Raw genomic sequence first — 57,671 nt, forward strand, 5'->3', positions numbered from 1 at the left:
CCATTGTTGAAAGCATCAATATGTATAACAGCACTTTTGGATTATGGTTCATGTAGATTCCTCATTTAATAACAATAGTTATGTAAAAAATAGCATATAAATTTTGAGAAATTCTGAATTTAAAAAAAAAGAAAAAAAAGAAATAGAGAAATTAATCTCTAAATCTATTTACCTAAGTCTTCAAGAGCAGCACTGATTTGTGCCATAATTTGCTCGGTTTTGAAGTGTTGTTGGTTCATTGCACCAGATGGACATGCACCTACACAGGTTCCACATCCTTTACATAATGCGGAGTTGATTTGTGCAAATTCTTTTCCGCCTACACCGGTTGCGATTGAAATAGCGTCGAATGGACATAATTCAACACATACTTGACAAGCACCACAAACGGTTTCGTCGTTGGATGCAATAATAGGTTCGATTTCTACTTCTCCTTTTGCCATTGGGATAGCTGCTCTGGATGCAGCAGCTGAACCTTGTGCTACGGAGTCAGGAATATCCTTAGGACCTTGTGCTACACCAGCAATGTAAACACCGTCAGTTAAGGTGTCAACAGGTCTGAGTTTTGGGTGAGCTTCCATGTAGAATCCGTCTGCAGATCTGGAAAGACCGAGAGTTTGTCTGAGTTCGTCAGATCCTGCAGAGTGTTCGAGACCAACGCTTAATACGACTAAGTCGTAAGTGTATTCGGTTACTTTGCCGAGTAAAGTGTCTTCTGCTCTGATAGTTAAGGTTAAATCATCGTTTTCGAAGATTTGTGCAGGTTTACCTCTGATAAATTCAATACCGTATTTTTCTTGAGATGTTTTGTAGAACTCTTCGTATCCTTTACCGAATGAACGGATATCCATGTAGTAACAGGTTACTTCGGTATCAGGTTCGTGGTCAATACATAATTGAGCGTTTTTCATGGAGTACATACAACATACTCTGGAACAGTATGGTTTACCGATTTGTTCATCTCTTGAACCTACACAGTGGATGAATGCTACACGTTTAGGTTCGATACCGTCGGAAGGTTTTACAACGTGTCCTCCGGTAGGACCGGATGCGTTAATCATCCTTTCAATTTCCATAGCAGTGATTACGTTTGAGAAACGGCCGTATCCGTATTGGTAAATTCCGGATGGGTCGAATGGGTCGTAACCGATAGCAGCAACGATAGTACCAACTTCTAATTCGATGATTTCAGGTTGTTGGTTGTGGTCGATTGCTTCAGGTCCGCATGCCTGTACACATAAGTTACATTCGATACAGTAGTCTTTGTCGATTGTAGCGCATAATGGTACAGCTTGAGGGAATGGGATGTATGCAGCTTTTACCATACCGACACCTTCGTCGTAGTAGTTAGGTATTTCGATAGGACAAGCTTCTTGACAGGATCCACATCCAGTACATAATGCTTCGTCTACGTATCTAGGTTTTTTCTCAACTTTTACAGTGAAGTTTCCGATGAATCCGTCAACTTCTTTAACTTCTGCATAGGAAATCAATTCTATGTTTTCGTGTTTTGCACAGTCTACCATCTTAGGTGCTAAGATACACATTGAACAGTCAAGAGTAGGGAATGTTTTATCTAATTGTCCCATCCTTCCACCGATGGTTGGGTTTCTTTCTACAACGTAGGTTTTGAAGCCCATGTCAGCTAAGTCTAAGGAAGTTTGGATACCAGCGACTCCACCACCGATAACTAATGCTTTGTTATCTACTGCTACTTTGGTAGCTTCTAATGGTTCGAGTAATCTTGCTTTTGCAACAGCCATACGTGTTAAGTCTTTAGCTTTTGCGGTAGCTTCTTCAGGTAAATCCATGTGTACCCAGGAGTCTTGTTCCCTTAAGTTTGCAAATTCAAATAAGAACTTGTTTAATCCAGCTTCTTCTACACATCTACGGAATGTAGGTTCGTGAAGACGAGGGGAACATGCTGCTACAACAATTCTGTTTAAGTTTTTCTCTTTAATGTCCTCTTGGATCATAGCTTGACCAGGGTCGGAACACATGTATTTGTAGTCAGTTGCGTATACAACGTTTGGAAGTGACTTTGCGTATTCAGCAACGTCAGGACAGTCGACTACTCCACCAATGTTCACACCACAGTGACAAACATAGACACCTATCCTAATTTCTTCATTATTTATTTCTTCTGCCATATTAATTCACCTTGTACAAGTCGTGAAAAATATCTAATATATATAAAAAATTGCAATTTTAAAAATAGATATAAATTTTTACATAGTATTAGATATACTAATGTAGTAAATACACATATATAAACTTATTTATAAATCTCTTGGAGTAAAGTTTATATATGAGAAGAGAAAATCTCTTTAAAAATAGCTTTAAATTTCTAACTAAGGCTAAATCTTCATTATTGACTCAAATAAAGTTTAATTTTACTTTTTTTAATAAACGATAAATTTAGGTTAATTTAAATTATTACTTTTTTGGCTAAATTAACATAATTATCACGGGGAGTGTAATCAAAGAGATTACAGTGTTGATCAATATGCAGTCCGAAGTCAGTTCATAGTCAAGCTTGTATGTAATCGAAAGTAACAAGGACATCATCCCGGATGGCATAGCGGCCTCGACAACGCAAACAGTGTGTTGAAGGTCAACCAAACCGATTTTTGAAGCGATGATGAATGCGACGGCCGGGAAAAATGCCAATTTCATGACTGAAGTGAACGCAATCATGAACCTGCTTCTCTTTATTGCCGAAAAGTCAATCGACAAACCCAATGCTATCATGATTAGGGGAATGGCCCCCTGACCCAGATAATTAACTGTATTGTCAACCACAGGCCCTATTGGAATGTTGAAGAAATTAAACCCCAATCCAAGGATAACCGCCCAAAGAGGAGGAAAAAACGAAATTCTTTTAACGGCTGCCTTTGCGGTTCCGCCAAACTTCATTATCAACAGGAATGACAAAATCAAAAAGATGCATAAAGTAGCCATGTCACAAAAGATTGCCCTTAAAAATCCATCCTGTCCAAAAATGCCTAAAGTTACCGGATAACCCATGAAAGCCGTATTGGCAATCATGACAGTAACCAAAACACTCCATAATGTCCTATCATCCAATCCCAATTGTCTTAAAATGAAATATGAAACAATTCCTGTAATGAATGATGAGGCCAAAATAACGAAGGGAAGAATACTTAATTTCGAAAGCAATGACAGGTCCGCCGAGTAGATTGCATGAAAAATCATGCAGGGCATTAGAATGTACATTACTATCTTATTGAAGGGATCAATGTCTTTTTCGCTTAAAAAATCTATTCTTTTAAGGAAATATCCGATTCCAATCATTATGATGATTGACAAAATAGTAATCTCAATAGCATTCATTAAATGTTAATTTAGTAAAAAAAGTATAAAAAAGTTAAGAAAAAAAAGAAAATAAAATTAACTAACGATACCTTCGCTAGTAATTTTAAATACGCATTCGCCTTCAGGCAAATGAGGAGAATCCACTAAACGTGCAATCCTTTTTCCGGCCAAACCTTTTTTAAGCCAAATCCTGTAAGTGGATGCGTGACCTAAAACGTGACCGCCGATAGCCTTTGTAGGGCTTCCGAAGAATGAATCAGGTTTAGCTTGAACCTGGTTAGTTAAAAATATTGCAACATTGTAGGTGTTTGCAATTTGTTGAAGTGAATGCAAATGTTGGTTTAATTTTTGTTGCCTTACGGCAAGAGATTCCCTTCCGACATATTCCGCTCTGAAGTGAGCCATTAATGAATCAACAATGACCAATTTAACATTGACTCCGCTTTGAATGAGTTCATTGATCTTATCGACCATCAGGATTTGATGGGCTGAATTGAATGCGCGTGCCACATGAATTCTGCTTAAAACCTGCTCGGTGTCAAGTTCAAATCCTTCTGCAATTTGTCTAACCCTTTCAGGACGGAAAGTGTTTTCAGTGTCGACGAATACGCATTCGCCTTCAAGACCGCCAAGTTCTTTTGGTAATTGAACAGTAACAGCTAATTCGTGGGAAATTTGACTTTTACCTGATCCGAATTCACCGAATACTTCAGTGATTGACTGGGTTTCGATTCCTCCACCGATCAAGTCGTTGAATTCCTGACTTCCGACAGTGATGTGTCCTACGTCTTTTCTTCTTTCATCTACTTCCAATGCTGTTTCGAAAGTAATGTTTTCAGCTCTACGTGCAGCTTCAATAACTTTTTCCGCAACACCTTCGCCTATTTCCGCTTTGACTGATAATTCCTTTGGAGTAGCAGTGGCTAATCTCATCATATCAGCAAAACCTGCGTCTTTCAATTTTTCTGCTGTTTTTTCACCAACACCTGGTAAATCTGCTAATTCTACCATAATAATCATTCCTCACTTGTTTAATAGTATTTTTTTAATAGTTTTTTAGGATTTAACCTGCTAGTTTCATAATATTGATCAAAGCTAACATTAGCAATAAATTCAATAGTTTGATTTACTAAATCTTCAATTTTATCTTCAATTCCATAACCGTCGGCAATTGCATTGACAATTTCATCAGTCTTCATGCCTATGAGTTCTTCAGCCAAATTGCCGAAGAATGTAGCTTGAATTTCGGTTCCATCTGAAACGGTTGTAGGAATCATGAGTGTGTACCTCGGTTCATCAAAGACATGTCCGCAGTTGTCGCAAATGTATTCATCTTCTCCTTCCTCAACACCCGCACCGCAATTAGGACATTTTGCGAGTAGGTTCCTGTTAGTTGACACCTCTATAATCTCAGCAGTGATGTGTACATTGGTATCATCCTCTGACAATGATTCTATGGATTTGGATACGAAAATCATCTCCATCAGTTCATCCGGAGAAGGTAATTTTTCCAATTCTGTTTCGCTAGGATCCAATAATGTAGTGGCGCTTGATACACTGGCTTCAATACGGTTATCCATATCTAAAGTTAAACGAGGGTTCTTGATTTTGAGCGCTTGACCTAATTCATATTCTTTTTTGGCGTCGTCATTCCATAAAACAACCCTGAGTGAACCTGTGTCATCGGCTATCTCAATATTTCTAACATGACCTTCATCGCCGTTGTCTCTGTCAAATTTGCGCACCTCATTCAAATCGATGATTCTTCCAATGATGATTGTGTCCTGCTCATCCTCATCCAAATCGGAAATCTTTTTGTAGTCATAAAGGGCTTTTTCCAATGTTTCTAATTTAGGGATAAACATGGCAGATGCTTCTTCTTCTGACAATCTGATAATTCTTGAACCACCGCCAACATTTAAATCAACACTGTACATTCCTAGTCTTGATCTTGCATTTTCAATTCTGTAAGCTTCGCCTACACCATAATCCCCTTGAGCTTTTTCATTCCAGAATGATAATCTGACTTTGCCTGATTCATCAGCAATCATTGCAGAACGGACCATTCCAACTTCACCTGTGTCGCGTTGGAATTCTCTAGGGTCTTCAACAGATAAGATTCTGCCGATTATGTCTATTTCTATGCCGTCATCATCCATTAACTCTACTTCACCGATAGGGGTTGGGTGTAACTCTTCTCTTAATGAATTCAATTCATCCAATTCTTCAACAGACAAGTTTTGTGGATTAATTGTAATTTGAGTATTAAAATTAGTATTCATGGAGTATTGACTTTGAGTATATTCATCATAGCGAACGTCTCCTCCTATGATTTTGATTATGTCACCTTTATTGATTGGCAGTCCGGTGTCATCTCCCCAAACTGTCACTCTAATTTCGCCGGTTGTGTCTCTGACGTCAAAGTTTCTTAGCTTTCCTTCGGTGTTGTCGGTTTTTCTTGTGAATAATTTAATGTCCTGAAGTCTTGAAACAATACCTATGATGGAAACATCCCTTTGCTCACTTAAATCTCCGATTGGTGTGAATTCCTGGACGATTTCGGGAACGTCATAATCTCCTTTGATGATTCTTCCATCCCAGTGTGTCAGTGTTATTTCATTTTCTCCGTCACGATTTGGTCTTTCCCTTGCTTGTGCCTGAAGGATTTTAACTGTATCGCCGTCTTCAAGTCCCAATTCATCGATCAGTTCGACGTTTTTATTCCATAATGTATAAGAGATTTGTCCTGAACCGTCCTGCAATTCAAGTGATGCAACTTTTCCTTCTTTTCCATTTTTCTCATAACTTCTTATAGTTGGGATTCTGAGAATTCTGGCGATTATATTGACTTTAGTTTCAGGCTCGATGTCTGAAATATTTGTTATTTCCTCTTCGTAAGCAGGGTATTTGGAAGGGTCTTCCTCCAGTTTGATTACAACGGACCTTGGTCTTAGATTGGCTTCGAGTCCTGAGTATCCCTCTTTAATATCAACTTCTTTAATTTGTATGATGTCCCCTTCTTCGACATGTCTCAGCAATTTAATGTTCTGAGTCCAGAAAACCGCTCTAATTTGGCCGGTATTGTCCTTTAACTCGACATTGCAGACTTCGCCGCTTGTACCTTTACGGGTTTTGAAGGACCTTTTATTTGAAATTGAAACTACTCTTCCTGAAATGGTAACGTCCCTGCTGCCTTTTTCCAGCTTATCTATGGTGTCGATATTGTATTCTGGTTTTTCGGAAACGACTTCAACTTCATCGGTGACCAATTCGCCTACAACCATATCGGCTAAACTGACATCGGTCATGAACGGGTTTTCAATTTCCTTTTGTCTGAACTGTTCCATTCTTGTGAAAAATTCTTCTTCTGAAATTTGATTTTTGACTTTATCATATCTTTCCTGAAGGTCCTCAGTCATTGTAAATGACCCTTCTTCAATTTTATTGTCGAAGATGTCTGTATCCATGCCTTTATAATTTTGAACTACCATTTGAGCAGCTCCAAAATCATCGATGAAGTCTATTTCATCGTTATCGGACTTTATTTTCTCCAATTCTGCTAAGAACTCTTCTTGTGAAAGTATATCTTTAACTTTTTCGTATTCTTCTAAAATTTTTTCTTGCATACCAAACCCCTCATAGAAAAGTTAATTATAATTTTATAATCATAGTGTATATAAAGTATTAGAGAGAGCATTTGAAAAGTATTCCCAACTGATATTATCAAAAAAATTTAATATAAATATTGGCAAAGTGCACAAATGTGAAAATGCACAGTTAATATGCATTCGGATTTTTCTTTAAAGTGGTTTTAATCATGATCCCCAAATCCAAACCCATGTGCCAGTTTTCCACATACTCTATATCATATTCTATACGTTTTCTTATTGAAGTATCGCCACGGCATCCATGAATCTGGGCCCATCCTGTCAAGCCGGGTTTCACCTGATGCTTAACCATATATTTGGGAATTGTTTCCCTGAACTGCTCCACGAAAAATGGCCTTTCAGGTCTTGGACCGACAACGCTCATATCGCCTTTTAAAACGTTGAAAAATTGCGGCAATTCATCAATGCTTGTTCTTCTGATTAAATCTCCCACTCTGGTTTTTCTTGGATCGTCACGTGTAGTCCATTCTGATTTTTCCTCATTAGGGTCCTGTACTTTCATACTGCGGAACTTATACATCATGAATGTCTTACCATGATAGCCCATTCTTTCCTGTTTGAAGATTATAGGGCCTGGAGATGTTAATTTAATAGCAATAGCTGTAATAATCATGATTGGTGAGGTTATAATGATTGCTATTATTGATATAATGTAATCAGAAGCGTATTTGATGAATTTATTGAAATTATCATCCAAAGGAACATAACGGATATTAATGATCGGAATGTCTTCAATCATGTCCACTGACGGCTGTGCCGGGAAGTATCTGATATAGTCCGGAATGATTTCCGCCTTGATTCCTACTCTTTCACAACTCTCCACTAGTTCATTGATTTTATAATAATATTTCAAAGGAATGGCTAAAACAACCCTATCATAATCGTTATTTTCCAGAACCTTATCTATGTCTTTAAATGGAGCTATGATTTTGCTTCCTTCGATTTCTCTTCCCACATGGTCTGCCCTTCCCAAAAATCCGCTGACAACAAAACCCAGGTATGGGTTGGCGCGGATCTTACGGGCGAATGTGAATGCCAAATCGTTGTCCCCGACAATCAGGATATGCTTTAGGTTTTTGTTGTTGACTCTTAAATTCTTTAGAATGCTTCTAACTATGAACCTCTCAATTATTCCGAAGAATGTGGCTATGACTGCAAGCAGGAACAGCATGATTCTTGAGAAGTTAGGCTGATTTATGATGAACAGTATTGAAACCAGAACAAAGAATGCGAGAATGTTAACCTTTATTATTTGTGTAGCTTCCGAAAACAGATTTTTATAAGTTCTGCGTGGTTTATATAGACCAAACCCGAAGTATAATATCAGATAAACAGGAATGACAGCCAAAACTAAAAATAGAAGGTAACTGAAAAAGCCCAAATGTCCTCCGATAGGTCCGAATAAAGTGGTTTTAAACCTTAACCAGAAAGAGCATACGAGTGATAGAATAATGACTAGAACGTCAATTAATACCAATAAAATATTCAATGCCCTTTGATTTTCCTTTATCATAATAACTACCTAAACTAGTTTATTATATATATTAAGTTAATTTATTATTAACTTTTCTTTTTAAACAAATTTAAAAACAGTTTTAAAACACATAAAAGGGCAATTCCCAAATATACTATCCAGTTAACAAGGAAAAACGATTCTTTTGAATGGTGTTTTTTATAATAAACATACATTGCACGGTAAAATTCATATATCAACTTGGATTTTTGTTTTTTGCTGCTTGCACCTTTCAGGTGGGTGATTTTTGATTTTCCGTAATAGATTATTTTCCAGCCGGATTTTTTGATGCGGTAACACAAATCGATGTCCTCGCCGTACATGAAAAATGTCTCATCCAAAAAGCCTGCCATGTCAAGAGCTTCCTTTCTCATGAACATGAAAGCGCCCGTTAGGCAATCGATTTCATAGACCTCATCGTCCGGCAAATCCGTTAAATTATAATTGTCGTCCTTGCTTTTTGTTGGAATATGGAACAATCTGAAAAATGAGTTTTTGACGTTGGGAAAAGATCTCTTGCATGCCTTGTCAAGCTCGCCGTTTTCCAGAAGAACCCTGCAGCCGCACGCGCCAACATCAGGATTGCTTTCCATGTAGTTATAGATGTCTTCCAAGGTTTTTTCCCAAACAATAGTGTCTGAATTTAAAAGAAGCTGATATTTACCTGTGGCTAGTCTTAAAGCCTGATTGTTTCCGGCTGCAAAACCGTTGTTCTGTTTGGATGCAATGAATTTGACTTTGTCACCGAAATAATCCCTTAATCTGGCCAAACTATCGTCTGCAGATGCGTTGTCCACTACAAATATCTCAAAACTGAATGGATAATCATAATCCAGAATGGAGTTGACCGTGTTTTTAGTTAACTCGAAGGTCTGATAGTTTACAATAACAACTGAAAGGTCCATGAAACTCACTGATTATTTTTTTAGAAATTTAAGGGTGTTAATAATTAATCTGTATTCGATTTTAAAATAATTTTTTGTATTTTTGGATTCGAACTTTACCTTTTCGATTTTGCTCCTTGAGGAGAGGCCTTCGCGAATGCCTGACAGGTAAACCGGACCAAATCCTTTCTTTAAAAAGAATAAATATTTGATTAAAAAACCTAAAAACAGGAATATGAAGTTAACAATCTTCATTGGAATGGGAATATTCTTATAAACAACCCAAACATTGTTTCTGGCCGCTAAACGAACTTTAAAATCATTGTGGCGGCTTCCGCTTGTTGCACTTCCAATATGATATACGACAGCTTGGGGACATAAGAGATTCATATAGCCGTTGATTTTTGACCTTACTGCCAAATCCACATCCTCCATATAGGCAAAGAAGTTGTCGTCGAACATCCCTATCTCTTCGAGGAGCGATTTTTTATACATTGCGGCTCCGGCACAGGCAGAAAATATTTCGCGGACTTCAATATATTCATCGGAATTGTGATTTTCGCCTGTCTTTTTAGTCCAGGCCAGCAAATTGTATTCGTCTCCAACGTCATCGATTAATTCCTTGTTGTCGTATTGAAGCATCTTTGCCTGAAGTGAAAATATCCTGTCATCGCTAGAGATCAAATCAACCAATGCCTTAATGGAGCCCTTTTTAACTTCAGTGTCATTATTTAAAGAAAAGATGTATTCATATTGCGCTTCATTAATCCCCTGATTGACCGCCGGGGAAAAACCTACATTCTCCTTGTTTTCGATTAGCCTGACGGGAAAGTCAAAGGATCTGCTTTTAATGTATTCCTTGCTGTTGTCGGTTGATCCATTATCGACTATGATAACCTCGCCTATGCATTCCGAATCTCTGTTAAGTGACTCGAAATATGTTTTCAGGAATCTTTCTCCGTTATAATTGGGTGTTACGACTGAAACTTTCATGTTAATCAATTGAATTTTTAAGTTTTCTCCATATCTTATAGTATAACTTTGGATTTAATAAGAATAACCTTATCTTTAATTTGAATTTGGCATCTCCCCTGAATCTGGACATCTTTTCAAGCAGGTCCAACTCCTTCATCTTACCCAGCACCTCGTCGAAGTCATAGCCGCTGTAAAAAAAGAAGTTCATGTTTGCGAATATCGCCTTTGGAATTCTGGAAGTGATTATCAAATCTGCAAACTCGGGCTTGTTGTTTTTCCTGTAAAATTCTGCCAAGCCTTCAAATATCCTGACAATGTCAAAACGCCTGTATTCAGTCATTTTGATTGCGGAATCTTCGTGTTGGACATAATAATAGGTCACTTCATTGTTGATGGCTATTTCATCACCATGATTCAATGCCTTGTGGGCGAATTCCGTATCTTCGCCGTAGACCGTGCCTGGGGTGAATCTGATGTTGTTGTCCTTGATTATGTCGGATCTATACATTAACTGGAAGAAATTGAATGTTATCTGCATCTTCAATTCCATTTCAATAAAATCATGAGCGGAAATCACATCCTGCGGATAGGTATCCAAACTGACTAATTTATCGCCTTCCTTTTTGGCGTATAATGTTAGGCTGAAATCGGTTTTGCCGTTATAAAGGCTGGACAAATGCCTTTTTGATATGTAGTCGTCCGCATCCACAAAAGCAAGGTATTGCCCTTCGGCCGCATCGATTCCTGCATTTCTTGCTACGCTGACTCCGGCATTTTCCTGGTGGATTATCTTATGGGGTATGTTGCAGCCGGCCAAACAGCGGTTTATTATTTCAAGGCTGTCGTCGGTTGAGCCGTCATCGACAACTATTATTTCAAAACCATCAAAATCCTGACTGATTATTGAATCTAAGGTTTTACTTATATACTGTGAAGCGTTGTAGACGGGAACGATTACGCTCACTTTAAAATTATCCATTTTACCTTCCTCCATTCAACAGGTAATCAACGATTCTTTGAGATGAATGGCCGTCTATTTCATCAAATTGCGTCTTGACAAATTCCGAAATCCTGCTTTTATCAAAGCCGTCATTTTTTATCACGTCAATCAGCCCATCGGATGAGTGGACGATGGGTCCAGGAACTGTAGTTTTAAAATCATAATAAAATCCGCGTTCATTAGCCAGATAATAATCCAGATCATATGTGAAAAATACGGTAGGCTTATTCAAAGCGGAAAATTCAATCATTATTGATGAATAATCGGTTATTAGAATATCGCTTATAAGCATCAGCTCCTGTTCGCTTTCAAAATCACTGACATCAATATATTGGCCATCTGATGAAATGTCGCGTTTATAGAAGTCCTTGATTTTCGGATGAAGCCTCAGGGCCAGAACATATTCGGACCCCAATTCCCGATTGAACTTATCCAAATCAAGATAATCGAATACATTGTTATATCTTTCCTCATCCCTGAAAGTCGGAGCATAAAGAATTATTTTCTTATCCGAAGAAACACCGTATTTTTTGAAAAAATCCTGTCTTAGCCTATCCGTGTCATGGTCCTCAAAGTAATAATCCATCCTTGGAAGGCCTAAAGGCTTGATCTTATCTTCGGGCATTTGGAATGCTTCGCTATAATATCCGATAATGTTTTTGGAAGTGACGATCAGATAATCTGTCTTTTGAGAGATTTTGCCTAAAATTTCCCTGCTTTCAAAATCAACAGACCCGCCGAATTTTTTTGAAGCTCCCGGAGCATGCCATAACTGCACTATGCAATTTTCAGGTTTGAATTCCATGAATGCAAGGGGAAAAAAGTTGTCATTCAGGAAAATGTATCTGGAGCTTGATAATTTTTTAAAGCTGTCGGGGGACAGCTTGTCTTTGTAAAAAAAGTGGAACTCGAAATCTCCTCTTTTCTCAAATTCCTTTTTGATATAATCCAAATTTCCTTTAAATGACTCTCCAGAATCAATTATAAAAGAAACTCTTTTCTCTTCAATGTTGTTGCGTTTAAACAGTTTAAAAATTAAACCATAAACCTTATGCTTTAAATATGACATGGTAATCTAATGGAAAAATGCTAAAATTCCAGGAAGTGACTCGAGCATTGCTTGGAGACCCAAAATGAAAATGGCCAAACCGCCGATGAAATTAATGTATCTTGCATATTTCATTGCAAATCTTGTACCAAAGGTTCCAATCAGCAACCAGCAGAGTACAGCAATAAAACTCAAAATCGCCAGAGTTACTGGATCAACTGCGGCTGCAACACCCTGAGCTGCTAAAATTAGGTTTTCGATGTTTCCAAAAATCAATAATGGTAAAAAATGCCTAATTTCAGGATCCATACTATTCACCTCTGATAGAAGCAATCATTGCCTGGGCTCCTAAAATGAAAATGGCCAATCCTCCAATGAAATCAATGAAATCAACATATTCTATAAAAGTTTGTGTTCCTAAAGTTCCGATAAGCAACCAAAAAGCCACACAAAAAAAACTTGCAATACCTAATTTAAGTGGATTGACACCAGCTACAACACCTTGGGAAGATAAAACCAAGTTTTCAATATTTCCGAATATAATAAGTCCCACAAAAGGCAAATATTGCTCCAACATCCAATCACCATTTTCCCAAAATTAATTTAAATTTATCTACATTTAAGATTAAATAATAATAATATATAAAATTATCCTTATTCGAATGAAATTTTAAAAAAATTATTCTGAAAAACTGTCATTAAAATAAAGCAAAATATAAAAATAATTTAATAAAATTTTTAAAAATAATGAATAAATTGAACATTATACAACAAAGAGGTATGTTTCAAGTGTAAAATATTATCTGTTGGAATACATTTTTTCATAGTACTGCTGATATTGTCCGCTTTTTACATTACTAATCCAATCCTGATTGTCAAGATACCACTGGATTGTTTCGCTGATGCCTGTTTCAAAACTATATTCAGGCATCCATCCCAATTCTTCCTTAATCTTTGTTGAATCAATAGCATAACGCCTATCATGACCTAAACGGTCAGTTACAAATTCTATTAATGATTCGTCCTTATTCAACGTTTCAAGAATTAATTTAACAATGTTGATGTTTTCCTTTTCATTGTTTCCGCCAATGTTATAAACTTCGCCCGGTTTTCCATCATGCAAAACCATGTCAATTGCGGTGCAGTGGTCATGCACATGCAGCCAATCGCGAATATTTTTTCCATCGCCGTAAACCGGCAATTTTTTATCTTCCAATGCATTGGAAATCATCAGAGGCATCAATTTTTCAGGGAATTGGTACGGACCATAATTGTTTGAACATCGGGTAATATTTACAGGCAAGTCAAAAGTTTCAAAGTAGGCTCTTGTGATTAAATCCCCACCTGCTTTGGAAGCTGAATATGGACTGTTAGGCTGTAAAGGAGTTGTTTCCTTGAAATATCCTGTTTTGCCAAGAGTTCCATAAACCTCATCGGTTGAAATCTGGATGTACTTGTCAACGCCGTGTTCCTTTGCCGCGTTCAAAAGCACCTGTGTTCCGAGGACATTTGACTTGATGAATATTTCCGGATCCTCAATGCTTCTGTCAACATGGCTTTCGGCGGCAAAGTTGATTACATAATCGGATTTTTTAACAAGCTCATCAACAACGCTTTTATCCCTAATATTGCCTTTGACAAAAGTGTAATTATCTTTATCCTCAATGTCTCTTAAGTTTTCAAGATTTCCGCAGTATGTAAGTGCGTCCAGATTGATGATATGGTAATCTGAGTATTTGTTTACCATGTACCTTACAAAATTGCTTCCAATAAAGCCTGCTCCGCCTGTAACTAAAATGTTTGTCATGACACTCACCAATATTTAATTTGAGATTCCTTAAGGGGCTTCAATTCCCTGTCCTTATCCGATAAGATTATCTCGTCTATTTCATCCAACGGCCAGTCAATGGCTATGTCCTTATCGTTCCATATTATTCCGCTTTCATCTTCCCCATGATAGAATTCCGTACACTTATATAGGAATTCGGCTTCATCAGACAATACCAGAAAGCCGTGGGCAAATTTCGGAGGAATGTATAGTTGCCTTTTATTGTCTTCGGACAATATTTCGCCATGCCATTTGCCGTAGGTCGGGGAATCCCCTCTCAAATCAACGCCAACATCGAAAACCTTTCCTTTAATGACGCGTACGAGTTTCCCCTGAGGATAATTCAGCTGTAAATGCAGGCCTCTCAATACGCCTTTTGTAGATTTTGATTGGTTATCCTGAACAAAATTTAAATCGTGGCCGGCCTGTTTAAATTCATTTTCCTGGTAGGTTTCCATGAAGTATCCCCTGTTATCTTCAAAAACTGTGGGTTCAACTACGAACATGTCCTTGATTCCGGTTTCAATGAATTTAAATTTGCCCATCAAAATCACCTTTCAGCTAAGTTAAATAAGTATTCTCCATAGTCTGTCTTTTCAAGTTCTTTGGCTGTTTTCAATAGCTGTTCCTTGCCTATGTATCCTTTAAGATATGCAATCTCTTCAAGACATGCGATGTATAGGCTTTGCCTTTTTTGAACTGTTTCGATGAAGTTTGCAGCCTCAAGAAGTCCTTCATGTGTTCCGGTGTCCAACCATGCCATTCCACGGCCCAACAACTCTACCTTAAGGTTTCCGCGTTTTAAATACTCTTCATTTATTGAGGTGATTTCAACTTCGCCTCTTTGTGAAGGTTTAACTTTTTTGGCTATTTCGATTACGTCGTTATCATAGAAATAAAGTCCCGGCACAACATAGTTTGATTTCGGTTTTTCGGGTTTTTCCTCAATTGACAACACGTTCCATTCCTCATCAAATTCAACGACCCCAAAGGCCTCAGGATTGTTTGTATAATAGCCAAATACGATAGCTCCTTTGTCAAGTTCAGTTGCCCTTTCAAGGATTTCGGTGAATCTGTGTCCATGGAAAATGTTGTCGCCCAAAATGAGCGCCACATTATCGTCGCCGATGAAATCCTCACCTACGATAAAGGCTTCGGCAAGCCCATTCGGATTTTCCTGAACCGCATATTCAAACTTAATGCCCAACTTTGAACCGTCTCCCAGCAAGTCCCTGAACATCGGCAAGTCTCTAGGAGTTGAAATAATTAAAATCTCTTTGATTCCAGCTAGCATTAAAACTGAAATAGGATAATAAATCATCGGTTTGTCATAAAGCGGCAGCAATTGTTTTGAAATAACCTTGGTGATAGGATACAAACGAGTCCCGGATCCGCCAGCCAACACTATACCTTTCATGATATCACTTTTATTTCTCATATTATTTTAAATTTTAATAAATCGTTTTCATCTGATGCATCCCTGAAAGTTTCAAGAATATCCTCATCAACTTCACCGGCATTGATCAGTTCAATTTCAAATTCCCTTTCGGTGAGGCAATCATATAATGCGTCCAGATTTTTGCCGTAATAATCCGGCAAATCCAGGGCTTCCATCAAATAATCATGCCCCCTTTGTTTGATTAATTTACCGTCTAAGAGCATTTTTACACCTCTGTGAATGTAGTGTAATGGTCACTTGTGTAATACACTTTATAATTGCCTGTATTGTAAACGATTCTTTCTGCTCCGCGGACGGTGCCGTTGGCATTGATGTCGCATTCGATGTATTTTGAATCGCTGTCCGGAAGGATGTGCTGACGATTTGTGAATGTGTCTCCGCCTATGCTTTTTCCGGGTGCGTATTTCTTAAGCGGTCCGCCCTGCCAGCCTAATTTTCTGGCTTCATCTTTTGTAATGTAATTGCTTGGAAGCTTATGAAACTCCTTTATATATGCCGCCACCTCATCAACGGTGCAGTATTCGCCGTCTTCGACTACATTAACATCGGCCGGGCCAACTTCGTCATCATCGCCGAAGTGGAGAAAATCGAAAAATCCTGCACTTACGGCAGAAAGAGTGAAGGCCGCAATGACTAATGCAATGATTAATATTAACTTTTTATTCATAAAATCAACTCAATATATTCATTTATTGCTTGCCTATAATTTCTAAGTGGTTTGAACCCCTTTTCAATCCAGTTTCTATTTTCCAGAACTGAATAGGACGGTCTTGGTGCAGGTCTTGCAAACTCGGATGCGGTAACCGGAATCACTTCAACGTCTTTTTTTGATATTTCAAAGATGTATCGCGCAAACTCACACCATGAACAGTGCCCTGAATTGGTCAGATGATATATTCCATAATAATCCGTTTCGATTAGCTGTGAAATTCCCTCAGCCAGGTCCAAAGTATATGTGGGGCTTCCAACCTCATCATATACGACTTTAATCTCTTTGTGGTTTTCGGCTAGTTCAAGCATTGTTTTTGGGAAATTGCGGCCGTTGATACCGTATAGCCATGCTGTACGGACAATAAAATACTTATCGAGAATTTCCTGTATTGCCTCCTCTCCTTCGAGTTTGCTTTTGCCGTAAACGCTAATCGGGCCTATTTGGCCATCTTCCCGTATCGGCTCTGTTGCAGTGCCGTCAAATACATAATCCGTACTGATATGAAGCAAAGCACAGTCAATCTCCCGACAGGCCAAAGCCAAATTTCGAACTCCCTGCGCATTGACGCTGTAGGCCAAATCCTGGTTTTCTTCACAGCCGTCAACATCAGTGTATGCTGCCGAATTAATAACAATGTCAGGTTTTTTATCACAGATATATTCAATTGTTTGTTTTTTATCTGTTATATCCAATGTTTTTGAGGTTGTAGGAACTAAATCATGCTTTTTGCCTAAAACATTGATTAAATCATGGCCTAACATTCCATTGGAACCGGTTATTAAAATCTTCATGTCAATCACTTAAAACTTTAATAATCAGTACTTATAAATATTATTATAATATTTAAACAAAGGGGTTAGAATTATGAAAGTGTGTATTATAGGGCAAGGATATATAGGACTCCCAACGGCGGCTCTTTTCTGTCGCAACCACTGCGAGGTGGTTGGAGTGGATATATCAGAAGAAATGATTAACAACTTAAATAATGGAATAATTCACATAGAGGAGCCGGGAATATCCGACATCATCAAAAAGGCAGTAGAACTAGAAGTATACAAGGCCAGCCTAACTCCAGAAAAAGCAGACGCTTTCATAATTACCGTTCCGACTCCATATATCGTTGAAAATTACAGCTGCGATTTGAGTTATGTCATAACCGCATGTGAATCAATCCTGCCTTACCTTGAAAAGGGAAACACTGTAATCATTGAATCTACAATAGCTCCAATGTCTACCGACGAGACCATCAAACCGATTTTTGAAAATGCAGGTTTTACAATAGGCAAAGATTTATATCTTGCCCACTGCCCTGAAAGGGTTCTTCCGGGAAGAATCATTGAAGAGCTGATCCATAATGACCGCATAATCGGAGGGGTGACTCCCGAATGTGCAGTTAAGGCCAGCGAAGTTTATGGCCAGTTCGTCAAAGGGGACCTGATGCTGACTGAAGCGAAAACCGCTGAATTATCAAAATGTATGGAAAATACATTCAGAGACGTCAACATAGCTCTTGCAAATGAACTCGCAAAAATATGTTCTGAAATTGGTGTGAACGCACTTGACGTTATTGAAATGGCAAACAAACACCCAAGAGTTAACCTGCACTCCCCGGGACCTGGTGTAGGAGGACACTGCCTTGCAATTGACCCTTACTTCATCTATGCCAAAGCCCCTGAAACTGCAAAAATCATCAAGTTGGCACGTGACACAAACAATTCAATGCCGGACTTCGTGTGCGATTACGTTAAAAAGATAATCCCTAAGGGTAAAATCGCCCTGTTGGGTGTTTCATATAAGGGAAATACCGGTGACGACAGGGAAAGTCCCGCTTATGACATCATCTCCAAATTAAGTGGCGATTATGAAATAGCTGTTCATGACCCACACATCGACAATCCCGATTTTTTAAGTTTCGATGATGCTACAAAAGACGCCGATTTGATTTTGATTTTATGTGATCATGACGAGTTTAAAGAACTGGATTTCAGCTTGATTTGTGAAAACATGTCCAATCCCGTTATTTTTGATACTAAAAATATAATAAAAGAAGTTCCAAGTGAAATTAAATTGTTTAATTACGGGAACTTATACGAATTGAGTTAAAAATTGATTGGTTGGTCTGGTTGTATTTGATTGCCGTTCCATGCTTTTAAACTGCTCCATTCCTGGAAAGGAGCGGTCCAGAATACATCGTCAGCTTTTAAACCTAAAGCTAAAAATACAGCACAACATGCATAAAGGCTGCCGGTATTTATATCGTCTTCACACAGTTCAAGTTGTGAAGCATTTAATCCACAAATCAACCATCCTTCTGTGTTGAAATTTTGATTGCCTGTGAATTGTCTTTGAATAACTTTTGTAAGTGCGCTTCTGACTTGTGCCGGTGAAATGTTTCTTGGCAATATTTTCAGTAAAGCCGCTTGGGAAAGCAAATGGAAAACACCACAGCGATAAGCAAGGGATTTGCCTAAAACCGGATAAGTTCCTTCCGGAGAAATAACTCTTTCGAGTTGAGAAGACAATCTGGAAGATCTCATCAACTGCACATCCAAAAATTCCCCATCGCGAAGACCGTATTTCCTCATCACGGCCAAAATGTCATTAAGCATCGGATGAATAACAAAGCTGTTATAATAATTTGATTCGAAGTCCTCGCCATCGGAGTAAATTGAATCGCCAATGTAGAACTCATCTCTGAATTTGGATATGGCATAGGTTAATCTTTCCTTATCACATTCGCCTGTGAACTCCAAAAGAGCGGCTTCAATCATTGATGTAAAAAGCAGCCAGTGATTTTCATAAGGCGCTATAATCCTGGTATTTTTCAGTTCACGAATGATTCTTGCCTGGATATCCATTGGTAAATTAAGCCAAATTTCATTTTTAGCTCTGAGTAATCCTTGAGCAAACAAAGCAACCTCAACTAAAGATTGTTTAGGTTCTACAATAAAAATATAATCATTATTATGTGTATTAACTGCATTGGCTATGGATTTCAATGTCAAGTTAATGTATTTTTCACGGACCCTGCCTTCTTCAGAAGAGTCTGCACCTAATTCCAGCCAAGGTGCAATTCCATTGAAAACGCGAGCAAAGGCTTCCAAATATGAAAATTTCTGTCCTTCAGAACTATTTGATTCAAAAGGCATATTTTTTTTAAGTGAACCTTTAGCCAAATTATTTAAGACAGGAAATGCTATTTTTTGTAATGTTGAAACCCAAAAAATCCTATCTTCCCAGACAGGAGCTTCTTCCTCGATTTCAGGAGGTTTTTCTTCTTTTTTGAATCTTTTAAAAAATGAGTTGCTCATGAATTATAATTTTGTTAAACATTATATATAAATATTAAAAAGAGTTTATATAACTTGATAAATATAAATAATTATCATTATTAAGAGGTTAGAAATATGCCAACAATGTCTGAAAAAATACTCGCAAAAGCTTCCGGAAACGATGAAGTTGAAGCTGGGGACATTATCATTGCAAACATTGATGTTGCAATGACCCATGATTTGACTGGACCTCTTTCAGTTCAATCTTTTGAAAAAATTGGTGCAGAAAAAGTATGGGATTCTACAAAAATTGTTATTCCCTTTGACCATCAGGTCCCGGCCGATTCAATTGATTCCGCCAACAACCATATCTTAATGAGAGAATTTGTAAAAAAACAGAATATCAAGCATTTTTATGATGTCAACGCTGGAGTCTGTCATCAAATCCTGCCCGAACTCGGTCATGTCGTGCCGGGTGAGGTTATTGTAGGTGCTGATTCACATACCTGTACTCACGGTGCGCTGGGCGCTTTTGCAACAGGTATCGGTTCAACAGATATGGCGATGGTGTTTGCAGAAGGAAACCTATGGTTTAAAGTGCCTGAAACCAATCGGTTCAACATTACAGGCGAATTGAACAGGAACGTTTATGCTAAAGATGTTATTTTGCATATCATCGGTGAAATGGGAGCTGACGGTTCAACTTATAAGGCATGCGAATTTGCCGGAGATGCTGTTTCGGACATGAGCGTTTCAGACAGAATGGTCTTATGTAATATGGCAATTGAAATGGGTGGAAAAACCGGTTTGGTGGAACCGGACAAAAAGACAATCGAATATGTTGAAAAACGATCAAATAAGCCATATGAAGTATTTAAAAGTGATTTGGATTCACCTTCTCTTAATATAATTGATATTGATGTTGATGATTTGGAACCTCAAATTGCCTGTCCTCACAATGTCGATAATGTCAAACCGGTTAGTGAGGTTGATGTGGAAATCGACCAGGTATTTTTAGGTTCATGTACTAACGGCAGACTTAGTGACTTAAGGGATGCCGCAAAAATATTGAAAGGCAATAGAATTGCTAACGGAACAAGAATGTTGGTTATTCCAGCATCAAAAGAAATATATCTAAAAGCGTTGGATGAAGGACTGATAAAAATATTTGTTGAAGCCGGGGCGCTTGTGTCCGCTCCTTGCTGCGGCCCATGCCTTGGAGGACATATCGGAATTATAGGGCCCGGCGAAGTAAGCCTTTCAACATCCAACAGGAATTTCAAAGGAAGACAAGGCTCATCTGACGGTGAAGTTTACTTATCTTCAGCTGCTGTTGCTGCCGCTTCAGCAATTGAAGGAAGAATTGCAGCGCCGGAGTGATTTTATGAAAGGTCAAGCATGGAAATTTGGAGACGATATTGACACGGATATAATAATTCCCGGAAGATACTTAATTTATACAGATGAAGAAAGATTATCCCAACATTGTATGGAGGGTTTAGACCCGGATTTCAGCAATAAATGCAATGAGGGGGATTTTATCATCGCAGGTAAAAATTTCGGATGCGGATCTTCCCGTGAACATGCGCCGATTGCTCTTAAAGGCGTTGGAGTATCTGCAGTTATTGCCGAGTCCTTCGCAAGGATATTCTACAGAAACGCTACAAATGTAGGGGTTCCCCTTCTTGAAGCCCCTGGAATTAGTGAACTAATTGAAGATGGAGAAATCATTGAAGTGGATATGGAAAACGCTACAATAAAATCCCAGAATGGAGAAGAAATCAAATTTAAAAAATTGCCTCCGTTCATGATGGAAATTCTTAATCAGGGTGGTTTAATTGAATACCTCAAAAACAAATAGCTATAAAATTGCAGTTGTTCCCGGAGATGGGATTGGTCGTGAGGTCATGCAAGCAACATTGGATGTTTTAGAACATCTAAACATTGATTTCGAGTATGTTTATGGTGATGCGGGAGATGAATGCCTTGAAAAGACCGGAACCGCACTGCCCGGTGAAACGTTAGACATCATCAGGGATGCTGATGCGTGCCTGTTTGGTGCCGCCGGTGAAACCGCCGCGGATGTTATCGTTAAAATCAGACAGGAAATGAAAATGTTCGCTAATTTAAGACCCGTTAAAGCTTATCCGAATACAAATTCATTATTTGATAACATTGACTTTATGATAGTGCGTGAAAATACGGAAGGAATGTATATTGCCGATGAGGAATCATACACCGATGACGGAGCAATCGCCAGACGCATTATCACAAAAGAAGCAGAAAAACGCATTATTGATTATGCATTCAAATATGCGGTAGAAAACAATAAGACAAAAGTGACAGCAGTTCATAAGGCTAACGTGCTCAAAAAAACCGACGGCCTGTTTCGTGAAATCTTCTATGAAGTTGCAAAGGATTATCCTGATATTGCAACAGAGGACTTTTATGTTGATGCAACAGCAATGTATCTTATTACACAACCGGAAAACTTTGAAGTCATTGTAACAACCAATCTTTTCGGGGATATTTTATCTGATGAAGGAGCGGGCCTAGTTGGAGGGCTTGGATTGATTCCATCAGCAAATATCGGAGAGGATGGAGCGTTATTTGAACCTGTCCATGGTTCGGCGCCTGACATTGCTGGGCAGAATAAAGCCAATCCTATAGCTATGATGCTTTCTGCAATAATGATGCTCAGGTATTTGGGCGAAAATAAGGAAGCGGATAGATTTGAAGCTTCCATATTGAAAGTATTGAATGATGCTAATACTTTAACCGGTGATTTGGGAGGTTCGGCTACAACTACCGAACTGGCCGGTGAAGTCATAAATAATTTATAAAATAAATGGAGATATAAAAATATGAATTTCAAAAAATTGACAAAAATGCAATTTGCGGCACTTTTTATCATATTCATTATGGTAGTAAGTGGGGTAGCAGGATTTTTACTCATTATATTTAGTGGTGGAGCATAAACAAAAAAGAGAGGATTGATAAAAATGGCAAGATATGAAATAGCAGCAGTTGTTGCTGAATTTAATTATGACATAACACAGATGATGTTAGAACTCGCTCAAGCAGAAGCAAAAAACAGAGGCTGTGAAATTACAAAAGTGGTTGCAGTTCCTGGTGTATTCGATATGCCGCTTGTAATTAAAAAATTATTGCAGAAAGGGGAATACGATGCAATCATCACCCTCGGTGCTGTAATTGAAGGAGCAACCGACCATGATCAAATCGTGGCACAACACGCTTCCCGTAAAATAGCTGATTTAGCACTTGAATACGACACACCAGTAGCCCTCGGTATTACCGGTCCGGGCATGACAAGAATGGATGCTCACAGACGTGTTAAAAACGCTAAAAGTGCTGTTGAAGCAGCTATCAAGATGTGTGACAGATTAAAAGAAATCTAGTGATTAAATGGAAATTCTAAAACCTAACGAATTAAAGGAAAAATTCAATGACCCGTGGATTGCACCATATGAAAAGGTATTGACCATGGTCGATGGTGAGAAGGTGGAAATCGTTGAATACCATCCCTGCATTTCAGGGTCCCACTGGTTATTGCATCAATATAGAAACAATTCAGAACTAATTGATTCCGCTTACAGGGACGGGAACAAACATGTTTACAAATGCCATGTAGGCAGCGCCCCTTTGGACTTGAAGGCAAGTTTCAATGCCGCCGGAATCGATGAGATTGTTGTTGATGGCGATGAAGTGAAAGTTACACATGCAGGTCTTGCAGGAGCAGGAGTCGGAGCAGGAATGTGTAGAGGAATGGGTGAAGGCGTGAAATATGTTGAGCTTATTCAAGTTGGAGGAGGCTCAAAAGCAGGTAAGGCCACCGTCGTAACACCAAAACTTGAAAAAGTGGTAATTGGTGTTGATGATACAGATACCAAAGATGCGGGAGCTACCTGGACAATGGCACACAACCTCGGCGTTGAGCTTGCAGGTGAAGGGTTTGAATACCTGGACCATATCATCGTTCAGCTGTATCCGCATAATCCGCACAAGACCCAAAACTGCGTTTCAATCGCTTTAACTTTCGCAGTTGAGGAATCCAAAAAGCAGGATTTGATAGATAGAGTTATTGAAATTCTTAAAAGGGACACCTTATCAGACAAAACAGCAATCGCAATATTGGAAGGTTTAGATATTCCTGAAAAATTAAGGCAATATTCGATTGCCACCAAATCCGGAATGATGGATGTTGAAACAGCCGAATCTGTTGCAGAAGAATTGAACATTCCATTGATTGCAGTTACAGGCGAACAGGGAAAAGTTGGTGCCCTCGCTGCGCTTGGACTTTATGACGATGTTGAAGAGGCCGTTAAGGCATATGAAAAAGAAATCTAGAAGCATTTTCTAGATTTTTAACTTATTTTTTTAAATTTCAAAATCAAAGAAATAACCCTGATTGTCACGTACGGCCTGTTTTATGGATGTTGTATTTAAATCCTTGAAGTATATGTCAACCGTATGATTCGAATAATCAAAACTGACATTGCTGTTCTTTTTGAAGTTGAATGAAGTATAATATTCGCCGTTTACGGAAATATCATAAGTGGAATTCTTTTTAAATATTCCTGCGGAATATACTATGGAATGGTTATCCAAAAATATCTCATAGGTTGATGCATGAACATCCCTTGAGGATACAATATATTTCTCATTAACGGTGGCGTTGTCATTATCATATGAATGAGTTATTACAGATGATTCAAATACTTCTTTTAAGCGGCTGTTTTGAATTACATTACCCTCTTCTACGTTGAAAAAGTTTTTAACTTTAGTTGGCAACCTTAAAACGTTAGGCTCTCCGCTTAATGTTTCGTTTATAAGATAGTCTGTATCGTCGACCACAATAGTGTCATTAATTTTAACACCTAACGTCATCATCGCTTCGGCGGGCATGCGTATTTGGTCGGATTCGTTTTCAATGGCTGTGGCAACAGTATATGGTCCTCTTACGGAAATGGAATTATCCCTTGGAGAATCGTCAGCATAAACAATCAGGTTTCTTGAGTTTGGCTCAATGGATAAAACGCCGTTTTCAAAGTGTGCCGCTCCAATGAATGTGGAAATCATCAAAAGCAATAGGATAATTGAAATGATCATCGGGAAATGGATCTTCACAAACGACTTGATTAAATTTCCCCTTGGAGTTTTCCTGAACATTATGATGGACTTTACGATGACTTTAATAATGTAGTAGACAGCTATTATAAGGCCTATTACGCTAATCATTATTCCTATAGTCAACGGAACAAAGTTTACGAAAAATATTGTAAATAAACCTAAAATCATCAAAGACAGTCCGACAATTGACATTCGGATAAAATAACCTATGTCATCAATCATGATAACGCGACCGTATTTGTTTGCCCGATTTATAATTGTTCTTACTACCTCATTAGCCATCAGATTCAAATCTGATAGTGGAGACATGTCATGTTCTATTGCGCCGATGTCAACTTCGGTTATTGAGATTCCCAATACGTCGGCATCAATAACAATACCTACATCAACACCATAATCCTGTTCAAAATCTATTCTCTTCAATACTTCTTTACGTGCTGCAAACTGACCGCTTAAAGGCTGTTCAAATGAAATTTCAGGGAAGAAAAAGTTTAACAGAGGCTTTGCAGTTAGCTCCGTTACACGTCCACTAGCACGTGCAAACTTGGTTTTAGTAATGTCGGTTTTACCATCGAGAATCGGTTTAATCATTGCTTCGACTTTCTTTGAACTTAAGTTATAAATATCAGCGTCAATAAAAGCAATGATGTCGCATTCGGCCTCATTATAACCTGTAAACAATGCCTGCCCCTTACCTTTATTGGTATCATGATTAATCACGCGGGCGCCAGCGTTGACTGCCTCCTGCTCCGTATTGTCAGATGAACCGTCATTGACAACGATGATTTCATCGACAAACGACACCTTCTTAACTACTTCAACAACGGTAGCTACGGTGTCCTCTTCATTGTAAGCCGGGATAATTACAGAAACCTTTTGGTATTTTTTAGGCTTTTTAGTTCTTATACCGGCCAGTAAAAATGCAATAATTACTAAAAACCAATACAATTTAAATTCACCATTTATTAATTACTACATTAATAGTTTTTAAATTGAATAGTTATAAACCTTTTTGAAAAAAATCGCTGATAAAATGATTTTTTAATGAAAGTTTAATATATTTAAAAATCAATATCTTAAAGTGAAATATAAATTTTTAGAAGGGATTTTTAATGACACCGAAGATAATGATTATTCTTGGAAGTGGATCAGATATTGCTATTGCAGAAAAAGCTATGGACATACTGGATAAATTAGAAATACCATACAGTTTAAAAATTGCATCAGCCCACAGAACACCTAACCTTGTTCGTGAAATTGTAACTCAAGGCACTGATGCTGGAATTGAAGTGTTTATAGGAATTGCAGGATTGGCTGCACACCTTCCAGGTACAATTGCCGCATTTACCCCAAGACCGGTCATCGGAGTTCCAGTAGACGTGAAGACCGGAGGCATGGACTCACTGCAGTCAATTGTTCAGATGCCTTACCCGTCCCCTATTGCTACTGTTGGAATTGACAGGGGAGACAATGCCGCAATATTGGCCGCTCAGTTTATTGGTCTGCATGACGATGAAGTGCATCAAAAAGTAATCGAATTAAGAAAGGAATATGCTAAAAAAGTAATTGACAGTAACGAAAGCATCGTTCAGGCAATCGACAGACCCTACATTCATAATGACTTTATCAGAATAAAAGATATTGAAATAAACAAAGCCAAATTCGACGAAGAAAACAGCGGATGTAAAAACAAGGACGCTAAAGTGGCGATTATTGTGGGAAGACAGGCTGATGTCGGAATCGCCAAAAAGATAACCAACTTGCTTGAAAGACTTAAGATTTCATATGACATGAAGGTAGTGTGCCCAATAAGGTCAAACAAGAAATTCATAAACTACGTAAAGTCAATGAAAAACGCGAAGATTTTCATTGGAGTCAGTTCCAATTCCTCACAGGTTACAGGTGGACTTGTAGGCCTTACCGCAAGACCTGTCATTGGAGTTCCATGCACCAATGAAAACGGTGACGATTATTTGCTTACAACCGTCAGTATGCCGCCTGGAGTGCCTGTTGCAACTGTCGGCATAAACAATGGTAAAAATGCCGCTGTACTGGCCGGTGAAATATTTTCAATCGATAATCCGGAACTTGTGCAGCTTCTTGAAAAATTAAAAGACAAAAAAATCAACTTATAGTGATACAATGAACCTTACAGATGAAAACATTATAGAAATTACAGATGAATTGTCATCCGAATATGAAATATCCAAAGTCCTAAGGCAATACCCTAAAGACACTGTAATTGTTAAAAACGTGAAAGGCTATGACATGCCTGTTGTTACTGGAATATGCAATACACGTGACAAAATTGCAAAGTCAATCAACTGTGAAGTTTCTGAAATTACAGAAAAGATAATTGCCGCAATGGAAAATCCTGTAAAAGTTACCAACTACACTGACTTTTCAGCTTATGACACTTTAGATATTGATTTAGACAAAATCCCTATTTTAACTCATTACAAACGTGACGGTGGAGCATACATTACCGCAGGTGTTGTGTTTGCACGCGACCCTGTCACCGGCATTCAAAACGCTTCAATCCACCGTATGATGGTATTGGATAACAAAAGGCTCGTTATCCGTATCGTTCCAAGAAACCTTTACACCTACTTCCAAAATGCTCAAAAAGAAGGCAAAGACTTGGATATTGCAATAGCCATTGGAATGGACCCTGCAATACTTCTTGCAAGTACAACTTCAATACCTATCGATTACAATGAAATGGAAGTTGCCAATGCATTTAAGGATGGAGAACTTGAATTGATAAAATGCGGAGATTTGGAAGTTCCCCAGGCAGACATCATCCTGGAAGGTAAAATTTCAGTGACTGAAACTGTTGCTGAAGGCCCGTTTGTTGACTTAACAGACACTTATGACATAATCCGTGACCAGCCGGTGATTAACCTAAGTAAAATGCATATCAAAAAGGACAATCCTTGCTATCATGCAATAGTTCCGGCCGGATTTGAACATAAATTGTTGCAAGGTCTTCCACAGGAACCTAGAATATTCAAAGCAGTTAAAAATGCTGTTCCAACAGTTGAAAATGTTGTATTGACTGAAGGAGGCTGCTGCTGGTTGCATGCAGTTGTATCAATCAACAAACAGACCGAAGGTGACGGTAAAAACGCTATCATGGCCGCATTGTCCGCACACCCCTCACTTAAACACTGCGTTGCGGTTGACACTGATGTTAACATATTTGATGCTGAAGATGTCGAATATGCAATATCCACCCGTGTCAAAGGCGACCGCGACATAATGATTGTTCCTAATGTTCGTGGATCTTCACTTGACCCTGTAGCTGAAAGTGATGGAACAACCACTAAAGTTGGTGTTGATGCAACCAAATCACTTAAAACATTGGAAAAATTCGAAAGAGTTAGTTTTGGCGAATGAACTAACTCAATGAAATATGAGGATACATCATGATTAGCGATGAGGAAAAAGAAAAAATCAAAGAGGAAATAGTCACCGAAATCAACTCCATTTTAGAGAAAAACAACGAATCATACAGAATGGATAGAGTGAATATCCTGAAAACAAATGAAACCGTTAAATTCATGGGAAATTACAGGGTCTATGACCGGAAAAATTACAACTCTGTTTCAGGAGAGATTAATTCTTTCTTGAAGAAATACGGTGAAGTTAACATCAAATCCAAAAAAATCAGGGACAGCGGCATGAAATTTACCACTGTTAGCTTTAATTTTGAACTATAGATGTTTCTTGTAGGAAAATCGTATTTTAAAAACAAATACTATGATTTTTTCAATGAAATGTAATATATTTATTTCAACATGATCCTTACTAAAAAAAGCAGAAAAAAATTTGAACTACCTCGAGCTGTGAATCTCGAGTAGTTCATTTACATTAATGAAAATGTTTTTATTGGTACAAATATTACATTGTCAACTTTTTCAATTGTTTTTGTCGTATCCGATATAATAATTCCATGTGAAGCTTTATAACGCCTTATTGCATCCTTAATCTGATTAGTATCCTTATCACCATGTCCAACTTCTATTGGAATCACTTCATCAAATTCTTTTTTTATTATGAAGTCAACACGTTGTTTTTTTACTTTATATGTGTCGTTGAATATGCTGAATTCAAAGAATTGTTCACTATTCTTTAGATTGACGAGGTTTGACCCGACTAATGTTTCAAGCAATATTCCTTCATATTCAGTTAAGTTTATTGATGAAAATCCGAATTTGGTATTTATTGCATGCATTATACTTGGTGTTGCAAAATAATACTGCCATGACCTTTTTACCCTTGCATTTGCACCGGAATATGGTTCTGTGTGAAATATTAAATGGGTCTTTTCAAGCAAGTCCATTATTGTATTTACTGATCCAGCAGAGGTTTTGATTTTGTTTGCAAGTGCATTCTGTGATATGTCACCAGGATATTTTTCCGCTAAAAATTTCATTAACCTCAATGCATTTGTTTGCGAATTGGCTGTTAGATTATTCATTGTTCCCAAATCTTTTGTTACTACACTCTCAACTGAGTAATATAATTTTTTGGATGCATTTCTGTGATTTGTATCATGCATTACTGATGGAAATCCACCAAATTTAAAATAATTATTCCAATCCATTGAATTATAATTTTTTAGGTTTAATAAATCACGATTCAGTTGTTTTTCTTTTATTATTGCATTTTCAACATTACCATTAAATACTAAATCTATTAAATCATTGGAAATATCTGTATGATAATTATATTTTAATTTTAAGTGTTGTGAATAATTTAGGGGTGTTATTGGGTATCTTATCATTCTTCTAGCTGCTTCTGCATTGTATTTCAGATTTATTGATGATGAACCTGTGAAAATCGCAAATATATTTTTGGATTTATCGGTGATTAGTTTACCTGAAATTGACCAGTCTTTGTCAAAATGGGATTCATCAATTAACAAAAATATTTTTTCATCAAGTGTTAGCAGTGATGAGTTATGGAATGTTTTTAGGTAATATTTGATTGTATCGTAGATATCACAATCTTCTATTTTATTTAATTCTTCACAGGAGAAATACAGTATCTGATTGGGATTGATATTTTTTTGATTCATTAAATAGTCATATACCTGAAATAGAATTGTTGTTTTTCCAACACCTCTAATACCTGGTAAGACAATATAGCGATTAACATTATTTCCTTCTATAAATTCATCAATAAATGTTGTTATTTCTTCAAAATCATCCCGATGATTAAATTTAACACCCATATTTGATAGTTCATTGTTTAATGACAAGGGAATGTCTGTAATTTGACTTTGCAAAAAATCATGAATTGAATTTTCATTATCAAAATTCATAATAAAAACACCTCTTAGATAATATATTGAATACTATAATATAAATATTATTCAATATATTGAATGATAGTATATAAAAGAACATTCAATAAAATATGAATCAAAATTATAGATAAACTATAATTCAAAACAAATTGGAAACACCCTATCAAAATTAAATATTTCCAAGATAAACGTTTTTGATACCCTTATCCAAAGCTATTTCCTTTGCCTTAAACAGAATTTCGGGCCTTGTCGGTGAAATGTCATCCATCTTATAATATGGAAATGCCCTTGAAAAATGAAGCGGAACATCCGGGTCCAGTTCATCAACGATAAAATCACACAACTCAGTTATTTCATCAACAGAATCATTGTAATCATTAATGATTAGATTTGTGATTTCCAAATGCTTTCCTTCATCATGAACGCGTTTTATGTTATCCAAAACAATGTCAAGATCTGCACCGCAGACCTTCCTGTAGAAATCCTTGGAAATTGATTTAAGGTCTATGTTGAATGCATCCACAAAACTTAAGACTTCAGCCAGTGATTTGTCTGAGAAGTATCCGTTTGTAACATAGATTACTTTCAGGTTTTTGGCTTTTGCCAAAAGGGAAGTTTTCTTGCTGAAAGGTAAGTGTATCGTAGGTTCATTATAGGTCCAAGCAATTGACTTGCAATTGTAATTAAGTGCATTTTCCACAATCGCTTCTGGCGTTATTTTAATACCATTGTAATTCTTATCATATTCATGTGATATCATATAGTTCTGGCAATGCAAACAGGTCATATTGCACCCAAAACCTCCGATTGAATATGTGAATGTCCCCGGAAGAAAATGATTAAACGGCTTTTTTTCAACGGGATCAGGACTTAAAGATGAAACAATCCCGTATGACTCATCAAACAGCTCGCCGTTTACGTTTTTATGCTGTCGGCAAACACCTACATTGCCGTCGGCGATTTTGCAGTAATTGGCGCATATCTCACATCGAATCTTTTGAGTCTTGGAACTTTTCTTATACAAATCCCTACTCACTAACATAATGCTCATAACCCCTGTTTTCCATTCTTTCAACAAAACCGTTTTCCAATGTCAGTTCAATGACATCGGAATCTGTGACCTCGCCAATCACGATGCAGTCGATCGGCAGCTTTTCCAGATTCTCCTTTGTTATTGTAAACAATAACTCAAAATCCTCTCCGACGTTCAATATCAAATCCAAATAATCCAAACCAAAATCTTCAGCTAATTGTTTATATTCATCTGAGATGTTTAACATCTCTTCATGAATCATGAAGCCACAGCCATCCTTTTTAATAGTATATAGCTCACTTGCAAGCCCATCAGTGATGTCCGTTGCTGATGTGGCAAAATCCCTTAAAACCAAGCCCTCCTTAATGCGTGCTTCCGGCTTTAAGGCCTTTTTGGTGTAGATGTTATCAAAAGTATCAATTTCAAAACCCAATGCCGCATGACCTATTTCGCCTGTAATGGCTATTAAATCCCCTTTAGAATAAGTATCCATCATCAATGGCTTGTCTGTCAGGCCAAGTGCAGTTCCTGTGATTATAATCTCTGATGCTTCATTAGTGTCACCGCCGATTAAAGGAATGCCGTAATAATCACATGCTTTCAAAACACCGTCAAGAATCTGTTTAAAAAAATCCAATTCCAAATCTTTAGGAAGTGCGATTGCAAGCAAAAATCCAAAAGGTTCAGCTCCCATGGCGGCCAAATCGCTTACATTAACGGTGACCGCTTTGAAACCCATGTTGAAATAGGACATGTTTTCGGGAAAATGTCTTGACTGAATCAGCATGTCGGTTGTGGAAATCAAATTATTATCCTGAAATGGAGTAATGGCCGTGTCATCTGGTGTGATGCTTTTAAAATTAGAAATAATATATCTAATCAATTCCTTTTCACCAATATCAGAGATTTTGAGAGTCATGAATATTAGTATAATCTTTAGAATTTATAAGTTTTAATAAAAAAAAGTAAAAAATATTTCAGAACTACAAGTGTTCTGAAACCCTGTCTTTTATAATTTCGTACATCCTCCTATCAATTCCAAGAGGATCTGTCAAGATGATTTCACCATCAAATTCAAATTCCTCATCGTCATGGTCATGATGGTGGTGATGATGATGCCCGTGATGGTGGTCATGCTCATCATGGTCGTGATGGTGGTGATGATGACCATGTGCCTCTTCAGCGTCAAAATCACTTTCAATGCCAAGCAATCCCGGAATATCCCTTTTTGTGTGAAGTCCGTGTGCGACAAATACCGGCACTACAATGATTTTATCCAAATCGTTTTCACTGGTTAACTTATTGATAGTTTCAGGTATGCCCGGCTTTCTGATTTCCATGAATCCATATTCAACAGGGATGTCCGGAAATTCTTCTTCATACATTTCTTTATAAGCTTTAATAACTTCTTCCCCATCGTCCAGTCTGGAACCGTGGGACAACAATAAAATTCCTGTTTTTTTATCTGACATGCTTATCATCCTTAATTAAGTTTTAAGTTAAATTCTTTTAAGTTATCTTGATTAAAAAATTTTTCAAAAAAATATATGGAAAAACTATAATTTTTCCTCAATCATCTTAACTAAAATATCAATTAAAATGTCATCGGCTTTAATAGGCTCAGGATACAAGATTTCCCCATCGAATTCAACTGGAGTCAGGTCATGACTGTGGTCATGGCCGTGGCCATGGGAATGTGAGTGTGAATGTTCGTGCTCTTCCAAAAATCCTAATATGTGTGGGATGTCATGGGTTGTGTGCATTCCAGGAGCAATGAAGACAGGTACGACAACCAATCTTTCCAAATCATTTTCCTCTACCAATTTATTGATGGATTCTGGGATGCTTGGGCCGCACAATTCCATAAATCCGAAACTGGAAGGCAATTCACAGGTTTTTTCGAATTTATTGTATAAGGCTGTTGCGAATTCCTTATTGTAATTAAGTCTTGAACCGTGTGTTACAAGTAAAATGCCTGTTTTTGCATCATCATCCAATTCAGACTCGGATAATGCCTCATTAATCCTTTTATCGATGATATCCAATAGCTCATCCCTTGGTCCAATAGAGCCTAAAAGTTCAATTTCACCGTCGAATTCAACATCCGGAGCTATTGACAAGTAGTGCTCGGCCGGATAATTTCCATCAGGACATCTTGGATCTTCCTCTAAAGGATCCAAACCCAACAATTGCGGAATATCAATGTTTGTGTGAATTCCGGGTGCCAAGAATACAGGTAAAGCTATGATTCTATTCAAATCATCAACTTCATCTTTCAATATTTCGACGGCACCGGCAATTGTAGGCTCTGAAACCTTCATATATCCTATTTCGGCTGAAAGGCCAGTTTTTTTGATAAATTTCTCTTTGATTTCAATGAATACCTCTTCTGCGTAAGGCAGGGTACTGCCGTGGCTTACGAGAATTACGCCGGTATCATTTGATAACTTTGAATTTGTATCCATATGAGATTACTCCGTCTTCACCATCTTCTCTAACTCTTCTGAATACCATTTCAACATCGTCGCCTATTTCAAGTGAATCCACATCACAATCGACGAGTTGAGTGGTTAATTTTGCGCCTTCCTCGAGTTCGATGACCGCTACAGCATATGGTGCTGATTTTTTAAAGTCGTCAGGTGCTGATCTAATTACTGAGTAAGTATATATTTTTCCTTTTCCTGAAAATTGGAAAGGTTCAAGGTCTCCTTTTCTCCTACAGTTAGGACAGACTACACGTGCTGGGAAGAATACTTCACCGCAGGTGTTGCATTTGGAACCTATAAGATTGTATCTCTGTTGTATATGACGCCATGTTCTTACAGTATCGGACATGTAAATCCTCCTATAATTTTCAATAAGTATAATTTGTCTTAAATAATATAAATAGGTATTTTTTTTATTACTAAATTTCATAATATCATAAAATCGTATTAACATGTATGTGAAAAATCATACTGTCGCACTTCGACAACTGATTTATAAATTACCGGCCAAATTTTAAAAAATGAAAAGAAAAAGACTGGACTCACAAGGAAATATACTAGTAGGAACAACGGCAATTCTAATTGTGTCACTATTGCTGATGGCAGTTTTTGTTATAACCGCGATAAATTTTATTCACAATTCAAATATTGATTCTGAAGCAAACGATAATTTCAAATATATTATAGACGACTATTCAAATAATCTGGAAATTTTAGGAAGGGATTCGATAGCTGAAGCAACACAGAAAGTATACAATGGCCTACCGGTCTTCAATAGTGAAGACCAAATCAAAAAGAATTTGAATAACCTTCTTGAAGATGAAAACAATGAATTTAAGGAGAAATATGACATTGACTTGTCCTCTGAGGTAATATCCGTCGAGCCAACGGACTCCCCCTGGAAAGTATTGTTCAAAGTTAAACTGAATGGTAAAAAAGGCAATGAGGAATTTTCACAGATTGTAGAAAGAAACGCTTCGATAGAAGGCTTAAGAGACCCTCTTCCTATTGCAAAGCTAACCATTGCATCCGGCGTTATGGCATATGATGATGAAATCCATTACAAGACCGCGCTGTCAGCTTATATGATTCTGCATAATTTGGATTCTCCGGAATCATACATTGAAGCTACAGCACCGTTATACATGAAAAAATGTCCTTATGACCCTTATATCCATCACGGCGATCCGGGCGTTTTGAAAGACTGTCTGGATAATGGATATTTCCACGAAAGCGCTGATGGAAGCTGTTACTTATGCAGACTGGAAGGAAAGGGAAAATGCCCCCATTATGGAATGGAAGTCTTCATTCAAACCCACACACCAATTAAAAACGAGTCATTGTCATGTTCCGACCATGTGGTGTTTGCAGACCACTACAACGGTGAAAAGATAAACCCTGACGATTGGGACAGTTTGATTTTGGATAATTCACACAGGAAAAAGTATGGGTTGAGCGCAAATGAAAGCTATTGAAATAAGTATAATTCTAATATTCATTCTGCTGATATTCGGTGCCGTTCTCACATCGATGGAAAAGTCAGCTGAAAAGGTTGTTGAAGCGGCAGAAACCGACAATATGGAAAAATTGACATCAGAAGCCCTTGACAATCTAATCAACAATCCTGGCATTCCGGACAATTGGAATGAAAATGGAAAAGGCACGCCAGGCCTTGCAATCGTTAATGATGATGGCCAGATTGTTCCAAACAGCGTTTCATATTCAAAATTAATAGCTCTCGGTAACGATTATGACAAGCTGATATATGAAAATTCATTTGATTCCAAAATTCACTCATCCATGGAACTAAAACCAAAGGACAGTATTGTTTCAAGTGTAAAAATTGGTGAGAACAATGAAGGCGAAAACATATTCTCGCTGACAAGACTTGTAAAATGTGACTTTTACAAAAGCTATTCACTTAAAGACTTTGAAAGTGAAGGGAAATGCAATAAACATCACAATCAAGATGAATACGGCTGCAATTACTTTAAAGTATTTGAAGCCAATCTAAAAAAGTCTGATTACTATCTATTGATAGATGACAGTGAAAAATACGACTTGTCATACATTGTCGATGAGACAAGTTTCGACAGTGCCGACTCTTGGAAAACCGCAATTTCGAATAGGATATATTTAAACGATGAAATTGAATTTTATGAGGATGATACCAGTGCAATAGTCTTTGTTCATCTTGATAAGCCAAATCCAAAAGCGTTGCTGGTATCCGTTCCGAATGATTTCGATAGGAATCTTTTAGAATATGATTACTTTCGCACAAACGATTGTGAATTCATATTGAAGGCATGGCATTAAATCAACGCGCCTAACAAAAGTAAAGAAACTGAAATCAATACCAAACTTGAAATTGAATCTGTAATGCTGGTTGAAATCGGAATTACAATGTTGTCAGGGTCAAGATTATTATTATATGAGGTTATTGAAACGTAATAAACAACAATCACCATGATTGCTACCAAAATCAGACCGGATAATGTAGATATCTCAATAATCTTATCAAATCCGACGCCGACCACTCCTAAAGCATAAGAGGATCCTTCAGCTAAAAATCCAATAATCGGGAAGATTATGATTGCCAGAATAAAACTTATCATGAAATTATGAACAGCTTCACCTTCGGGTTTTTTGAATGGTTCAACAAGACCTGAGTGAAGTCCTGATGATAATCTTGCTCCCAAAATACTGATTAGGCTTCCGCTTTCTCCTGAAAACAGTGGCAATAGGGTCAATAAACTTGGATTTGTAAGCAATGTTTCAACTGCAGAATTTAATATGCTTCCGGCTGCCCCTCCTAAAAAGGAACATAAAAGCAGTACTGGAGTTGACTGTTTTAAAATGGTGTTTGTTTCATAAGACAATCTATAACAGTATATGAAGCTTACAGCGACGACAATCAATATTATAAAAAGAATAGCGTCCTTAAAAATAAAATTAAAGTTTATTAATTGTAAGATAATTATTGATATGATAATTGCCGGCAATGTAAATAAATCTCCAAATGCGGCTATAATTGGACTGGTTATGTTATCCGGATCCCATCCATGTTCAAAACTTTTGAAGGAAACGAACATTGTGATAGGAAGCATGATTAGGTTTGAAATCAAACCTGCAATCACACAAATCAGCATGAAATCGATTAAGCTCATTGAAGGTTGATTTAGCAAAACACATAATATCTTAGCGATGACGGCTAAAAACAATGATAAAACCAGTGTTAGGACAAATGAAGAGAATATATTATGGTTTAGCTCTTCTGAAAATTCGAATTTCGCAGATATTATACCGATGTGCAAGTTGGTTGACAATCTTGAAGCAAAAGAACCGAAAATGTTTCCTCTCATTCCGATTGCTCCAGGAATAATCACCAATAGCCCTGGGAATGTTTCAAGGAAAAATGTCATCTTGCCCAGAATAATTCCTGCGCATAAATCTCCGACTGCACATATCAAAAGTGCAATTAGGCTTTCTCTTATGATGGAGCGGTGTTCTTCAACAAAATCAGGAAATGTTGAAATTACAGATAGTGGACTGCGAATCTTCTTCTGTTTGTCTTTCACACATATCACTACCCATAATCATTTTATCACGCTCAGTCTTCGTCTTCTAATTCTTCTGGAATATCTTCAAGTGAACAGGTTCCTGCGGCCAATTTTTCAAGTAAATCGGCTCCTTCATCTGTTCCTTTTAAAATTAAAGTATCTGCCGGTAAAAGCATTGTGCGTTTATCCGGTCCATATATCCATGATGTACCTCTTCTGATAGCAATTACTCTCATACCGGTACGATTTACTAATAATAAATCACCTAAAGTATTGTTTGCTAAATCTGAATTATCATTGATTGTAACTCTTACAATACTTTTATCAGATTCTTCCATAACCATTTTAAATACAGGGTGTGGTTTAAACCCGGTGATTACTAAATCAGCTAAATCTTTAGCTGCATTTGCTATACTTTCAGCGGCTTCAGCAATTTCAAGCAATGCTGTTAGTTTTTCAGCATCCTCATATGATCTTGCCGCTACCAGCGATTCTTTTTTGATTTCATAATTCATGGAGTTAACTTCATTTTCCAATGCGATAACTTCTTCAGCTGCTGCTTTACTATTGAATAAAATAGCTGAATAAGCCAAATCAACCATTAACTCCGACATATTTTTCATTTCTATTAAAAGGTTTTTAATTGACAATTCAAATTCCCCTAAAGATCATTTGGATTAGTTTTTAATAAACATGCTTTTCTAAGTTTCAATAAGGTTTTCTTTTTAGTTTTTAAATCTTCAACATCTTCGAGAATATTTTCCAAAGGCTCTCTTAAACATTCGACTGCTTCTTTTGTATGCAACCAATGACAGTTTGTACAGTTCCATACGCCTTTGCCTTTGATCCATTCTCCTCCAGTTGCTGAATCGCCGCATGGGTAAAATGGGCAATAGCAGAAATCGCAGTATTGGCCATCCCAGTGGCAGGGATAGAATTCACATTCCCTATTCGGTCCATGTGAAACTTCGCCATTCAAGAATTTTTCATAATGATTTTGTGATAACGGATGGATTTTAGACCTTATAACGTATCCTCTTGGTGTTATTAGCTTATCATCCTGAACGTAGGTTATATCATTTCCAACAATTAAGGTGCAGGACATGTTAACAAGGTCTTCTGTTAAATCCTTGATTTTAACTATTGTGGTTTTGGGAGGTTCATAGGTACTGTCAATAATGCCGATTAATGCGTTTTCACCTTTAATATCCAAAACACATTGCTTAAACCTTCGAAACGGTTCTTTACGTGTTTTACTTATAGGATTGTAGATTGCAACAATCAAATTAGCTTCAAGTGCGTGTTTTAACTTCTTCTCTATTTCGGATAATGGAGTTAAGATGTTACTTAAACTTATTGCTGCAAAATCATGTAAAGGAGCGCCTAAATGACTGGCAGCATAATTTAGTGCTGATACTCCCGGATAAACCTTGATTTCAACATCCTCATATTTGCTTACAATCTGATATAAAACGTTTGCCATTCCAAAGACCCCAGGGTCTCCGGAACTGATTAATGCAACAGTGCATCCTTCCTGGCTTTTCTCAATAGCGAATTCGGCTCTGGCTATCTCATCTCCCATGCCCTTTTTAACTATTTGCTTACCTTCAATTAAATCTTCAATTTGGTTAATGTATTTTTTATAACCAATGATGACATCGGACTCTTCAATAGCTCTTAGAGCTCCTAAAGTCATGTTATCTCTATTTTGACCTATTCCTATTACATTAATCATTTATATCACTAGTACAATTTTAAAATAGATGTGATTGCTAATGTATTTTCATCTACCCTCAAACCATTTTCCTTGAAAGATGCCTGCGCTGTAGCTATTACTTTATATGACGGATCCTGGCTGATAACAATCTGACCGGAAGTTGATTTAGGTGAAGCGTAACCCAGCGCTTCAATATTTACGGTTATATTTTCATTGTCATCAGTGTCATCAAATGTTGTAATGTTCATTGAATTGATATTTACGCCATCTACCTGCGATAGCGATTCCATCTTAAGCGCCACATCCTTTTTATTTGAAATATTGACAGGAGTAGGGTCTTTTATTAAAACATCATTTACTTTTTCAGGATTGAAGAAATCTTGAATTTTAGAAATTTGCATATCTATCAATCCCTGAACGTTAGGAGCTTCAGCTGTAACGATAGTATATGAACTAAAAAGACCTAATTCGAAAAATACAATGAATAACACTACTATTAATACGATTCTAAGTATTTTACTTGCCATTTTATCACTATCATTAATCTCTTAAATACAGATTATATAATATGTTAAAATATATGTCTAATATATAATAAATATAACCCAAATTACGTTTTGAAATTAATATTGTTTTTCCAAATTCTCAAAGTTTATTAATATAAAAAAATAAAATTTTTATCAATATGTCAACTAATAAAATTCTATTAAAATTTGCAAAAAAAGGAATAAACCTATCACCTGAAGCTTATGATAAAGTCATTAATGCAGAAAATCCTATAAACTTTGCATCTTCTTTAATAGTTAAATTAAAAAGTGATAAATTTACTTCAAAAGACTTAGTATCAGTTAGTGGTGAAACCATCGATGAAATACTGGGCAATAAAACAAGTGAAAATAAAAGCACTTTAACTGAAAATGAAACTCCTAAAACAGTTGATAAAACACCACAAAATGAAAAAAGTTCTCAAAAGCCTTCTTCAATAGATACGCTTAAAAAAGAAAGTGATAAACCTGAAAAATATGTTAATGAAGTAATTCAAGAAGCTTCTGAAACTATTAAAGACACTAAAATCAAATTTAAACGAAACGAGCAAAAAACTAATGTCAAATATGATTTTAAAGTTATACAGGACACAAGTAAAAAATCATACACAAGTGGAGAGCTCGAAAACCTGATTGCCTATTTCAGAAGCAGATACGAAAAACTGGCAAAAATCCTGTCAAGAAGACCCGAACTTAGAAACTACACTAAAATCGCTGATATCGATGACGGAATGGAAAGTTTAAGTTTGATATTGATGGTTCGTGAAATCAGATCAAGTAAAAACGGTCATAAAATCGTGGAATTCGAGGACGACACCGGAAACATGTCCATCCTATTTTCAAACAAAAACGAACAGTTATTTGCCGAAGCCGAAAAACTTGTCAAAGATGAGGTTGTAGGAGTTATCGCAAATAAAAGTGAAGATTCAAGATTTGCATTCGGCCAGGAAATCATAAACCCGGGTGTTATGAGCGTTCCGGAAAAGAAAATGGATTTCGGTATTGTATTCCTATCAGATGTCCACATAGGCAGCTTGACATTTCTTGAAGACGCATTCCAAAGATTTATCGACTGGATTAACTGTGAACAGGGTACTGAAGAGCAAAGAAAAGTTGCTGAAGATGTCAAATATCTGATAATAGGCGGAGATATTGTGGACGGTATTGGAGTGTATCCGAATCAGGATAAGGAACTTGTAATTAAAGACATTACCGAACAATATAACGAGGCAGCCAGATTTTTAGGAAACATAAGAAGTGATATTAAAATCATAATCGCTCCCGGAAACCACGATGCATCAAGAGTGGCAGAACCTCAGCCAGCCGTGCCGGAAGAATATGCAAAAGCCTTATACGAACTTGATAATGTGGAATTCATTTCAAATCCTGGTGTGGTTTCACTTGACGGAATCAATGTTTTGATTTACCACGGACGCAGCTTTGACGATATGGTAATGGCAGTGAAACAGTTCACCTATGAAAAGAATGATGAAATAATGCAGGAATTACTAGAAAAAAGACTTTTAGCACCGCTTTATGGTGAAAGAACTCCGCTTGCATCAGAACTTGAAGATTATCTTGTTATTGATGAGGTTCCTGATGTCCTACACACAGGCCACGTTCACGTTAACAGCTACAGAAAATACAAGGGAGTGCATCTAATTAACTCAGGTACTTTCCAGACTCAAACCGAGTTCCAAAAAATTTATAATATTGAACCTACTCCTGCTGAAGTTCCTATACTTCATAAAGGAAAATATAAACACTTCAAATTCATATAAGAGGTTAATTTAATGAAAAAAAATGTTGCTGAAATAATCAGCGTTTGTAATGAAATTTATGACAAGGGCCTTGTTTCAGGCAAGGCCGGAAATGTAAGCGCAAGATTTGGAAATGTGGTTGCAATCACACCCACTTTAAAATCATTATCAAACCTTGACGAGGAAGATATCGTGTTGGTCAATATGGATGCAGAGGAGTTGACCAAAGGCAAACCCTCTTCCGAAGTCAACATGCACTTGGAGATATATAAAAAGAGATCAGATGTCAAAGCAATTGTCCATACCCATTCCCCTTATGCAACAGGCTTTGCTTTTTCAGATAAAAAACTCAAAAGACTGGAAGGTTTTGGAGAAATAAAAAATCCTTATTTGCCTTTCATTGAATATGAAAAGCCAGGAAGCAATGAGCTTGCAAAAAGCGCTGTTGAAGGACTTGGCGATGAAGACGTGTTAATATTGAAAAATCATGGTGTGGTTTGCGTCAGTGACGAGTTAAAAGAAGCTATGCTTCTTGCAGTTTTTGTTGAAGAAACTGCAAAAACTCAATTCATTTCATTAATGCTGAATTCAACTGAAGATGATTAGTCTTCTTCAATTAAATCTCTTTTATTTCTGTTGACTAATCCTTCTTCAATCATTTTAATTATTAATCCTGATAGAGAAGTATCTTCATCAATTGCTAATTTTTTTAACTCTTTTTTTAAATCTACAGGTAAGTTTATTGTTGTTTTGCTTTTATCAGACATGTATAATAATTCAATTTAATTAAATATAAATTTTTCTACATAATACCAAAAAGTATTTAAATTGATTGGTAACAAATATTTATCTAATAGTTATCTTACTTTTTTTAATCAATTTTATTATGGAGGGAATCTAATGAGTAATCAAGCAATTGAAGAAGTATGTGAAATACTTAACTATATTTCAGATAACAATACTGTTCCTCGTAATATTAGAGAAGCAGCAAGTCAATCTTCAGATTTACTAAAAGATGAAGAACAAGATCAATCAGTGAGGATAAGTACAGTCCTTGGAAAATTAGATGAAATCAGTAATGATCCTAATATTCCTGTTCACGCAAGAACTTTAATTTGGGAAGTTCTTTCAAAATTAGAAGCTATTTAAATAGCTTTTACTCTTTTTTCATTTTGAAATCGCTACGGCTATTGTAACACCATCGTATGATGTCTTTTTATAAATCAGCTTTGAATCATATCCTGCCATAATCAGCGCTGAAGGTTCACAAACTCCATAAATACCGAATTTTGAATATACAAAATCTGATTTTGCAACATCGCTTGATTCAAACATTTTCAGCTTATCGAGCTCGACAAATTTAACAGGTATATCAAGATTTTCGGATAATTCCAAAATACCATTTTCATCCTTTTTTATTTCAGCCGAAGCTAAAAGATTCACTCTTGAAGATGATATTTTTAATTCTTCTAAAGATTTGGCAAATCCATCATATATTTTTTCATACTCCTTATCACGTCTGCAGCCGATTCCGACAACTATTTTTTTCTCCTTAAGAATCAGTTCATGTTCATCCAGGCTGACAATTACTTCATCGGGATCTGCTTTTGATGAATAAATAATGGATATGTTGATTTCACGGTCGTTGTTGCTCAAATATTCAATCAGATAGTCAAAATTTTTATTCGGATTTACCGTCAGCAAAATCTCTCGACCTTCTAAAATTGATTTGTTGAAATGTAAAATCTCTTCAGGATTCTTAATAGACAAATATAAGTCCCGAGCTAAAACATCAATTCCTAACTTGTTATTCACATCCGTTGATGTTGTGATAACCGGTGTTGCATTAATCAACTCGGCGATTTTATTTGTAAGTTCATTGGCACCGCCAAGATGGCCTGAAAGTGATGAAATCACAAATTTTCCATTGTCATCTATATTAACAACGGCAGGATCTGTTGTTTTACTTTCGACTAATGGGGCGATGGATCTTATTAGAATTCCAGAAGCCATAATAGCTATTATTGCATCATATTCATAAAACAAAATTGGAAAATACTTTTTAACATTTTTATGGTATAAATCACATTTTATTATTGTTGAATCCGAATCCAATTTTTCCTTCAAGTCAAAAGCAAGTTTTTGACCTTTATCTGACACAGAAATTATAGCAATTCTCATAATATCCCAAATAATAAAGCGAATAATAAAATTATTGTTATTGTATATAATATGATTGTTGTTTTTGATAGTTTGACGGCCTTTGAAATGTCATCCGCTGTTATATCTTTATTGTCATCACCTAAAATATAAGTTTCTTTTTTGATTAATTGGATGTTTAGAGCTCCTGCAGTAGTTGCCATTGTGTATCCTGAATTTGGGGAAGGACATTTTCTGGCATCTCTCATCATGATTTTATATGCATTTTTCCCGTCAAGACCAAGCAGATATGCTGAAAATACTACAAAAATGCCTGAAATCCTGGCCGGTATATAATTCAATACGTCATCTATTTTTGCAGGAAAATAACCGATATAGGATAATTCCTCGCTTTTATAACCAAGCATTGCATCCATGGTATTTGAAATTCTATAAAACATAGGTATCAGCAATAAATAAAAGAGACTGTTATCAATCGGATAATGTAATATTATCAATCCGAAAATGAAATAATAAAAGACAGGTGCGACATATGAATCTGTTATATTTTCAGTGAGACTTTCAATTGTTGCAGATACAATGAATGATTCTGTCAGCTCTTCAGTATCACGACTCACCAGATAGGACACCAGTTTCCTGGCTTTTTCTATACTGTCATCCAATGCCTTTTTCACGTCGATTGCTGTTTGAATTAACATTTTGACAGAAAACGTTGAAGACAGAAGTATTGAGAATATGATGAACAATATGATTCCATTCAATGAAGAAAACAAATAAATTATATATAAAATAACGCTTGAAACCGCACAAACGCCGATTACAACCAATAGTCCTGAGAGCCTGTTTTTCATTTCAATAAAGAGTTTTTTGAAAAAATCAATCAATGATCCTATAATCACCACAGGATGAATTCTTGTTGGCAGCTCTCCGAATATAACGTCTATTGCCAATGACAACACTAATGCTGAAACAATGAAAATAAACAATTCCATTGATGTCAATTTTAATCCTATGATATCATTTACAATGCCATTATATTCAATCATAGTTTAATATATATAATAAAAAAATAAATAATTTATTATAAATTTTTTTAAAAGATGATACTATGGGCATTGAAGAAAATGTAAAGCAATGGTTATCCGATGAGGATTTGTTAAGAGAAGTCAAATATGACGAAAATGCTGATTTCCATTTTATCGTAGAATTTCCAAAAGATAACATTATGGATGTTGTCAAACCTGAAGGAAAAGACTGCATTGTGATTGCATGCGCTACTCAGGTTGCTCCCGAACACATGAATTTGATGAGACAAGCCGACAGCATGACCCAGAAGGATTTCATAATGGCATTGAACTTCGGTTTAAACAGTTTCATGGTAGATTTCGAGCTGAAAGTTTCAAATGATATTTTGCAGCAGTTTGTTGTTACAGATCAAATCTTTGAAGATGGTTTGACTAAAAATGAATTGATAAAAACCATTAAAAAAGTTTTCAAATCAAAATTACACTGTATCTGGTTAATCGACCAGAAATTTGGCAGACCCATCGTTAATGTTAATCCCTCCAATGAAAACGACATGTTCATTTAGAGAGGGAGAGATATGTTTCAAGTGTAAACATTTCACGGATACTTTAGGAATGAAGGGGTGTATTTCCACTGTAAACAGTTGAAATTAATCTCCCTCATTATCGACCATTTCCTGATTTGGGAAATATTTTTTATTTTTAATTTTTTTGATGAATCTCGTTTTTCATCCATTTAAGTTACACTTGAAATTGACCCCTCGATTTTGGTTTTTTTCAAAATTACATTACACTTGAAATGGACCTCTCTGTCTTTAGTATTACTCATGAAAATTTTTTTTGAAATTTTCCTTTTTAGGCCTTTTCAGCACTTCAAAATTTATATTTTTTCCAAATATTTACACTTGAAATTGTTATCTTATATTTGAAATTGTACTATTTCATATTTATTTTTAAATTAGATTACATTATCCTAAAATCAAAATGGATTTATAAATACTGTTTTTTATTTCATTATCGATTTTATATTCATCAATTTTAATTTTCAATGCTTTTTATTAAAATAAATTTTTACCAAAAAAGCAATTTTCATACTTTTACATCAATTTGTAATAAAAACCTTTATTAAATACCTATTTTATATTATTAACACTGGAAATTATACTTATTGTAAATTTATAATTTTATGTCAATTGGTAATAATTATTTTTAAGGTGAGATTATGGCAAACATTTTTGAAGATGAAAGTCTGTTCGGAGGTCGTCGTCAGAATAATATTTTCAAAGACAAGAAACCTCTCGATCATAGATTTTTGCCTGACAAGTTAGTACACAGAGATGAACAAATACGTGAAATTGCAAAAAATTGGGTTGATGCTTTAGATGGTGTGACACCTTCTAACATGACTCTCTACGGTAAGACAGGAACAGGAAAAACCGCTGCATCAAAATTTGCACGGGAACAACTTATTGAAGCTGCAAGCAATGAAAACGCCTTCGTTAAAGTTGAACATATCAGATGTACAGATTTCACAACCGAATATCAGGTTATTGCAGAATTATGTAACAGGCTTGGACGTGACGTACCTAGCCGTGGATGGACCAAAGGAGAAATTGTAAACGCATTCAGAGACCTGTTTCGAACAAACGCATTCGGTAAGAAATTGCTTCTGATTGTTATTTTAGACGAAATCGATATTCTGCTTGACAAGGACGGTGACGGAATACTGTATACACTAACCAGAACAAACAATGTTGCAGTATTGTCAATCAGTAACTATCTTGATTTTAAAAATTTAATCAAATCAAGAGTGACAAGCAGTTTAAATGATAAGGAAATAGTCTTTCCACCTTATGGTGCAGATCAGCTGGCTGATATATTATCTGAAAGGGCAGCATTATCATTCAATGAAGGTGTTTTGGATGATGATGTGATTCCGTTATGCTCTGCAATGGCCGCTAAGGAAGAAGGTGATGCAAGATACGCTTTGGATTTGCTTAAAAACGCTGGTGAATTGGCTTATGATGACGCATCAGAAAAAGTCACAAGCGAATATGTAAAAAGGGCTAAGGACAGAATTGAACACAATAAAGTCAGTGAAATTTTATCCACATTACCTCTTCAGCAACAAAGGCTTCTTGAAGCTATTTTAACATTAACCAAGCAAAAAGAGGAAATAACTTCAGGAAAACTTTACGAATCATACACAGATATTTCCAAAGGCGATGCCGTGACATATAGAAGAATCTTTGATTTTATCAATGAACTTGAATTGTTAGGTATTATCTCAACCAATACCATTTCACGCGGCCGTGGAAAAGGAAGAACTAATATAATCAAACTCCAATGCGATGAAACTTTACTTGAAACAGCCCTCTATACTATTTAGGGTTGTTTTTTATTAATGTTTTTAAAATTGCCATTCTCACTGGAACCGCATTGGCTGCCTGAACGAAATACTTATTGTATTTGGTATCATCAACATCCGTGTCTATTTCATCGATTCTAGGCAATGGATGCATCACGATTAAATCTTTTCCTTCCAACATTTTTTTGTTTATTATATATGCACCCTTGATTTTCAAATAATCTTCAATGTCAATGAAACGCTCTTTTTGGATTCTGGTAACGTATAAAACGTTTACATCATCAATGACTTCACTGATATTATCCGCCACGACATATTCCACATTAGTTTTGTTTAGATCATGGAGAATTTCCTGAGGCATTCTAAGTTCCGGTGGGGATACCAGGTATATTTTAATGTTTTTGAAAAGGCCCAATGCATTTGACAATGAATGCACGGTACGACCGTATTTCAAATCTCCAATCAAGGCGATTTTTAAATCATCGATTTTTCCTATTTCTTTTTTGATTGTGTATAGGTCCAGCAATGTTTGTGTTGGATGTTGACCTGCACCGTCACCGGCATTGATAACAGGAACATCAACGATGTCTGATATGAATTTTGATACTCCTTCAAGCTCATGCCTTATTACTAACGCATCGCAATAGCCTTCAAACATTTTTGCGGTATCGGCAATGCTTTCACCTTTAGAAACGGAACTGGATCCGCTGTTTTCAAAACCTATTCCATCTCCACCCAGTCTTTTAATCGCTGTTTCGAATGACATTTTTGTCCTTGTTGATGGTTCAAAAAACATTAGACCGAGGAGTTTACCTTTCAATTCTTCAGAAACTTCTTTAGATTGAGCAATATCTTCTAATTTTGCCGCTTCATCAAGAATATATTCGACATCTTCCCTTTCAAAGTCCTTTATTGAAATTATGTTTTTTAATTTGAAAATTTTAATCACCTATATGATTCTTTCAATTGGAACAACTAGAATATCGCGTGCACCTGCAGTTCTCAGGTCATTGACAAGTTCAAAAACTTGTTTTTCATCAATTACTGCTTGTACAGCAACTGTTTTTTGGTCGGATAACACTTCTGATATTGTTAAACCACCCATTGAAGGCATCACCTGTTTAACATTATCCAAATCATTTTCATAGACGTTCATCATGATTAATTTTTTCCTATCCGCATCAAGCACACCTTTTATACTTGTACTGACGGATTCAATCAATTCCTTTTTCTCATTAAAACTGTCATGATTTGCAATGAGCTTTATTGTACTGTTTAGGATTATATCGATTATTTCCAAATGGTTCATTTTAAGTGTTGTGCCTGTACTGGTCAAATCTGTAATCAAATCGGCAATACCAATGAAAGGAGCCGCTTCAGTGGACCCGCTTAATTTAACGATTTTAAGGTTTAAACCCTTTTCCTCTAAATATTTTTGTGTTAAGACAGGAAATTCAGTTGCCACTTTCATGTCATCCTTAATGTCATCTACACTGTTAATATTTGATTCTTCTGGAGCTGCTAAAACAAGTTTTGTTTGTCCGAATTTTAAATCAAGCAATTCCAGTACTTCTGCTTCGCTTTCTTTAATTAAATCCACACCTGTTATTCCCATATCAGCAACACCATCATTGACAAATTCAGGAATATCGGATGCTCTGGCAAACATTACTTCTATATTTTCATTAAATGTTTTAGAAATTAATTTACGATTATTTTTATCTATTAATCCTAATCCTGCTTTTTCTAAGATGTTTATTGAAGGCTCACTTATTCTTCCTTTGGAAGGAACAGCAATTTTTATTTTCATCATTATCTTCTCAAATTTATTTTCTTATATTAATATTTAAATTATATTATTAATATTTTTCATTGATGAATATTAAAATTATTACTTTTAATTCTAAATTTTAGAATTATAACATAACTAATCTTGAAATATGGCATAATTTAGCACAATATTTAAATATTAAGATATCTTATATCTTATTTAACTTATTATTAATTCATATTAATCATAAGTTAAAATTGAATTTTGTGAGGTGAAAATATGTCTGAAATACCAAAAGCTCCTATCGCAAGAATCATTAAAGAAGCTGGCGCAGAAAGAGTTAGTGATGATGCAAAAGCAGCATTAGCAGATTACTTAGAAGAAGTAGCTCGTGACGTTGCTAAAGAAGCAAACAGTGTTGCTAAAATCGCTAAACGTAAAACTGTTAAAGCTGACGATATTAAATTAGCTATCAAAAACTTATAAATAGTTATAGCTATTTCTTTTTTTTATTTTTTAAAGGTGTTATTATGGATAATACTATTTTGATTAAAAACGCATTAATTTTAAATCCGAACAATTTTGAAAACAAGAAACAATCTTTATTAATTAAGGATGATTTGATCGCTGAAATTTCCGATGAGATTGACGATGGCAACGTCGATAAAATCATCGATGCGGAAGGCAAAATTTTACTTCCCGGATTAGTAAATACTCATACTCATTTATCAATGACATTATTTAGAGGTCTTGCCGACGATTTAAGTTTGGACAGCTGGTTAAATGATCATATTTGGCCTATGGAAGCCAATCTAAATGGTGATTATTGTTATATAGGTGCTCTTTTAGGGGCAGTCGAATTAATTAAATCAGGAACAACAACATTTTCAGACATGTATTTTTACATGGAAGATGTGGCACGTGCAGTTGATGATGCAGGCATTAGGGCAGTATTATCATATGGAATGATTGATTTTGGCGATGCTGAGAAAAGAGAAGCCGAAATCAAGGAGAACTTGGCATTGTACAATGCCTGCAATGGCATGGCAGATGGAAGGATCAAGGTATTTTTCGGTCCCCATTCTCCGTATACAGCATCCGAAGAACTGCTTATTAAGGTACGTGAATTGGCCGACGAATACAATATGGGAATCCATATACATGTTTCCGAAACTCAAAAGGAAATCAATGACAGTTTAGATGAAAAAGGCTTAAGGCCATTTGAATATTTGGAAAAAATCGGCTTTTTAGGGCCTGATGTTGTTGCAGCACACTGCGTATGGCTAAGCGATGATGAAATTGAAATAATTAAAAAGCACGGCGTTAAAGTTTCCCACAACCCATGCAGTAACATGAAATTGGCTTCAGGAATTTCACCTGTTTCCAAATTGATGGAAAATGACATCTGTGTTTCAATAGGTACTGATGGTGCTTCTTCAAACAATAATCTGGATTTGATTGAAGAATTAAAAACCGCCAGTCTGCTTCAAAAGGTTTCCACACTCGACCCTAAGGTTTTAAATTCAGACGAAGCCATTGAAATGGCTACCATAAAAGGTGCTGAAGCTTTAGGTTTAAGTGATGAAATCGGCTCTATAGAAGTAGGTAAAAAGGCCGATATTATTTTAATCGATACCAATTGCGCCAACATGGTTCCGGACAGTTCATCTTTAAGTTCCAATGTTATTTACTCTGCAAACGGTTCAAATGTTGATACCACCATCTGCAATGGTAAAATATTAATGGAAAATAAGAAATTAACCACTTTAGACGAAGATGAAATCTATGCGAGAGCCAAACAAGCTATTAAAGAATTGAAAGAAGCTATCTAGCTTCAAATTCAATTTTATTTTTATTTATTATTATACTCTTTTTCCATTCGTCCTTGGTTTCGGGGAAATCAGATCTGAAGTGTGCGCCACGGCTTTCCCTACGCAATATTGCTGATTTCACGGTCAAAATGCAGATTTCAACCATATTTATTACTTCCAAGGCGGTTAACAAATCATCATTATATTGAATTTTATCGCTGACGTCTAAGTTATTGAGTTCCTTTTGCATTTCCTGAAGTTCTTTTAGGGCTTCGTTCAATGTTTTCTCTTCACGTACAATAGCTACCTTTTCCCACATCAGTGTTTTTATTCTGTTTTTGAATTCCTGTGGCTTGATTGTACCTTTTTTGATTAGACCTTCAATTCTTGATGCTTCCTCGTTAACTTGCTCTTCGTTTGTTTTTAGGTCGGTGGTTTTGCAGGCTTCAGCGGCGCTGACACCGGCGATTTTACCGAACACTTGTGTATCGGCCAATGCGTTACCGCCCAAACGGTTTGCTCCGTGAACTCCACCACAGACTTCTCCGGCTCCAAACAGGTTTTTAAGTGAACTTGATGCATCAGCGTTTATTTTCAAACCGCCCATGAAGTGATGTGCGGTCGGTGCCACTTCTATCGGGCCATGCTTGATGTCTACGCCGACATTTTCAAACTGCAAAACCATTGTTTCAAGCTTTTCATCAATGTAATCGTCATCAAGGTGTGAAATGTCAAGGTATACTCCGCCGTTTTCAGTTCCTCTTCCTTCAATTATTTCCTGATAGATTGACCTGGCAACAACGTCACGTGTAGCCAGTTCCATTTTTTCAGGGGCGTATTTGCTCATGAATCTTTCGCCTTCGCTGTTAATGAGCTTTCCACCTTCAGCCCTCACCGCTTCAGTTACAAGCACACCTTTTTTGGATTCGGGCGCCACCATTCCTGTCGGGTGGAACTGAATCTGTTCCATATCAACCAGATTTGCTCCGGCACGGTATGCCATTGCATATCCGTCTCCGTTCTTTTGGAAGGTGTTGGATGTTACAGGGTATAATTGTCCGGCTCCTCCACTTGCAAGGATTACGGATTTTGCCTTAAAGTAAATCAGGCTGGAATCCTTTAGGTCAAGACCGGTTGCACCGATTACCTGGTCTTCAACAGTTACCAGTGAGGTAATCATTACCTCTTCAATGCATTCGATATCTCTTTTGATGATTTCCTCTTTAAGAGCGTTCAAGAGTTCCGCACCGGTTCTGTCTCCCTGATAACAGGTTCGTCTGTAGGTTTGTCCTCCAAATGGCCTTTGATCTATCTGGCCTGATTCCTGCCTGTCGAAGAGTGCACCGTAGTTTTCAAGGTCAATCAGTCTTTTTGGAGATTCATTAACAAGTATTTCAACCAGTTCTTTGTCGTTCAGATAGCTTCCGCCCTTCAAAGTGTCGAAGATATGGGCGTCTATGGAATCGTCCTTGTCAACGGTTTTGAATACTGCATTGTATCCTCCTTCTGCCATTCCGGTACAGCCGGACCTGAATGATAGACCTTTTGACACGATTATTGCTTTTAAGCCAGCATCATCAACTTCAATGGCTGCTCTTGAACCCGCTCCACCAGATCCAATAATCAATACATCTGTTGAGATAGTTTTAATTTTCATTTCAATTACCCTGTATAAATTTGTTATCAGTATTACTTTGTGATTTAATAATTAAATAAATTTCTTAAAAATATTTATTAACTAAAATCTAGTAATCATAGTAATGTATCTATATTTCTTAATCCAAATCTAGATATTATATTTTATAATTTTATTAAATTGAAATCACGGTTAAATTTTAATATTATTTTTAATCATGTGTAATTTAATTAGAGGTTATTCAATGAAAATTGAGGGTGAAGTTACTACCGGTTTGGGCAAAGCCGCATTTTTCCTTTCACAGGAATTTTACACAAAAGAGTTCATGAAGAATTTGGGGTTCATCCCGTACCCGGGAACATTGAATGTTGTCGTCGACGATAAATATTTGGATGAAATCAACGGGATTAAAAATTCCTGTCAAAATTTAATCAAACCGGATGAAGGATTTGGCGCTGTAAAATATATCGAAGCTACTTTGAATGATGAAATTAGCGGAGCAATTGTATTTCCGGCCAAAACCACTCATGAAGAAAATTATCTTGAATTCATAGCCGAAAGCAAATTGCGGGATGAATTGGATCTTGAAGATGGTGACATCGTATTTTTGGAATTTTGATTTCTACCCAAAAGTATTTTATACATAATGAATATATTTTTTAATACGTTCTCAGGGCGGGGTGGAATTCCCCACCGGTGGTGATTTTTAATAAAAATAAGTCCACGAGCACGATTGAAGTGTTGATTTGGTGAGATTCCAAAACCGACGGTGACAGTCCGGATGGAAGAGAAGTAATAGTATTTTAGTTATTTTTAGCCCTGGTTCTAGTAAATAAGGAGACATTACTATGAATCAAGAAACAAACTTAGATAAAGCTTTAGAAGCTATTAGAAACGGCGAATTCGTTCTAGTTTTCGATGATGATGATAGGGAAGGAGAAGTCGACATGATTATCGCTTCAGAATTCGTAACCCCCAAATCAATCGCAACAATGAGAAACGATGCTGGCGGTTTAATATGCAATTGTCTACATGCCGATTTTTGCGAAGCCATTCATTTGCCTTTCATGGTTGATATCATGAAAGCGGCTACAGAAAAATACCCTGAATTGGCAGAACTCGCTCCAAATGACATTCCATACGACGAAAGGTCATCATTTTCAGTATGGACAAACCATAGAAAATCCTTCACTGGAGTAACAGACCATGACAGAGCAATGACAATAAGTGAAATGGCCATAATGATGAAGGAAGAAAGATTTGATGAGTTCGGTGCAACATTCAGGTCACCTGGTCACGTATGTCTTTTAAGAGGAGCAGACGGCCTTGTTAAAAATAGACAGGGACACACAGAAATAGGTCTTGCCTTATGTGAAATGGCAGGTGTCACTCCTGTTTGTGTAGTTTGTGAAATGATGGATGGTGAAACCGGACAGGCCACATCAGTTGCCGACGCCAGAAAATATGCTGAAGAGAATGGCTTGATATTGCTTAAAGGCGAAGACATTATCAACGCATATTTGAAAGAATAGTTATTTTGTTTTATTGGCAATGTAATTTGCCATAAAATCCATTATTTGTTGATATTTATAGGAATTATAAATGCTGAAAGTGACGTATTTTCCGTCATGCATTTTAATTTCCAAACCATTTTTCACTTCTTTTGATTTGCTTATTGCAGTAATCCTATTCCATTGAATCCTTAAGGTTTTGGTTTTCAGGGCCTTTTCAATGTGAATTCCGTCATCCAGGATTTTCACGATTTTAACGACGCGGCGATTCATGTCTGAGTTTATTTGAATGTCCCCATTTTCGTCAAAAACATAATCAGGAATCAGACAGGTTGCCTTCCAGCCCTGTTTCATTTTTTTCAAAACATGCGCCCTGTCCTTTTTTGTCAGTTTAACGCCTGTTTCAGGACTAAGGTTAAGTGCCATTAAATCACCCTGCTTTTTATCTCGTCAAAGGAATAGATCTTGTTGAATTCAACCTCACGAGCCATGCTGATTATCGCCTCAATATCCAAATTCTTTTCTATCAGATCCATTGCATATGAGGTGAACAGTTCATATCTTATTTCCACTTCAGGAATAAATCCGCGCATATCTGCGGATTTTAATTTCGGAAGCTTTAGGACATTTTCGACATTAGTATTGTTTTTGATGTATGGAACCACCTGGTCGAATATATCGTCATTGTAGACCTTGTTCAAAAGAATGGCTTCAACAGGAACTCCGAATTTTTCAAGCATGTTCGCATGGCTTACCAAATCAATTGCTGCAGATTCGATTCCGCCCTTGTTGACGCCTGAAGCCAGTATCATAGGTATATTTGATGACATTGCAATTTCAGCAGCAGAAAATGGGACCTTTTCATTTAAAAGACCGGTGAACACGCTCATGACTCCTTCAATCAGTACAATATCATAGTCAGAATTGTTGAGTCTGTCTATTGTAGATTCGATGTCGGCCCAACCAAGGTGTCCGATTTTTACTGATGCGAAATCCTCCATTTTTCCCTTTGTCAAATATAATCCAGGTATGATGTCACGAACGTCAGGACCTACTTTGAGAAGCGCCACCTTATATCCTCTTTTTCTTAAAGCCCCTGCAAGGCCTGTCAGTATGAATGTTTTACCGGAATCGGATCCGTTACTTCCAATCATAAGATATTTAGGTCTTTCATTGGCTTGGATTTCAGGAACTTTAATGTTGGTGTTGATTCCGACTTCACTATGCAGGAACTTTTTGACTTCAGCGTTTCTATTGTAAATTTCACTGATATCCGTTGCGTCTATTTGTTCCAGCAGGTTGTTTACAATAATCGGATTTTCATCCAAAATCCCATGAATCATTGTACCGATAACATTGCCGTCATCATTGCAGGCACCTGAAAAGATGTTGTAATCGCCCTTTTCATTTGTATCCCCATAATTCATTCTTTGAACTTTTGAATAAAACAGTGGTTTCGCATCACCTTCCACCTTTCCGTAAGTGTGGGTGTGGAAGCCGTCAACATCCATGTCCTGATTATTGACTAAAAATGAGTTCTTAAACACTTTCGCCTTAACCCGGTCGCTTGTAATCAAAGGTGAGAAATTGACATCTATTAATCCAAGGCCCGGCTTGACAATTGGCACTGGAGATTTTCTTCCAATGTCTATCTGATTTGATAAGAGCTGAAAACCCGCACATATTCCAATAATTGGCTTTCCGTCACGGGCCATTTTTTTGATTTCAGTATTCAAATCCATGTTGATGTCATTTGATTCAATCAGGGTTCCGCCAGGTATGATTAAGGCATCCAACTCTTCGCTTGCCTTATTACCATTGACCAATCCGTTTTCCTTAACGATATCGGTTGGCAAATTTCCAAAGTCTTCAAATCCTGGCACTGCTCCACTAACATAAGCAAGTCCGATTTTTGTCATAAACATAACCTCTTGATAATCTATTAGGATTTGATATGTTATTAAATTAAGGGGTGTATTTCAAGTGTAAAATAAGTTACAAAAAAAAAGAAATTTATTGAGTGTTTTCGAAAACACTCATAGCTTTAATGATTTTTTCATCATCCAAAGGTTTTGCCTGAATCTGCAAACCGACAGGAATGCCGTCCACTTCGCCTGCTGGAATGCTTGCAGCCGGAATACCAGCCAAATTGGCAATAACTGTTAGGACATCGTAGGCATACATTTCCATAGGTTCCAGTTCAGCTCCAATTTCGTGAGGGAGTTTAGGAACGGTAGGCCCAACAATCAGGTCAACGTTTTCAAGCATTGAAGTGATTTCACCTCTAATTACAGACCTTGCTTTTAGTGCTTGCTTGTAATATTTTCCACTGAATTCGGCTTCTGCAATATGTGAACCTATTTTAATTCTTCTCAGCACTTCGTCACCACATACCTCTTCAATTCTGTAACCGTAATCCCTTCCGTCGTATTTTCTTGTTGCAGAGAAGAATTCCACATAGTTGATCAGGTAATAGGTCGGTAAACATAAGTCAATGTAATCGAAGCTTACTTCAACGAGTTCGGCGCCTGCATCAACTAGCTTTTGTATGGCCTTATTGACGGTCTTGTTGATTTCCTCATCTGTAACGTCAATGAATTCCTGACATACCGCGATTTTCATGCCTTCTAATGAAGTGTCTTTCAATACTTCTGTAAAATCAGGCTTGTTCCAGTCTAGAGTGGTACATTCGGTTTCATCGTAATTAGCAATTGTGTTTAAAGCCAGTGCTATTCCGCTAACATCATTTGCTAATGGTCCGATTTGGTCCAGGCTCATGGATAAGTCAAGCAAACCTTGTCTTGACACTGCACCGTATGTCGGTTTGAATCCAACAACTCCACAGTGTGAAGCAGGGTTTCTGATGGACCCGCCGGTGTCTGATCCTATTGATATGTCACACATCTCAGCGGCAATTGCAGCTGCACATCCTCCGCTTGACCCTCCCGGAATCCTGCCCATTGCTGCAGGGTTTTGTGTAGGTCCGTAGTAGGATGTTTCTGTTGAACTTCCTGCTGCGAATTCATCCATATTCAATATGCCGATTATTATTCCATCTTCTTTTAGAATTTCTTCCACAACGGTTGCATTATAACTTCCAAGATAGTTTTCCAATGTTTTGGAAGCTGCTGAAATAGTTAAGTCTTCAACATTAATGTTTGCTTTTATACCGAACACCAATCCGGCAAGAGCACCAACATCTTCACCGTTGGCTATTTTTTCATCAATAGTTTCAGCTTGTTTTAATGCATTTTCATAGTTTAATTCAATAAATGCATTAATTTTTTCGTTATTTTCATCTATAACTTTAATGAAGCTTTCTACATTTTCTTTAGCTGTCATTTCTCCATTTTTTATGGAGTTCAATTTTTCAATAACGCTCATTAAAACACCTAAATAATCATAAATTATAATACTATTATTTTTATTTTCAATGTTTATAAACTTGTTTTTTTTAATTAATTTTAAATATTTTTTTTGACTATTATTAATCATGAAAAAGGCAGTCGTATTCGATAACTCCGGAACACTGATTGAAAGGTATAGGGTTATCAAGGATGTTTTGAATGGTAATATATTTACCAATATCAACTCTCTGGACTTGATAGATGCGGCCGACTCCTTAGCTTTGGTTGTTCTTCAGTTCAATACAAACAAGCTTTTGAAGTTGGATGAAGACAAATTGATTTCCGATGTCATCAGGGAATATGACATTGACTTTGACGTCAGCTTTTCCACAAGGCAGGTTTCAAAGGCCGAGGTTAAAGAGATCCTATTCAATGAAAAGACATCCACGGTTTCAGACATCACTGACGGATTTGACATTTTGCGTGAAAAAATCTCCCATATGGAACTGTGCAACGGATCCGCATTGATTGTCGATATGGATTTGGGTCAGGTTGCCTATACCATAACATCTGCCGGCAGGTTTTTCCCAAAGGTTTTTGAAACAATCGAAACCTTAAAGGCCCGTGGCATAGAGATCTTCATTGCATCAGGGGACAGAAAGGGCGCAATCAACAGATTGGCCAACATGCTTGATGTTCCTGAAGACAACGCTTACGGCACTGTTTCCACAAGGGGAAAATGTGAAGTGGTTTCCATTTTAAAGGAAGGTGGATATAAGGT

The 57,671-nt window shown here is 36.7% G+C and carries 59 protein-coding genes and 1 riboswitch (1 of these 60 running past the window's edge); of the genes, 21 read left to right on the top strand and 38 right to left on the bottom strand.

Features of this window, described 5'->3' with window-relative positions:
• Positions 1-164 precede the first annotated feature (164 nt).
• The 17 genes from IJF99_RS01715 to rfbD all read right to left on the bottom strand — a co-directional run bounded on the left by IJF99_RS01715 (position 165) and on the right by rfbD (position 17,214).
• A complete protein-coding gene (locus tag IJF99_RS01715) occupies positions 165-2,150 on the bottom strand; it encodes a CoB--CoM heterodisulfide reductase iron-sulfur subunit A family protein (protein ID WP_292791238.1) in 1,986 nt (661 codons plus the stop codon).
• A gap of 298 nt (positions 2,151-2,448) precedes the next feature.
• Complete coding sequence (locus tag IJF99_RS01720) at positions 2,449-3,354, bottom strand: AEC family transporter (RefSeq protein ID WP_292791241.1); 906 nt, start codon at positions 3,352-3,354, stop codon at positions 2,449-2,451.
• Between the two features lie 57 nt (positions 3,355-3,411).
• Positions 3,412-4,347, bottom strand: coding sequence for a DNA repair and recombination protein RadA (gene radA, locus IJF99_RS01725; RefSeq protein WP_292791408.1), 936 nt, complete (start codon positions 4,345-4,347; stop codon positions 3,412-3,414).
• A gap of 20 nt (positions 4,348-4,367) precedes the next feature.
• Positions 4,368-6,962: an OB-fold nucleic acid binding domain-containing protein gene (locus tag IJF99_RS01730; protein WP_292791244.1), complete on the bottom strand. Its 2,595-nt coding sequence runs from the start codon at positions 6,960-6,962 to the stop codon at positions 4,368-4,370.
• Between the two features lie 151 nt (positions 6,963-7,113).
• Positions 7,114-8,517 (bottom strand): undecaprenyl-phosphate glucose phosphotransferase, encoded by a 1,404-nt coding sequence (locus tag IJF99_RS01735; RefSeq protein ID WP_292791247.1) that lies wholly within the window; start codon positions 8,515-8,517, stop codon positions 7,114-7,116.
• Positions 8,518-8,564: 47 nt separating this feature from the next.
• The gene (locus IJF99_RS01740) at positions 8,565-9,422 is read right to left on the bottom strand and encodes a glycosyltransferase family 2 protein (protein ID WP_292791250.1); all 858 of its coding nucleotides are present in this window, start codon (positions 9,420-9,422) and stop codon (positions 8,565-8,567) included.
• 12 nt (positions 9,423-9,434) lie between these two features.
• A complete protein-coding gene (locus IJF99_RS01745) occupies positions 9,435-10,394 on the bottom strand; it encodes a glycosyltransferase family 2 protein (RefSeq protein ID WP_292791253.1) in 960 nt (319 codons plus the stop codon).
• Between the two features lies 1 nt (position 10,395).
• Positions 10,396-11,355 (bottom strand): glycosyltransferase, encoded by a 960-nt coding sequence (locus tag IJF99_RS01750; RefSeq protein ID WP_292791255.1) that lies wholly within the window; start codon positions 11,353-11,355, stop codon positions 10,396-10,398.
• A gap of 1 nt (position 11,356) precedes the next feature.
• Entirely contained in the window at positions 11,357-12,445 is a 1,089-nt protein-coding gene (locus IJF99_RS01755; protein WP_292791258.1) for a CDP-glycerol glycerophosphotransferase family protein, read from the bottom strand.
• 6 nt (positions 12,446-12,451) lie between these two features.
• Complete coding sequence (locus tag IJF99_RS01760) at positions 12,452-12,733, bottom strand: hypothetical protein (protein WP_292791261.1); 282 nt, start codon at positions 12,731-12,733, stop codon at positions 12,452-12,454.
• Between the two features lies 1 nt (position 12,734).
• Positions 12,735-13,001: a hypothetical protein gene (locus tag IJF99_RS01765; RefSeq protein ID WP_292791263.1), complete on the bottom strand. Its 267-nt coding sequence runs from the start codon at positions 12,999-13,001 to the stop codon at positions 12,735-12,737.
• A 222-nt stretch (positions 13,002-13,223) separates the two neighbouring features.
• Positions 13,224-14,231: a dTDP-glucose 4,6-dehydratase gene (rfbB, locus tag IJF99_RS01770; RefSeq protein ID WP_292791267.1), complete on the bottom strand. Its 1,008-nt coding sequence runs from the start codon at positions 14,229-14,231 to the stop codon at positions 13,224-13,226.
• A gap of 5 nt (positions 14,232-14,236) precedes the next feature.
• Entirely contained in the window at positions 14,237-14,797 is a 561-nt protein-coding gene (rfbC, locus tag IJF99_RS01775; RefSeq protein ID WP_292791270.1) for a dTDP-4-dehydrorhamnose 3,5-epimerase, read from the bottom strand.
• A gap of 5 nt (positions 14,798-14,802) precedes the next feature.
• Positions 14,803-15,669, bottom strand: a complete 867-nt coding sequence (gene rfbA / locus IJF99_RS01780) for a glucose-1-phosphate thymidylyltransferase RfbA (RefSeq protein ID WP_292791273.1) — start codon at positions 15,667-15,669, stop codon at positions 14,803-14,805.
• A gap of 17 nt (positions 15,670-15,686) precedes the next feature.
• Entirely contained in the window at positions 15,687-15,914 is a 228-nt protein-coding gene (locus IJF99_RS01785; RefSeq protein ID WP_292791276.1) for a barstar family protein, read from the bottom strand.
• Positions 15,915-15,916: 2 nt separating this feature from the next.
• Positions 15,917-16,378 carry a ribonuclease domain-containing protein gene (locus IJF99_RS01790; protein ID WP_292791278.1) on the bottom strand — a complete coding sequence of 154 codons (462 nt, stop codon included), beginning with the start codon at positions 16,376-16,378 and terminating at the stop codon, positions 15,917-15,919.
• Entirely contained in the window at positions 16,375-17,214 is an 840-nt protein-coding gene (gene rfbD / locus IJF99_RS01795; protein ID WP_292791280.1) for a dTDP-4-dehydrorhamnose reductase, read from the bottom strand. Before rfbD ends, IJF99_RS01790 begins: the two co-directional genes overlap by 4 nt.
• A gap of 73 nt (positions 17,215-17,287) precedes the next feature.
• Here rfbD and IJF99_RS01800 point away from each other — a divergent pair, with 73 nt between their 5' ends.
• Positions 17,288-18,526 carry a nucleotide sugar dehydrogenase gene (locus tag IJF99_RS01800; protein WP_292791283.1) on the top strand — a complete coding sequence of 413 codons (1,239 nt, stop codon included), beginning with the start codon at positions 17,288-17,290 and terminating at the stop codon, positions 18,524-18,526.
• Here the strand turns inward: IJF99_RS01800 and IJF99_RS01805 are convergent.
• A complete protein-coding gene (locus tag IJF99_RS01805) occupies positions 18,523-19,734 on the bottom strand; it encodes a DUF2264 domain-containing protein (protein WP_292791286.1) in 1,212 nt (403 codons plus the stop codon). The two genes, IJF99_RS01800 and IJF99_RS01805, sit on opposite strands and share 4 nt — an antisense overlap.
• Before the next feature lie 96 nt (positions 19,735-19,830).
• Between IJF99_RS01805 and hacA the strand changes: the two genes are divergently transcribed.
• The 5 genes from hacA (at position 19,831) to mmp11 (ending at position 24,063) form a co-directional block, all read left to right on the top strand.
• Entirely contained in the window at positions 19,831-21,075 is a 1,245-nt protein-coding gene (gene hacA / locus IJF99_RS01810; protein WP_292791288.1) for a homoaconitase large subunit, read from the top strand.
• Between the two features lie 4 nt (positions 21,076-21,079).
• The gene (locus tag IJF99_RS01815) at positions 21,080-21,556 is read left to right on the top strand and encodes a 3-isopropylmalate dehydratase small subunit (RefSeq protein WP_292791289.1); all 477 of its coding nucleotides are present in this window, start codon (positions 21,080-21,082) and stop codon (positions 21,554-21,556) included.
• On the top strand, positions 21,534-22,538 hold the full coding sequence (locus IJF99_RS01820) for an isocitrate/isopropylmalate family dehydrogenase (RefSeq protein WP_292791292.1): 1,005 nt from the start codon (positions 21,534-21,536) through the stop codon (positions 22,536-22,538). The genes IJF99_RS01815 and IJF99_RS01820 overlap by 23 nt, the downstream gene beginning before the upstream one ends.
• Before the next feature lie 159 nt (positions 22,539-22,697).
• On the top strand, positions 22,698-23,114 hold the full coding sequence (gene ribH, locus IJF99_RS01825) for a 6,7-dimethyl-8-ribityllumazine synthase (RefSeq protein WP_292601552.1): 417 nt from the start codon (positions 22,698-22,700) through the stop codon (positions 23,112-23,114).
• Positions 23,115-23,121: 7 nt separating this feature from the next.
• Positions 23,122-24,063, top strand: a complete 942-nt coding sequence (gene mmp11, locus IJF99_RS01830; RefSeq protein ID WP_292791295.1) for a methanogenesis marker protein 11 — start codon at positions 23,122-23,124, stop codon at positions 24,061-24,063.
• Positions 24,064-24,093: 30 nt separating this feature from the next.
• Here the strand turns inward: mmp11 and IJF99_RS01835 are convergent, their stop codons facing one another.
• Positions 24,094-25,794: a glycosyltransferase gene (locus IJF99_RS01835; protein WP_292791297.1), complete on the bottom strand. Its 1,701-nt coding sequence runs from the start codon at positions 25,792-25,794 to the stop codon at positions 24,094-24,096.
• A 164-nt stretch (positions 25,795-25,958) separates the two neighbouring features.
• Here IJF99_RS01835 and purE point away from each other — a divergent pair, with 164 nt between their 5' ends.
• Genes purE through IJF99_RS01850 form a run of 3 tightly spaced genes read left to right on the top strand, consistent with a single transcriptional unit; the run spans position 25,959 to position 28,568 of the window.
• On the top strand, positions 25,959-26,981 hold the full coding sequence (gene purE, locus IJF99_RS01840) for a 5-(carboxyamino)imidazole ribonucleotide mutase (RefSeq protein WP_292791299.1): 1,023 nt from the start codon (positions 25,959-25,961) through the stop codon (positions 26,979-26,981).
• 7 nt (positions 26,982-26,988) lie between these two features.
• Positions 26,989-28,245, top strand: a complete 1,257-nt coding sequence (locus IJF99_RS01845) for a UbiD family decarboxylase (RefSeq protein WP_292791301.1) — start codon at positions 26,989-26,991, stop codon at positions 28,243-28,245.
• 29 nt (positions 28,246-28,274) lie between these two features.
• Positions 28,275-28,568, top strand: coding sequence for a hypothetical protein (locus tag IJF99_RS01850; protein ID WP_292791303.1), 294 nt, complete (start codon positions 28,275-28,277; stop codon positions 28,566-28,568).
• Between the two features lie 146 nt (positions 28,569-28,714).
• On the opposite strand, the gene IJF99_RS01855 is transcribed toward IJF99_RS01850, so the two are convergent.
• The 6 genes from IJF99_RS01855 to IJF99_RS01880 form a co-directional block, all read right to left on the bottom strand.
• Positions 28,715-30,175 (bottom strand): AAA family ATPase, encoded by a 1,461-nt coding sequence (locus tag IJF99_RS01855; protein WP_292791305.1) that lies wholly within the window; start codon positions 30,173-30,175, stop codon positions 28,715-28,717.
• 154 nt (positions 30,176-30,329) lie between these two features.
• The gene (gene amrS / locus IJF99_RS01860) at positions 30,330-31,202 is read right to left on the bottom strand and encodes an AmmeMemoRadiSam system radical SAM enzyme (protein ID WP_366931241.1); all 873 of its coding nucleotides are present in this window, start codon (positions 31,200-31,202) and stop codon (positions 30,330-30,332) included.
• Complete coding sequence (thiL, locus tag IJF99_RS01865; protein WP_292791311.1) at positions 31,189-32,112, bottom strand: thiamine-phosphate kinase; 924 nt, start codon at positions 32,110-32,112, stop codon at positions 31,189-31,191. The genes amrS and thiL overlap by 14 nt, the downstream gene beginning before the upstream one ends.
• Before the next feature lie 64 nt (positions 32,113-32,176).
• On the bottom strand, positions 32,177-32,665 hold the full coding sequence (gene cfbA / locus IJF99_RS01870) for a sirohydrochlorin nickelochelatase (RefSeq protein WP_292791314.1): 489 nt from the start codon (positions 32,663-32,665) through the stop codon (positions 32,177-32,179).
• 84 nt (positions 32,666-32,749) lie between these two features.
• A complete protein-coding gene (gene cfbA, locus IJF99_RS01875) occupies positions 32,750-33,658 on the bottom strand; it encodes a sirohydrochlorin nickelochelatase (RefSeq protein WP_292791317.1) in 909 nt (302 codons plus the stop codon).
• Positions 33,630-34,028: a Zn-ribbon domain-containing OB-fold protein gene (locus tag IJF99_RS01880; protein WP_292791319.1), complete on the bottom strand. Its 399-nt coding sequence runs from the start codon at positions 34,026-34,028 to the stop codon at positions 33,630-33,632. Before IJF99_RS01880 ends, cfbA (IJF99_RS01875) begins: the two co-directional genes overlap by 29 nt.
• A 172-nt stretch (positions 34,029-34,200) precedes the next feature.
• Between IJF99_RS01880 and IJF99_RS01885 the strand changes: the two genes are divergently transcribed.
• Entirely contained in the window at positions 34,201-35,154 is a 954-nt protein-coding gene (locus IJF99_RS01885; protein ID WP_292791320.1) for a hypothetical protein, read from the top strand.
• A complete protein-coding gene (locus tag IJF99_RS01890) occupies positions 35,141-35,995 on the top strand; it encodes a hypothetical protein (RefSeq protein ID WP_292791322.1) in 855 nt (284 codons plus the stop codon). Before IJF99_RS01885 ends, IJF99_RS01890 begins: the two co-directional genes overlap by 14 nt.
• Here IJF99_RS01890 and IJF99_RS01895 read toward each other — a convergent pair.
• The 4 genes from IJF99_RS01895 to IJF99_RS01910 are packed head-to-tail and all read right to left on the bottom strand — an operon-like array spanning position 35,992 to position 39,483.
• On the bottom strand, positions 35,992-37,257 hold the full coding sequence (locus IJF99_RS01895) for a magnesium transporter (RefSeq protein WP_292791325.1): 1,266 nt from the start codon (positions 37,255-37,257) through the stop codon (positions 35,992-35,994). The two genes, IJF99_RS01890 and IJF99_RS01895, sit on opposite strands and share 4 nt — an antisense overlap.
• Positions 37,258-37,289: 32 nt before the next feature.
• Positions 37,290-37,889, bottom strand: a complete 600-nt coding sequence (locus tag IJF99_RS01900) for a potassium channel family protein (RefSeq protein ID WP_292791327.1) — start codon at positions 37,887-37,889, stop codon at positions 37,290-37,292.
• 11 nt (positions 37,890-37,900) lie between these two features.
• On the bottom strand, positions 37,901-38,974 hold the full coding sequence (cobJ, locus tag IJF99_RS01905) for a precorrin-3B C(17)-methyltransferase (protein ID WP_292791328.1): 1,074 nt from the start codon (positions 38,972-38,974) through the stop codon (positions 37,901-37,903).
• 8 nt (positions 38,975-38,982) lie between these two features.
• The gene (locus IJF99_RS01910; protein ID WP_292791331.1) at positions 38,983-39,483 is read right to left on the bottom strand and encodes a hypothetical protein; all 501 of its coding nucleotides are present in this window, start codon (positions 39,481-39,483) and stop codon (positions 38,983-38,985) included.
• A gap of 158 nt (positions 39,484-39,641) precedes the next feature.
• Between IJF99_RS01910 and IJF99_RS01915 the strand changes: the two genes are divergently transcribed.
• Positions 39,642-41,282, top strand: coding sequence for a DNA-directed DNA polymerase II small subunit (locus IJF99_RS01915; protein ID WP_292791334.1), 1,641 nt, complete (start codon positions 39,642-39,644; stop codon positions 41,280-41,282).
• Between the two features lie 12 nt (positions 41,283-41,294).
• Positions 41,295-41,867, top strand: a complete 573-nt coding sequence (locus IJF99_RS01920; protein ID WP_292791337.1) for a class II aldolase/adducin family protein — start codon at positions 41,295-41,297, stop codon at positions 41,865-41,867.
• Here the strand turns inward: IJF99_RS01920 and IJF99_RS01925 are convergent.
• Positions 41,864-42,028, bottom strand: a complete 165-nt coding sequence (locus IJF99_RS01925) for a Met repressor (protein WP_292791340.1) — start codon at positions 42,026-42,028, stop codon at positions 41,864-41,866. The two genes, IJF99_RS01920 and IJF99_RS01925, sit on opposite strands and share 4 nt — an antisense overlap.
• A 133-nt stretch (positions 42,029-42,161) precedes the next feature.
• On the opposite strand from IJF99_RS01925, the gene IJF99_RS01930 reads away from it, so the two are divergent.
• Positions 42,162-42,410, top strand: a complete 249-nt coding sequence (locus tag IJF99_RS01930) for a UPF0147 family protein (protein WP_292791343.1) — start codon at positions 42,162-42,164, stop codon at positions 42,408-42,410.
• Positions 42,411-42,428: 18 nt separating this feature from the next.
• Here the strand turns inward: IJF99_RS01930 and IJF99_RS01935 are convergent, their stop codons facing one another.
• Together IJF99_RS01935 and IJF99_RS01940 are read right to left on the bottom strand one after the other, a co-directional pair.
• Complete coding sequence (locus IJF99_RS01935) at positions 42,429-43,442, bottom strand: cobalt-precorrin 5A hydrolase (protein ID WP_292791345.1); 1,014 nt, start codon at positions 43,440-43,442, stop codon at positions 42,429-42,431.
• Entirely contained in the window at positions 43,439-44,467 is a 1,029-nt protein-coding gene (locus tag IJF99_RS01940; RefSeq protein ID WP_292791347.1) for a cobalamin biosynthesis protein, read from the bottom strand. The genes IJF99_RS01935 and IJF99_RS01940 overlap by 4 nt, the downstream gene beginning before the upstream one ends.
• A gap of 62 nt (positions 44,468-44,529) precedes the next feature.
• Between IJF99_RS01940 and IJF99_RS01945 the strand changes: the two genes are divergently transcribed.
• Both IJF99_RS01945 and IJF99_RS01950 read left to right on the top strand, forming a co-directional pair.
• A complete protein-coding gene (locus tag IJF99_RS01945; RefSeq protein ID WP_292791349.1) occupies positions 44,530-45,012 on the top strand; it encodes a DUF2299 family protein in 483 nt (160 codons plus the stop codon).
• Positions 45,013-45,668: 656 nt separating this feature from the next.
• Positions 45,669-46,835, top strand: a complete 1,167-nt coding sequence (locus tag IJF99_RS01950) for a Cdc6/Cdc18 family protein (protein ID WP_292791351.1) — start codon at positions 45,669-45,671, stop codon at positions 46,833-46,835.
• On the opposite strand, the gene pyrB is transcribed toward IJF99_RS01950, so the two are convergent.
• Both pyrB and hisG read right to left on the bottom strand, forming a co-directional pair.
• Positions 46,828-47,763, bottom strand: a complete 936-nt coding sequence (gene pyrB, locus IJF99_RS01955) for an aspartate carbamoyltransferase (protein ID WP_292791353.1) — start codon at positions 47,761-47,763, stop codon at positions 46,828-46,830. The genes IJF99_RS01950 and pyrB overlap by 8 nt on opposite strands.
• Complete coding sequence (hisG, locus tag IJF99_RS01960; RefSeq protein ID WP_292791356.1) at positions 47,764-48,624, bottom strand: ATP phosphoribosyltransferase; 861 nt, start codon at positions 48,622-48,624, stop codon at positions 47,764-47,766.
• 240 nt (positions 48,625-48,864) lie between these two features.
• Between hisG and IJF99_RS01965 the strand changes: the two genes are divergently transcribed.
• Together IJF99_RS01965 and IJF99_RS01970 are read left to right on the top strand one after the other, a co-directional pair.
• Entirely contained in the window at positions 48,865-49,071 is a 207-nt protein-coding gene (locus tag IJF99_RS01965; protein ID WP_292791359.1) for a histone family protein, read from the top strand.
• A gap of 41 nt (positions 49,072-49,112) precedes the next feature.
• The gene (locus IJF99_RS01970; RefSeq protein ID WP_292791411.1) at positions 49,113-50,417 is read left to right on the top strand and encodes an amidohydrolase family protein; all 1,305 of its coding nucleotides are present in this window, start codon (positions 49,113-49,115) and stop codon (positions 50,415-50,417) included.
• Here IJF99_RS01970 and tfrA read toward each other — a convergent pair.
• Entirely contained in the window at positions 50,410-52,053 is a 1,644-nt protein-coding gene (gene tfrA / locus IJF99_RS01975; protein WP_292791361.1) for a fumarate reductase (CoM/CoB) subunit TfrA, read from the bottom strand. The genes IJF99_RS01970 and tfrA overlap by 8 nt on opposite strands.
• A gap of 223 nt (positions 52,054-52,276) precedes the next feature.
• On the opposite strand from tfrA, the gene IJF99_RS01980 reads away from it, so the two are divergent.
• Both IJF99_RS01980 and ribB read left to right on the top strand, forming a co-directional pair.
• Positions 52,277-52,651 carry a DUF120 domain-containing protein gene (locus IJF99_RS01980; RefSeq protein WP_292791364.1) on the top strand — a complete coding sequence of 125 codons (375 nt, stop codon included), beginning with the start codon at positions 52,277-52,279 and terminating at the stop codon, positions 52,649-52,651.
• 42 nt (positions 52,652-52,693) lie between these two features.
• A riboswitch (FMN riboswitch) is annotated at positions 52,694-52,829 on the top strand.
• Positions 52,830-52,880: 51 nt separating this feature from the next.
• Positions 52,881-53,564, top strand: a complete 684-nt coding sequence (gene ribB, locus IJF99_RS01985) for a 3,4-dihydroxy-2-butanone-4-phosphate synthase (protein ID WP_292791367.1) — start codon at positions 52,881-52,883, stop codon at positions 53,562-53,564.
• On the opposite strand, the gene IJF99_RS01990 is transcribed toward ribB, so the two are convergent.
• The 3 genes from IJF99_RS01990 to gatA all read right to left on the bottom strand — a co-directional run bounded on the left by IJF99_RS01990 (position 53,565) and on the right by gatA (position 56,927).
• A complete protein-coding gene (locus IJF99_RS01990; RefSeq protein ID WP_292791369.1) occupies positions 53,565-53,969 on the bottom strand; it encodes a hypothetical protein in 405 nt (134 codons plus the stop codon).
• Positions 53,969-55,462 (bottom strand): DJ-1/PfpI family protein, encoded by a 1,494-nt coding sequence (locus IJF99_RS01995; protein ID WP_292791371.1) that lies wholly within the window; start codon positions 55,460-55,462, stop codon positions 53,969-53,971. Before IJF99_RS01995 ends, IJF99_RS01990 begins: the two co-directional genes overlap by 1 nt.
• A gap of 94 nt (positions 55,463-55,556) precedes the next feature.
• A complete protein-coding gene (gatA, locus tag IJF99_RS02000) occupies positions 55,557-56,927 on the bottom strand; it encodes an Asp-tRNA(Asn)/Glu-tRNA(Gln) amidotransferase subunit GatA (RefSeq protein WP_292791374.1) in 1,371 nt (456 codons plus the stop codon).
• Between the two features lie 109 nt (positions 56,928-57,036).
• On the opposite strand from gatA, the gene IJF99_RS02005 reads away from it, so the two are divergent.
• Positions 57,037-57,671, top strand: partial view of an HAD family hydrolase gene (locus IJF99_RS02005; protein WP_292791376.1) — the 5' portion only. The gene runs 160 nt beyond the window's last position; the window shows 635 of its 795 coding nt (coding positions 1-635); its start codon is at positions 57,037-57,039; its stop codon lies beyond the right edge, outside the window.

Origin of the sequence: Methanobrevibacter sp., from assembly GCF_017406825.1 — an archaeon.
In the GTDB taxonomy this organism is placed as follows: domain Archaea; phylum Methanobacteriota; class Methanobacteria; order Methanobacteriales; family Methanobacteriaceae; genus Methanocatella.

Coding starts and splice junctions, on each gene's coding strand:
- IJF99_RS01715 (WP_292791238.1), bottom strand. CDS start 2,150: ATGGCAGAAGAAATAAATAATGAAGAAATTAGGATAGGTGTCTATGTT.
- IJF99_RS01720 (WP_292791241.1), bottom strand. CDS start 3,354: ATGAATGCTATTGAGATTACTATTTTGTCAATCATCATAATGATTGGA.
- radA (WP_292791408.1), bottom strand. CDS start 4,347: ATGGTAGAATTAGCAGATTTACCAGGTGTTGGTGAAAAAACAGCAGAA.
- IJF99_RS01730 (WP_292791244.1), bottom strand. CDS start 6,962: ATGCAAGAAAAAATTTTAGAAGAATACGAAAAAGTTAAAGATATACTT.
- IJF99_RS01735 (WP_292791247.1), bottom strand. CDS start 8,517: ATGATAAAGGAAAATCAAAGGGCATTGAATATTTTATTGGTATTAATT.
- IJF99_RS01740 (WP_292791250.1), bottom strand. CDS start 9,422: ATGGACCTTTCAGTTGTTATTGTAAACTATCAGACCTTCGAGTTAACT.
- IJF99_RS01745 (WP_292791253.1), bottom strand. CDS start 10,394: ATGAAAGTTTCAGTCGTAACACCCAATTATAACGGAGAAAGATTCCTG.
- IJF99_RS01750 (WP_292791255.1), bottom strand. CDS start 11,355: ATGGATAATTTTAAAGTGAGCGTAATCGTTCCCGTCTACAACGCTTCA.
- IJF99_RS01755 (WP_292791258.1), bottom strand. CDS start 12,445: ATGTCATATTTAAAGCATAAGGTTTATGGTTTAATTTTTAAACTGTTT.
- IJF99_RS01760 (WP_292791261.1), bottom strand. CDS start 12,733: ATGGATCCTGAAATTAGGCATTTTTTACCATTATTGATTTTTGGAAAC.
- IJF99_RS01765 (WP_292791263.1), bottom strand. CDS start 13,001: ATGTTGGAGCAATATTTGCCTTTTGTGGGACTTATTATATTCGGAAAT.
- rfbB (WP_292791267.1), bottom strand. CDS start 14,231: ATGACAAACATTTTAGTTACAGGCGGAGCAGGCTTTATTGGAAGCAAT.
- rfbC (WP_292791270.1), bottom strand. CDS start 14,797: ATGGGCAAATTTAAATTCATTGAAACCGGAATCAAGGACATGTTCGTA.
- rfbA (WP_292791273.1), bottom strand. CDS start 15,669: ATGAAAGGTATAGTGTTGGCTGGCGGATCCGGGACTCGTTTGTATCCT.
- IJF99_RS01785 (WP_292791276.1), bottom strand. CDS start 15,914: ATGCTCTTAGACGGTAAATTAATCAAACAAAGGGGGCATGATTATTTG.
- IJF99_RS01790 (WP_292791278.1), bottom strand. CDS start 16,378: ATGAATAAAAAGTTAATATTAATCATTGCATTAGTCATTGCGGCCTTC.
- rfbD (WP_292791280.1), bottom strand. CDS start 17,214: ATGAAGATTTTAATAACCGGTTCCAATGGAATGTTAGGCCATGATTTA.
- IJF99_RS01800 (WP_292791283.1), top strand. CDS start 17,288: ATGAAAGTGTGTATTATAGGGCAAGGATATATAGGACTCCCAACGGCG.
- IJF99_RS01805 (WP_292791286.1), bottom strand. CDS start 19,734: ATGAGCAACTCATTTTTTAAAAGATTCAAAAAAGAAGAAAAACCTCCT.
- hacA (WP_292791288.1), top strand. CDS start 19,831: ATGCCAACAATGTCTGAAAAAATACTCGCAAAAGCTTCCGGAAACGAT.
- IJF99_RS01815 (WP_292791289.1), top strand. CDS start 21,080: ATGAAAGGTCAAGCATGGAAATTTGGAGACGATATTGACACGGATATA.
- ribH (WP_292601552.1), top strand. CDS start 22,698: ATGGCAAGATATGAAATAGCAGCAGTTGTTGCTGAATTTAATTATGAC.
- mmp11 (WP_292791295.1), top strand. CDS start 23,122: ATGGAAATTCTAAAACCTAACGAATTAAAGGAAAAATTCAATGACCCG.
- purE (WP_292791299.1), top strand. CDS start 25,959: ATGACACCGAAGATAATGATTATTCTTGGAAGTGGATCAGATATTGCT.
- IJF99_RS01845 (WP_292791301.1), top strand. CDS start 26,989: ATGAACCTTACAGATGAAAACATTATAGAAATTACAGATGAATTGTCA.
- IJF99_RS01850 (WP_292791303.1), top strand. CDS start 28,275: ATGATTAGCGATGAGGAAAAAGAAAAAATCAAAGAGGAAATAGTCACC.
- IJF99_RS01855 (WP_292791305.1), bottom strand. CDS start 30,175: ATGAATTTTGATAATGAAAATTCAATTCATGATTTTTTGCAAAGTCAA.
- amrS (WP_366931241.1), bottom strand. CDS start 31,202: ATGTTAGTGAGTAGGGATTTGTATAAGAAAAGTTCCAAGACTCAAAAG.
- thiL (WP_292791311.1), bottom strand. CDS start 32,112: ATGACTCTCAAAATCTCTGATATTGGTGAAAAGGAATTGATTAGATAT.
- cfbA (WP_292791314.1), bottom strand. CDS start 32,665: ATGTCAGATAAAAAAACAGGAATTTTATTGTTGTCCCACGGTTCCAGA.
- cfbA (WP_292791317.1), bottom strand. CDS start 33,658: ATGGATACAAATTCAAAGTTATCAAATGATACCGGCGTAATTCTCGTA.
- IJF99_RS01880 (WP_292791319.1), bottom strand. CDS start 34,028: ATGTCCGATACTGTAAGAACATGGCGTCATATACAACAGAGATACAAT.
- IJF99_RS01885 (WP_292791320.1), top strand. CDS start 34,201: ATGAAAAGAAAAAGACTGGACTCACAAGGAAATATACTAGTAGGAACA.
- IJF99_RS01890 (WP_292791322.1), top strand. CDS start 35,141: ATGAAAGCTATTGAAATAAGTATAATTCTAATATTCATTCTGCTGATA.
- cobJ (WP_292791328.1), bottom strand. CDS start 38,974: ATGATTAATGTAATAGGAATAGGTCAAAATAGAGATAACATGACTTTA.
- IJF99_RS01910 (WP_292791331.1), bottom strand. CDS start 39,483: ATGGCAAGTAAAATACTTAGAATCGTATTAATAGTAGTGTTATTCATT.
- IJF99_RS01915 (WP_292791334.1), top strand. CDS start 39,642: ATGTCAACTAATAAAATTCTATTAAAATTTGCAAAAAAAGGAATAAAC.
- IJF99_RS01920 (WP_292791337.1), top strand. CDS start 41,295: ATGAAAAAAAATGTTGCTGAAATAATCAGCGTTTGTAATGAAATTTAT.
- IJF99_RS01925 (WP_292791340.1), bottom strand. CDS start 42,028: ATGTCTGATAAAAGCAAAACAACAATAAACTTACCTGTAGATTTAAAA.
- IJF99_RS01930 (WP_292791343.1), top strand. CDS start 42,162: ATGAGTAATCAAGCAATTGAAGAAGTATGTGAAATACTTAACTATATT.
- IJF99_RS01935 (WP_292791345.1), bottom strand. CDS start 43,442: ATGAGAATTGCTATAATTTCTGTGTCAGATAAAGGTCAAAAACTTGCT.
- IJF99_RS01940 (WP_292791347.1), bottom strand. CDS start 44,467: ATGATTGAATATAATGGCATTGTAAATGATATCATAGGATTAAAATTG.
- IJF99_RS01945 (WP_292791349.1), top strand. CDS start 44,530: ATGGGCATTGAAGAAAATGTAAAGCAATGGTTATCCGATGAGGATTTG.
- IJF99_RS01950 (WP_292791351.1), top strand. CDS start 45,669: ATGGCAAACATTTTTGAAGATGAAAGTCTGTTCGGAGGTCGTCGTCAG.
- hisG (WP_292791356.1), bottom strand. CDS start 48,624: ATGAAAATAAAAATTGCTGTTCCTTCCAAAGGAAGAATAAGTGAGCCT.
- IJF99_RS01965 (WP_292791359.1), top strand. CDS start 48,865: ATGTCTGAAATACCAAAAGCTCCTATCGCAAGAATCATTAAAGAAGCT.
- tfrA (WP_292791361.1), bottom strand. CDS start 52,053: ATGAAAATTAAAACTATCTCAACAGATGTATTGATTATTGGATCTGGT.
- IJF99_RS01980 (WP_292791364.1), top strand. CDS start 52,277: ATGAAAATTGAGGGTGAAGTTACTACCGGTTTGGGCAAAGCCGCATTT.
- ribB (WP_292791367.1), top strand. CDS start 52,881: ATGAATCAAGAAACAAACTTAGATAAAGCTTTAGAAGCTATTAGAAAC.
- IJF99_RS01990 (WP_292791369.1), bottom strand. CDS start 53,969: ATGGCACTTAACCTTAGTCCTGAAACAGGCGTTAAACTGACAAAAAAG.
- IJF99_RS01995 (WP_292791371.1), bottom strand. CDS start 55,462: ATGACAAAAATCGGACTTGCTTATGTTAGTGGAGCAGTGCCAGGATTT.
- gatA (WP_292791374.1), bottom strand. CDS start 56,927: ATGAGCGTTATTGAAAAATTGAACTCCATAAAAAATGGAGAAATGACA.